Source organism: Acetobacter zythi, assembly GCF_963921165.1.
Taxonomy (GTDB): domain Bacteria; phylum Pseudomonadota; class Alphaproteobacteria; order Acetobacterales; family Acetobacteraceae; genus Acetobacter.
The window spans coordinates 283,676-325,192 of record NZ_CAWUEO010000023.1; the positions used below are offsets into that span (position 1 = coordinate 283,676).

Here is a 41,517-nt window from a genome sequence, read left to right on the forward strand (position 1 = left end):
ATCTGGCGTTGTTCTGGCGGCAAGCTGGCGCCGAGCTGGTGCCGTTCTCCCCCTTGGCGGATGAAGCGCCAGACCCCTCCTGCACGGCCTGCTGGCTACCCGGCGGTTACCCTGAACTCCATGCGCAAACATTGGCCGATGCCGCCAGTTTTCGGGCTGGGTTGGCGCAATTTGCCCAGACGCGGCCAGTGCACGGCGAATGTGGGGGCTTTATGGTGCTGGGGCAGGGGCTGGAAGATGCACAGGGCGTGCGGCATGGCATGGCAGGTTTGCTTGGCCACTCCACGTCTTTTGCAAGGCGCAGGTTGAATCTGGGCTACCGGGAGGCCACCCTTTTAAGGGATGGTGTTCTGGGCCAGCGCGGGGCGCGTTTGCGTGGGCATGAGTTCCATTACGCAACGGTGCTGGATGGCGGGCAGGATGCACCCTTGGCCAGCCTGTGCTCTGGCATAGGGGAGGAACTGGGCGTTTGCGGTGGCCAGCGCGGATTTGTTTCCGGCTCTTTTTTCCATGTTCTGGCGTGTGTGCCGGGGTAGGGGGCGATCACCATGTCTTGCTCGCGCAATAAGGGGGTGGTGGAGCGTCTGGCTTGCAGGCAAGGTGGTCGGGGTAAGGATGTATAGGGTTTGTTTTGCCTGTCTGGCAGGATTGCGCAGCGGACAGAGATGAAAAGAGGAGACAGGCCATGCAGTCTTTTCCGGTATTGCTGGTAAGGCATGCTCCCGTGCTGCTGCCCGAGGGGGTCTGCTACGGCAGGCAGGACGTGGCGTTACGTCCGGGGTGGGAGAAAATTGTGTCTGGGCTTTCCGTTCTGGCCAAAGGGGTTGTCTGCCGCGTGCTGTACAGTTCTCCAGCCCAACGGTGCCGGGAAATGGCCCAACGTCTGGCGCAGGCCAGTGGTATGGAACTGCGCGTGGACCCACGCCTTGCCGAACTGGATTTTGGGCGGTGGGAAGGGCTGCGTTGGCAGGATATTGAACGCAGGCAACTGGATGCATGGGCGCGTGACCCATCCGGCTTTGCCCCACCGGGGGGGGAAAGTGGCTTGGCCCTGTGCCAACGCGCAACCGATTTCTGGCAGGATATGCACCATAAGGGGGAGGCCGCCTGTGTGCTCTCGCACGGGGGGCCGCTGCGTATTCTGAGTGCTCTGGCAGCAGGGGAGCGGCCAGAACTGCTTGCCCCCTCCATGCCACAGGGTTTTGCGCGGCTGTTTATGGTCGAGCAAAAGGCTGCCCGCTCCGCCATGGCCCCCATGGGTGTGGGTTAGGCAGACCGTACAGATAGTGATTGCAAACAAAGAATACCGGATACCATGACCGCAGAGCAGCATAATACGCCAGAGCATGACGCCGAACGCCATAAAGAGAAAATGCGCAAACGCAAGGCTGTGCAGGATCAGGAAGTTGCGGGCAAAACGGTGGAAAAAGGTCTGCTGCTGGTCAACACAGGTCCGGGCAAGGGTAAGTCCACGGCAGCCTTTGGGCTGGCGCTGCGTATGCTGGGCTATGACCGGCGTGTGGTGGTGGTGCAGTTTATTAAAGGGGCTTGGCATACGGGTGAGCGCCGTGCGCTGGAACGTTTTGGCGATCTGGTGGAATGGCACAGTATGGGCGAAGGTTTTACGTGGGAGACACAGGACCGCGCGCGGGATGTGGCTGCGTGCGAACGTGCATGGGCCGTGGCACGCCAAGCCCTTGCACGCCCGGATGTGGACCTTGTGGTGCTAGATGAACTGAATGTGGCCTTGCGGTATGATTACCTGAATATCACGCAGGTTCTGGCCGATATAACTGCCCGGCCAGAGGGGCAGCACGTTATGGTAACAGGCCGCAACGCCAAACAGCCCATGCTGGATGCGGCTGATCTGGTGACAGAAATGACATTGGTCAAACACCACTTCAAAGCCGGGATCAAGGCGCAGGAGGGGGTGGAGTTTTGAGTGCCCGTGTTCTTATGGTGCAGGGCACAGGCTCTAGTGTTGGCAAGTCCACACTGGTGGCGGGGCTTGCGCGCGCGCTTACGCGGCGGGGCTTGCGGGTATTGCCTTTCAAACCGCAGAATATGTCCAATAATGCGGCTGTAACGCTGGATGGTGGGGAGATCGGGCGCGCACAGGCCCTGCAGGCGCGGGCCTGTGGTGTGCCCCCCATGGCGGATATGAACCCGGTGCTGCTTAAACCGCAGGGCGAAACAGGCTCTCAGCTTGTCGTGTGTGGCCAACGTGTGGATACGGTGGAGGCCCGTCACTACCAGACCCGCAAAGAGCAGCTTATGCCGCAGGTTTTGCAAAGTTTCAAAAATCTGGCGGCACGGGCGGATATTGTTCTGGTCGAAGGTGCGGGTTCCGCATCGGAAATTAATTTACGGCGGCACGATATTGCCAATATGGGGTTTGCCCGTGCCGTGCAGGCGCCGGTTGTGCTGGTGGGGGATATTGATCGGGGCGGCGTGATTGCCAGCCTTGTGGGCACACAGGTTGTTTTGCAACCCGAAGATGCCGAGCGGATCAAGGGTTTTGTGGTCAACCGTATGCGCGGAGACCCAACCCTGTTTGCTGATGGTATGCAGTTTGTAGCCCAAAAAACCGGCTGGCAGGCGCTGGGGCTGGTGCCGCATCTGCCAGATGTGCATGACCTGCCAGCCGAGGACGCGGCCGATCTGATGGACACCCTGCGTGCAAGGCGCCTGCGGAGTGGTGGTGGTGCCACGCCCCGTTTGCGCGTGGTTGTGCCCGTATTGCCCATGATTGCCAATTTTGATGATCTGGACCCGCTTTGTGCAGAGCCGGGGGTGGAGGTTATTCCTGTTCTGGAAGGGGAAACCCTGCCCGAAGCCGATGTTATTCTACTCCCCGGTTCCAAGGCCACACTGGCCGATCTGGCCTGTTTGCGCGCACGCGGGTGGGCGGGGCAGATTGTGCACCATGCACAAAAAGGTGGGGCGGTTATGGGGATTTGCGGTGGTTACCAGGTGCTGGGCCATAGCATTGCCGACCCGCAGGGCACGGAGGGTGCTCCGAGTACCGCGCTGGGGCTTGGGCTTTTGCCCATCCATACAATTTTGGGTGATCATAAAAGACTGGAATATGGCACGGGTTTTCTGGCCCATGGTGGTCAGTCCGTTGCAGGGTATGAAATGCATCTGGGCCAGACGGACAGGGCAGAGGGGCTTGCGCCACTCCTGTGGCTGAATGGACAGGCGGAAGGGGGCGTGTCGGCGAACGGTCGAGTCTGGGGCACGTACCTGCATGGTGTTTTTGCACATCGTGCGGCGCGGCTTGCATTGCTGGAGCGCGCGGGGGGGGCTGCGTTCTCACCAACAGGTCAGTGGGCACAGGCTGGATGCGACCTGCCCGATACCCATGACGGCACGGTGGAGGCCGCATTAGACCATCTGGCCGAGCATCTGGAACACCACATGGATGTGGATGCTCTTCTGGCGCTGGCCAGCTTGCCGGTTTATGCCCCGTAATGGCAAAGGGGGCGCATGCCCCCACAACATGCTGTGTTAGCGGGCAATCCATTTGCGGCGCGCGGGGTTGCGCTGTTCCCAGCCACGGCGCTCCAGTTCGGGCGAGCTGGCAGGCTCCTGCGGATAACCAACGCACAGATACGCCAGAAACTGCCATTCGGGATGAATACCCAGAACCCGGTTGGCTTCTTTGGGGTCCAGAATGGACACCCAGCCAACACCAATGCCTTGGGCGGTTGCTGCCAGCCAGAATGTGTGAATGGCCATAACGGCAGACCATGTTGTGGTCTGGGGCATGGTGCCGCGGCCCAGACCGCGGCCCTGCGTGGGGTTGGTTTCGCAAAAAACAGCAATGTGGTGGGGGGCATCGTCCAGCCCGGCTAGTTTGAGCGATGCGTAACGCTGTGCATCATCCCCGCCGCGTCCGGCCAGTTCGCGCGCATTGCTTTGGGCAAAGTTCTCCCGGATTGCATGGCGGCGGGCAGGGCTGTCCACTTTTACAAACCGCCACGGCTCGCTCAGCCCAACGGAAGGGGCCAGACAAGCGGTTTCCAGCAGATGTTGCAAGGTGTGTTCGGGCAGAGGGTCTGTCCGAAAATGGCGCACGTCCCTCCGCCACGTAAAAAGCTGCTCAAGTTGTGCCAAAAAAGCGGGGGAGAAGGAGGGTGCGTTCATCCCCCTATCATGCCGCCAAGTGCTGCGCACAGCAAGCTGGCAATCAGCAGGCCACAGGCGCGCCGGTAAAGGCGCAGGCCCCGGTCCAGATCAGCCACGGTTGCGCCAGATGTACCGCTGCCAATCCACGGGTCCTTGGTGAGTTTGCCACCATAGGAGCGTGGGCCTGCGAGCAGGGTGTTCAGGGCAGCCGCCATGGCGGCTTCGGGCCAGCCTGCATTGGGGGAGCGGTGGCGTGGGGCATCGCGCTTTATGGTATGCCAGATATGAGGCCATTGCTGCCTTGGGGCGGCCAGCATCAGGCACAGGGCCGCAAGGCGGGAGGCGGGCAGGTTGATCAGGTCATCCAGTCTGGCGGAAGCCATGCCAAAGGCTTTGTAACGGGGGCTAAGGTGCCCGATCATGCTGTCTGCCGTGTTGACACATTTGTAAAAAACAGCGCCCGGCAGGCCAAACAGGGCTGTCCAGAACAATGGCGCCACAATGCCATCGGAAAAGTTTTCGGCCAGACTTTCCAGTGCGGCGCGCACAATGCCTGCTTCATCCAGTGCCGAGGTATCCCGCCCGACAATCATGCTTACGGCTTTGCGTCCGCCGGGCAGGCCGTTGTGGCGCAGGGCAGTGCCAACTGCGCGCACATGCACCCATAACGAGCGTTGCGCCACAAGAGTGCTGGCCAGCGCCGCCTGCACAAGCAGCATGACAGGGGCGGGCAAAAGAGTATAACCCACCCCAAGCAGGCCGGATGTTAGTGTAACGGGTATGGCAATGATCAGCGCCAGCGCCACAAAGCCAAGCAGCCGCCTTGTGCGTTCTGGTGTGTCCATCCTGTTCAGGGCGTGTTCAAGCCTGTCTATGACCGCGCCAATCCACATCACGGGGTGGCCGATCAGGTTCAGCAGGGGGGCAGGGTAGCCCCACAGGGCTTCCATGCCAGCAGCAAGGGCTGCAACAGGCAGGGTGGTGGAGAGGGAAAAGAACAGCATGGGAGGCGGATATGAACACTAGGCTGACACAAAAGGTCACGGACGCTACCATGCACAACGCCCTGCCACCTAACGGTTTGTCCTCCATAACCGGGGGGGCAGACGTGCCATTACCCAGCCATGGTGGGCAGGTTCAGGCAGTTATGCGGTATTTTGCAGGTGCGCCGGAACCTTTTGTGGACCTGTCCACCGGGATCAGCCCGTTTGCGTATCCGCTGGTCTGGCCAGACCCAAGTGTGCTGCACCACCTGCCCGAGGAGGGAGAGGAGCAGGCCCTGCAACAGATTGCCGCCCATGCGTATGGCGTGCTAACGCCCGACATGGTGGTGACCGGGGCAGGGAGCCAGAGCCTTATCGCCCTGTTACCAAGGGTGCTGCCAGCACGGCAGGCCTGTGTGCTGGGGCCAACCTATGCCGGGCACAAACTGGCCTGGAAGCATAATGGTGTGCCTTGTGTGGAAGTTGAATCTGTGCAGCAGATCAGTCATGCCGCGCAGCAGGCCGGAACGGTGTGCGTGATCTGCAACCCCAATAACCCCGATGGTCGGCTGCTGGACACCCGGACCCTTGCCGCCGTGGCCGAGCGTTGCGCGCAGGCCGGGAGCTGGCTTGTGGTGGATGAGGCATTTGGGGATTTTTCCAGCCAGAGCATGGCGTCCTTACTGCCGCATCAGGGGCTTGTTGTGTTGCGGTCGTTTGGCAAAACCTATGGTCTGCCCGGCGTGCGTCTGGGGTTTTTGCTGGCCGCCCCCGAACTTGCGCAAAAGGCGCGTGCGTTGCTGGGGGCATGGCCGGTTGGGGCCGTGGCCCTTGCCGCAGGCGGGCAGGCATTGGCTGATAAGCAATGGCTGCGGCAGGCAGCGCAAAAAGCCCATATGGCCCATGACCGGTTAACGGGCATGCTGGGCAAGGCAGGGCTTGCTTGCCGGGGGCATTCCACTTTGTTTACGCTGGTTGATCTGGCTCAGGCTTATGGTTTGTGGGCGCATTTATGCCGCTATGGCATTGTGACCCGCCGTTTTGCAGACTGGCCCCATTGCCTGCGTATTGGACTGCCCGCCAATGAAAGCGCGTGGAACCGGCTGGAATGTGCGCTCAAGGCATGGCAGACGCTCCACCATAGCGCATAACTGGGGCGGTGGGCATAACAACGGCAGATTTTTGAGCGCTGTGTTCGGGTATTCCCGCCTTGTCATATTTTCATCAAACTGTTTGTCACGCTTTCCTCTTCCCTTTTTTGCGGCATGGTTCATAGAAGGAAACAGGCAGAAAAGGATAACGCCATGCAAGACCAAGACGAAGTTATCGTAGGCTACCTCATCCAGCGTGAAGACGCGGAGGGCGAACTGTCGTTCTGGGAACCACGGAACGAGTGGCAGGAAGACCCCAACGAAGGCAAGCTCTACGAAAAGGTAGAAGAAGCCGAAGCAGACGCCAAAGCCCTGCAGACAGGTGATGATGCAACCATTACCGTAGAACTGGTCTTTGAAGCGGATGATGAAGACTGGGACGAAGAAGACGAAGAAGAAGCGCCCAAAGCCTGAAGATAACAGGCTGGGTGCCACTCTTTTAACGGAGTGGCACCCAGCAGGTTTGTTCTGACAGGGCTTTGTTGCCAGAACTCAGGTCAGAGCTGCGTAAAAGCTCAGGAGCAGGCACTCCGCCAGAACGGCACAACAGCCCAGAACATCCCCCGTAAAGCCACCAAGCAGGCGTCTGGCGTAGGTAGCAACCAGCACCGCCGTGGCGCAGGCTATGCCAACAGGCGCACATATGTGCGCAAGGTAAACCCATGCGGGCAGACCAGCGCCCAGACACCCCATGGTCAGGCCCGCCAGAAGACCTGTTGCCCCAAATGCCGCACCGATTACGGAATATTGGGGGAGGGGGTACAGCATGCTGGCCAGCCCCTCCGTTCGGGCCGGGGGCGTAAGAACCGGCACCAGCAGCATGGCCATTCTGGCAAGGCAGGCCGTTATGGCGCAGGCTCCAATGCCCGCCCAGACCGGAAGTGCCGCCAGTGCCGCCAGTGCCGCCGTGCGGATAAGCAGGCTAAGGCCCAGTGCCATAACACCGTAACTGCCTACATGGCTGTCGCGCATAATGGCCAGTCTACGCTCTGGTGTGGCGCCACCATAGCCATCAGCCATGTCTGCCAGCCCGTCCTCATGCAAACCACCGGTGAGTAGGGTCTGGCAGGCAAGAGCCAGTCCAGCAGCGGCAAGGGCGGGAACATGCGCTGTACGGAGGACCGCCAGCACAATGCCTGTCATCCCCCCTATCAGGGCTGCGATTATTGGCCAGCACCAGATGGATCTGGCCATTGGCCATGGGTTTGTGCCGGTCGTGCATGTTGCCGGGGCCAGCCAGCCCACGGGCAGGCGTGTGAGCAGGCTAAGGCCACAGGCAAGGTCCAGCCTGCGGCGGTTTAACAAACATTCGGGCGGCGGTAGTGTCATGCTTTTTCAGAAACGGCGGCTTGGGCAAATGTGGCCATACCTGTGTGGCAGGCAACGGCTGCACGCAGGATGGGAATAGCCAGAGCCGCCCCCGAACCTTCGCCAAGGCGCAGGCCCAGACCGCTCAGGATTGGCCGCATACGCAGGTGTTGCGCTAGACGGGCCGTGTGGCCAGATTCCGTTGGGCAGTGGGAGAGTGCCGTATGGTCCAGCGCGTTGGGGTGCAGGTGTGCTAAAGGGGCTGCGGCTGCGGTGCAGACAAAACCGTCCAGTATGACGGGAATATGCATCAGCCGGGCGGCAAGGGTGGCCCCCAGTGTTGCCGCCAGTTCGTACCCACCTAGCCGCCGGGCCACTTCCAGTGGATTATCCATATGGGCAGCATGGTAGGCCAGTGCTGTCTCTATAACCTCGGCTTTGTGCGCCGTACCTGCCGTATCCAGCCCTGTGCCCTGCCCAGCCCAGTCTGTGCCGCTCTGGCCGGTCAGAGCAGCACAGAGGGCGGATGCCGTGGTGGTGTTGCCTATGCCCATCTCGCCCAGGCAAAGCAGGTCGCATGTCCGGGGTACAGCATTAAAGCCGACGTGCACGGCAGCCAGAAAATCCTGCTCGCTCATGGCTGGGGCTGTGGAAAAATCCGCTGTGGGGGCCAGGTTGTTTACAGGAATAACAGCCAGTTCAGCTTGGGCTACGCGGGCAATCTGGTTAATGGCGGCGCCGCCATGTTCAAAATTGTGCACCATCTGAGCCGTGACCTCCACAGGCCATGGCGAAACACGATGCGCCATAACGCCATGATTGCCAGCAAAAATGAGCACCTGCACATGCTCCAGCCGGGGGGCTGCGCGGTGTTGCCATCCGCCTAGCCAGCGTGTCATCTCCTCCAGTTGGCCAAGGCTGCCCGGCGGTTTGGTCAGCTCGGCCTCCCTTTGCGCAATGCTGTGCTGTACCTGCGTATTGGCAGGGGGGAGGTCCGAGCACAAAGCACGGAGCGCAGGCAGGGATGAGGGCATGCAGGGCAGGGCGGGGGAGGAAGAAGAAGGCATGGTGGTAATTGTGTGCTGTTATGGAGGTTCACGCAAATGGAAACAGGGTTGGATGACCGCATGAGCAACATACGCCTCAACCACGGGCATGGTGGTGTGGCAGGTAGCCTGCTTGTGCTGGGTGGCGCAAGGTCGGGCAAAAGCCGCTTTGCGGAACAGGCCATAACAGCCCTACCCGGCCCATGGGTTTATCTGGCCACAGGCCGCGCTTTTGATGATGAAATGCGCGAACGCATTGCCCAGCATAAGCGTGAACGGGGGAAGGCAGGTTGGCAGACGGTGGAAGAGCCTTTGAATGTGGCGGAGGTGCTTCAGCAACACTCCAATACACCCGTGCTGTTAGATTGCCTGACCTTATGGCTGACCAACCTTTTGCTGGACGGACAGGATGTGGAAGGCCCGACCCGGAACCTGCTTGCCAGCCTGCATACGCGCCACGCCCCGACCGTAATGGTAGGGAACGAGGTTGGATTGGGGATTGTGCCCCAAAGCCCGCTTGGGCGGCGATTCAGGGACGAGGCAGGTCGTCTGCACCAGCGTTTGGCTGCCCATGTGGGCAAGGTGGTTTTTGTGGCGGCTGGCCTGCCAATGGTGCTCAAGAACGAACCGTTTGATCGGGAGAGTTAAGGCGCGCCTTTAGCACAATACAGGTTTGGGTTTGAACGATCGTTTTTAAGATGTCCCGAAGGGGCATGCTCCCTTTCCATAAGGTTCATAGGAAAGGAAGAAGACCCAAACCGGCGCACCGATGTTCATGTGTTAAGCTTTGGGGGCGTTTGAGCCTGTCGCCGGATCATATCGCGCAGGCGGTTAACAGGTTTATCAACGACCGCCACAATTCCCCAACTCATAAGAAGAGATAAAATCATGATAACAAGGTCAATAGCCTTGGGGCCACTATGATGTATTTTATTAAAAATGACTGAGGCTATTGGTAAATGAATTAAATACAGGGGGTAACTTAAACTCCCTAGTTTGTTATCCCATTTCTTGAGCGTGGCGGATGGACGGATTTGGAATAAACCCATTACAAAAACAGCAGACGAGCATAAAAATATTGCATTTGCACTCGAGTTGAAATGCAGGGAGCAGATAATATAAATGGAGGCAACACAGCCAGCAAAAGAGAAAAGCAGATATTTTTTGTAAAACTGTTGCGGTATATAGTTATAAAGATGATACACCATTGCCCCTATGGCAAATGGGAATGATGCCGCCGTGGGCATGAAGTAAGACCATTCATTACCCGGAGCAAACTCTGATACACTTTCATAATAAACAAAGCTTATTAAAAGCCAAAGTGCTGTTCGGCCCAGTGTTTTGGATATTCCCAACGCAATCAGGACGTACATAATTATTTCATTTGTAACAGCCCAGGAGACTTCCAGGAGTGATGGAAAGTTCAAGTTGTAGTTAAGGTACAATATATTCAAAATTAAATGAGGTATGGTGGGGAACCCATAATAAATACTTTTTGATGGCGTCCATATATACAGAAGGGCCGAGATGATCATACAGACCCAATAGGTCGGATAGAGCCGCAAAAAGCGATTTAATGCAAAATCCCCAATATGTCCCCGATAGGTTGTGTGCATGAGCAAGGTCATCAAAAACCCGCTTAGTACAAAAAATCCGATTATTGCCAGGTGTCCAATAGGACCATAATGTCCTGTATGGCTGAGCTCCACCATTAATGCGAGAATTAAACGGTAAATACCAAACATTCTAATGAACCTAAAAAATCGTTGAATTTGGTGAACAGAAATCTTTTATAAATTCAAAAATTTAAAAGATAAATCTCAAACGGAAAAATACTTTGGATTGTCTCTATGCACATTTGGGTAGAATTATGTTTTGCAGATAGTCGTTATTTCCATAGGTATTTTCACGGCGGTGTATGATCATTTATTTTGAGTTGGAATGTTATTATAGTTATACATTTTAGAATCTGAATGCAAAACAGTATCAATACTTTTTGATTTTTGTATAAATTGAGGGTTGGTATCATACCCCAGCATATCCAGAAGAAGATATTTATTCATGATGGAAGTATAATATCCATTATCATTACGTAGAGACTCAGCCATGTGGCAGTAGTATCCATTCCCATTACCATCATGTATTATCATGGGTATATTATATTGATCCAGTCCGCCAAACTGAAGTCCGTGTCCTTTGTTAACAACTTCACCATGGTCTGATGTATATATCAGAGTGTATTCCCCCAGAGTATCCGATGCCATGGACATAATTTTTTGTATAAGACGATCTGTATGATGAATGCTTAGGTCATATTTTTCTGCGTTTGGAAGGCTCTGGGTATCTTCTTTGGTATATTTATCATCATAGCTCATATGGCTCCCCTCTATATGGAGAACATACATTTTGTATGGAGCGGCATCTGTAAATTTTTCTTTTAGAACTGGAAGAATAGATTCGTCTTTCCAGTTTACGCCATTATATTTGTTATTATAGTCTTGTCTTGTGACGTAATTACTATACTCCGATATATAGCCAAATGGCCGACTATAGGCGCCTGAACCATCCTGAGATGCGATCCAGAACGTTTTGTAACCGTTATCTCGGGCCATTTCGATAATGTTTTTTTCACTAAGCAAATTACTGCTATTGTCTGGCGTCTGGAATGAAAAAGTCATCGGAACTGAATAATGCGTTGTATTGGCGTTAGAATGTGCTTTTTCTATAACGCAAATCTGGTTTTTCTCTTGTGATTCCAATAAATATGGTGTTGTTTTTTGCTTGTTATAACCATACACGCTGTAGCGTGGAGCAAAAGAAGACTCACCCATAATAAAAATAATATTGTGGACTCTTCCTGTATGTTTTTTGATAACGGATGGGTCTGTCTTTGCATGAGGAATCACAGGGAATTGTGTATTCGTGTATGTATTAATAAAATAAATAAGACCCATATAGGTATCCATACCAATGATGCCTGGAGCCTGTTGACGAATTTGTGTTGCAAAAAAGCCGATTGTGGCAGGTTCATCCCACGACAGCTTATAGTGCGGCCATACCTTATAGACCTTCCATCCGGCATAGCTAAGAGAGGCAACAAAGGGGATCAGCCCGATTAGCATTGCGCGGTAGTTATATTTCCCCAAAAACCAGGAGACTGAAGCAACAGCAATTACTAACATTGCTGCTACGATGTAAAAAAACCATGGTACGGTTTCTAGCATCGAAAGAGCTTCGTGTGGGTTGGTGCCTACAATGGCGTCCAGATTGGTGTCTGTTATATATTGACAGGAGTATACAATATACCAGCAGAATACCAATGAAAGCACAAAAATTGTATTGAATACCGCACTAAATGCCCGTCCCAAGTTGAATAAAATAAGTGGGATAACACTCATTTCTAATGTAAATAATGCACGGTGTCTTCCATTTGCGTGGTTAGCAATATAAAATTCCATAATTGAGTAGGATAAACCAATAATCAGAATTATGATAAACCGTTTGTTTTTAAATAGATTCAACATTAAACGCCTAATATATCTCATAATAAAAGAGGTGCATGTGTAGCATTAATTTAATTTAACACACAAGGGTATAAAAATAATATCAGGTATGCAATAAAATGTACTGTGGTGGCATGTGAAAAATAATATCGGGAAATTTAAATTTGTTTGGAGGGGGCTGCTAAAAATATTTTCTGATTTGAGTTGTGTATTATTATTGATTTTTTACAAATAATGTCTCCATCTGCTTGGATTGGCAGGTTATCTGGATTAAAAATACGAACGTTTTCTGCTTTTGTGCAAATCACTCCAGACAGCTTGTTTAATCTATTTTTCGACAATGCTATGCATATTTTCAATATGAAGATAATTCCTTTTTTTTGTAATATAGTTACGATAAAACTGGGTTCTTCGGCATTTGCATTTTCAGAAATGACATATTTCCCACCATAAAACCGACCTTTACTGATGATTGCTCCCGTTGCTTTGTATGTTTTTCCGTCTACCTCCACATGCAGGGGAGAAAATTTGTAACGGACTAACTCCCGCAAAGCCTGAACAACATAAGCGTAGCGACCAATAATTTTTTTGAGGGCAAGGTTGATAGTATCAACAACCTGAGCGTCAAATCCGACACTCACCATTTGTACAAATAGATTACGTTTGCCAGATTGAGTGTCCACTATTCCGGGCCAGAGCACGCGCGCATCTGACCCTGTCAGAATTTTTGCAATGGCATCTGGCTCGCTCGGTATGGAAAATTCATGAGCCAAAACATTTGCCGTTCCTATTGGAATAATACCCAAACGTGCGTCGGTTCCAATCAGGCCCGCTGCCACCTCAGCTACTGTACCGTCCCCTCCTGCGGCCACAATAGTAACCCCTTTTTGGTTGGCTACCGAGTGCGCAAGCGTTGTGGCGTGTCCGGCATGTTCGGTTTTTAGTAAGACGGGAAAAACATTTAAATTTTTAAGGGAATGCAAAACAAGACCGAGCTGCTTTTTTTTTCTTTGGCCCGCAGTCGGGTTATAAATAATGTACAATTTGGTCTTCACGCATATACTCCCCTTGTATTATTGGTCCGTGCATTCACGTGTGGAAAAACTGCCATACATATTGCAAACGGCACAATATCTTTTAGCTCTTTATGGCTGCTCTGGTGGGCCCGCCAGCGTTAGGGTGGGATGCTGCCTTGGGGCTGTTGTATGTGGTTTGCCATAATGCAGGCATGTCCATTTTCTGGCCTGGTCGCCGTGGTGCGTAAAAAATGACAAACCTCTTGCGTACTGTGCCGTAAGATGGTGAGTGGCTGACGCTTGTGTAGGCAGATCAGGGCCGCCTGTAGCCCGTTCATTTTGGTTGAGAGATGCATATGTCGGAAACACCAATCAACACCCAGCTTCTGATCGCGGGCCAATGGCAGGACGCGGCCGATGGCCGTACACTCCCCATTCTGGACCCCGCCAGCGGTGAAACCATTGGCAAGGTGGCTCATGCCTCTGTTGCCGATCTGGACAAAACAGTGGCCGGTGCTGCTGTGGGGTATGAAGCATGGCGCAACCTGAGCGCATGGGACCGCTATGCAATCATGCGCAAGGCAGCCGAACTGCTGCGGGAGCGGGCCGATAGCATTGGCCGGATCATGAGCCGCGAACAGGGCAAGCCGTTAGCGCAGGCTGTGGTTGAAATTAACGCAGCAGCCGGAGTTATTGAATATTTTGGTGAAGAAGGCCGCCGCCTGAATGATGAGCTGGTGCCTGCGCGCGTGGCCAATGTTGAACAGCGCGTGCTGCACCGCCCCATTGGTGTGGTGGCGGCTTTTACGCCATGGAACTTCCCCATTAACCAGATCGCCCGCAAACTTGGGGCTGCTCTTGGTGCAGGGTGTGGTGTGATTGTTAAAGCCCCGGAAGATACCCCGGCCTCCCCTGCCGAGCTGATTCGCTGTTTTTGCGATGCGGGCATTCCCGCTGGCGCGGTTTCGCTTGTTTATGGCACTCCGGCGGAAATTTCGGAGTATCTGATTGCGCATCCTGTTGTGCGTAAAATTTCCTTCACCGGGTCCACCCCCGTGGGCAAGCATCTGGCGGCGCTGGCTGGTGGGCAGATGAAGCCGGTGACCATGGAACTGGGTGGCCACGGCCCGGTTATTGTGTGCCGTGATGCGGATCTGGATCAGGCGGCCGAACGTGTGGCCGCTGCCAAGTTCCGCAATGCCGGGCAGGTGTGTATAGCCCCCACGCGCTTTTTGTTGCACAAAGACATTGCCGCCGCCTTTATTGAAAAGTTCAAGGCCCAGATGAGCGCGCTCAAAATTGGCCGTGGGCTGGACGAAGGGGTGACCATGGGGCCGCTCATTAACGAGCGCCGCGTAAAGGCCCTGACCGAACTGGTGGACGATGCCCGCGCCAAGGGTGCTGAGCTGTGGCAGCCCGAGACTGCTTTGCCCAACAAAGGCTTTTTCTTCCCCCCCACGCTGGTGCTCAAGCCCACGCTGGACATGCGGGTGATGCAGGAAGAACCGTTTGGCCCGATCGCCATTATGGATGAGTTTACCGATATGGCTGATGCCATTAAGGAGGCCAATCGTCTGCCTTACGGGCTGGCTGCGTATGTTTACACACGCTGCGAACGTACCCAGCGCCTGCTGGGTGAAAAGCTTGAAGCCGGGATGGTTGCCATTAACCACCACGGTATTGGTGTGCCCGAAGTGCCGTTTGGCGGGATGAAGGATTCTGGTTATGGCACGGAGGGTGGCCCTGCTGCTTTGCGGGCGCATACCATTATCAAGCTGGTTTCCTGCCTGCACAGAGCTTCAACTTACTAAAACAGCTCTGGGCCTTAAAAGGCTTTGAAAAATACCGTGCGTTGTTGCAGCGCACGGTATTTTTGTCTCTGACGATTGCCAACAGGTTCAGAACGTGGCGGCAAGACTTACGTTAAAGGACCGCCCCAAACCCGGCATGGGCATTCGCGAGCCGGAGCCGGAATTGCCTAGATCATGCGTTAAAATGCCACCAAGGGGCATGTAGTAGGGCTGGTTCAGCACGTTATCGATCCCTGCTGTCAGGGTCATCATTTTCCAGTTGTAGCTACCGTTCAGGTTGAGCAGGGCATAGCCGGGGGTGCGGGGTTCGTGGCGTATCCAGTCCACCGTGTCCTTGGCTTTTACAAAGTTCATTTCCACCCGGCCTGTCCATGGTCCCACGGTTTCGTTCAGGCCCAGCGTGCCGTTCAGGGGCATCTGCTGGTAAAGGCCCGTGTGGGAGGTCTTGTCCTGCCCGCGTACCCAGTTGAGCACGCCGGTCAGTTCGCCTTTTCCATAACGGCTGGTGTTCCACACCGTATAATGCCCCGATGTGTTGATGCCATACATCTGGGCATTATGGTTGACGAACTGGAGTAGCGAGACCTGAGACGTAAAGCTGCTCAGGCGGCGTACGTTAATGTAGTTATGCACATAGGTGTAATAGGGCTGCACCTTAAGCCCCCATCGCTGTGCAAGGGTGGGGTCATGCCAGTCAAATGTTACGCTGGCGGTGTTCCCGACCTCGGATTTCAGGTTTGTGTTGCCTACATAGCCGTTACCATCTCCAAACCAGCCGATCATGGTTGAAGCCATTTGGCTCCTGCCCCACGAATAGCGCTCGTACAGGTTGGGTGCGCGGGACTTGCGGGCGTATCCTGCCTCTATGGTCAGGCTGTCTGTGGTTTTCCACCGGGTTAAGGCGGTTACGTCAAAGTTTATGTCCGAACGCCCGTGTTTGCTGGCGTTAAAGGCGTTGGCGGCATTAACGTTGGCGGCGTTCATCATGTTGTAGGGTGCCACATCGCCCGTGTTCATCATGACCAGATCGTTGCGCAGGCCCAGCAGGGTGGATACGCGGGGTGTCCACTGGGCTTCCCATTCCGCAAAATGGCCTAGCCGGTCGCGGTGGCCGTTATTGATGTTGTTGTAGGTGTTTGGCCCCATCATGCCCATCATCCCGCCACCGCTCAGGGGCGGCCACCAGTCCTTCAGTCCTTCATGGTCAAAGGAGCTGCCAAGGCGCAGCATATGCTGCCGACCGAGCGGAATGGTGGCTTTAATGGAATACCCGACCGAGCGTTGGTCGTCGTTCATGGGCATGCCTTTGGTGGCGGTGTGTCCGCCTTTGTCGTCCAGCATGTTCATGGCGTGGGTTACGCGCTGCCAGTGGCCGCGTGCTTCCAGCGTGCCCCAGTCAAAATCCCCTACGTATTTGCCGTTTACATAGGTGGAGCGGTTGTTGGTCATGTCCATATACTGGTTGGCAAACCCTTCACGCGGGGCATCCTGCTGGCCAAAGGTCAGCACCAGAAGGTGGTTTTTTTTGTGCACGCCAAAGGTTACGTCGTGCGTGTAGCGCAGGTATTCGGTTGAACCGACCTTACCTATGCCGCCCCCCCCGCTGTAATCCTCCGACTGGTCGTAGGAGGCATTGTAGCGCAGGCTGAACGTATCGTTCGCTACGGTCATGCTCCCTGCGGCTGAGTATCCGCCGCCATTGCTGCGGTAGGTGCCACGGGCGCGCCCGGTAAACAGGATTTTGCCGTGGCGGGCAAAGCGCGGGTCCGCGCGTTCCACATCAATGGTGCCGCCTAGGCTGTCGCCCCCGTTGCTGACCGATGTCAGGCCCGCAATGGCGGTTGCGGTTTCCACACTGTCCGGGTCGATATAGGACAGGGCGGGGTTCATGTGGTTGGGGCATGCGGGGTTGATGCGCACGCCATCCACCACGGTTGCCACACGGTCATCCGCCATGCCGTTGAGCACGGGCAGGTTGGCCAGCCGCCCCCCGCCATAGCTGCTAAAACCCGGCTGGTTCCGAAACAGCGATGACGCATCGGGGCTGGATAAGCGGGACATACGGGCCGAGCTTTTATCGACTACGGAGCCGCTTAAAAGACTGTCCGCTATGGAGGCATCTTCCTGCGCGGTGGAAATATCCACACGGGGGAGGGTCACAACAGTTGCGGCAAAGCCGGAGTTGGTGGCGCAAGGCAGCGCGCAGACAACCGCAAGCCACAGCCAGTTACGCTGGCTGCGGGCAAAAAATGGGTAGGACATAAACAGAAAAACCCTGTTCAAAGCATACTGAGAGGGTCCCCGGCCAAAAGTGCGCATGCGCAAACGCACAGGCACGATAAGGCCAGAGAGCGAGGTTTCAGAAAGCCTGAAGCAGGGTCAGGGGTGGTCCGCGTGAAGGGGGGAGGCCCAGAACGCAAATAGGGGGTGCCCGTGGGGCGGAAGCCACACTGCCACGGCGGATCCAGCGCAGGACTGGCGCTGGTAGCAACAGAAAAACAGCAGGTAGCGCGGCAAAAAACGCCAGTAGCGGGCAAAGCGGGCAGCTTGCCTCATCATGATGATGGGTGGGCTGGGCAGGCTGGTTTTTGTGCGCACTGGCCATGCAGTGCATGTGGTGCATGCCACCCGGCATGGCGGCACAGTGGATGCCCGCAGGGTGCGGCTGCACCGTGCGTGGTGCAATATCTATGCCCGTCAGGCGGATAAGCGTTGCACGCGGGAGTTCTTCTGGCAGGGAGAGCGACTGGAGCGCCATCAGCCCCATAAGGCCCGCCAACGTTACCATGACCAGCGGCCATACAAGCAGCGCGCGAATAATGGGGTTGCGACGGGACATAGGGCGGATCAGAAACTTTTCAACAATCAGGTGTAAACAGGCACTTTGCCAAAGTTGTGCCATGTTTGCGCTTTTATGGACCACCCTGTCAAATCAAACACGGCTATGCCATAATTCGGAGCGGAGGCCCACCGTGAGCAGATGGCATACAGACAGACCAGAACCAGCGGGAGCGCACCATGCGCAGGCCCTGTGTGCGCCACAAGGACGCCTGGCAGGCATTGTGCGCCACCATGGGCTTGCGTTGGGGGTGTCCCGGCAGAACCGGCTTGTCTGGTTGTTGGCATTCGCACTGGCTCTTGCCGCGCATTTGGCTATGACGGTGTGGCTGATGATGAGCATTGCCCCCCAGACAGGCACGCAGCAGCCCGCAGCGGTTTCCATGCTGTTTGAGGCCCCCAAAGCGCCATTACCCGCCGCTGCCCAGATGCAGGCTACCCAGACGCCAATCCCCCCCCCGGTTCAGCCAGCCCCACCCATGAAGGATATGCCGGATATGGATGCGCAAACCCTGACGCAGAACGAGGGGGTGGTTCTTCCACCTTCTGTGCGGCCAGAGGTTGACCATTTGCCCCCCGTGTCCGCCCTGCCCAAAAAGCTGGTCAAGCCCGGCCCGGCCATGCAGCATGACAAGGGGGAGCACATGAAGGCAGAATCCCAGCCCGATGCTGCGCATACGGCGGGAGCGGGTGCTACAGCGACCGCCCGGGCAAAAACAGATATGGCGGCCACGGGCGCTCAGGCCGCAGCCCCTGCCAGTGCCGCCGCAGCGGGGCAAAAAGGTGGGTTCCAGCTCTCCTGCTCTGCCCCCGAATCTCACTACCCCGTATCGGCCAGACACTTGCATGAGGAAGGCGAGGCCGTGGCCGAGGTCAGCATTAACGGCAAAGGGCAGGTGATTGCGGCAAGGCTGGTCAAAAGCACAGGCTATGACGATCTGGATGATCAGGCGTTGCAAACCGTAAAAAACCTTCATTGCACCCCCCCGGATTCCGCCGTGGTAACGGGCCGGATACCCGTTGGCTTTCATATCCAGTAATTACGCTTGTGCTGGGGAACATTTTACAGTAGGAGACTGTCCATCGCCTCTTGTCCCGTTCGTCTAGAGGCCTAGGACACTGCCCTTTCACGGCGGCAACACGGGTTCGAATCCCGTACGGGACACCACTGTTTTTTGCAGTGTTTTCATGGCTGGCGATATTCCGTCAAAAACATAACTTTTTGGGCCATTGCGGTAAATATTCGCAATGTTCTTTCCGTAATGATGAAAGCGGAGATACCTGCTCCGTTATTGAAAATCCTGCCCCCAGTGTTGCCCGATGTCACACTTGTTAACCAATAACTGAACAAAGTTATTGGTGGCAGATGCCTGAATAGTCTCTTATTGAAAGAACACTATAGGCAGAGAAAAATAAAGCTGGTGAACTGTGCGGCTAATTGTCGGTCTGTTGTGAATAACCAAACTTTAGTCTGTTCAGGCCATATGATGTGGAGTGATTGCCACAGATGTATGCTTGTATTACGAAAATAGTGCAGTCAGTCTGGCAGGCTGTAAGGATTCAGGGATAGGCGCATGGTTGGTTGCAAAGAGGGATCTGGTGGCGCTTTGGAGCACGGAGCAGTTCCCCCCGTTGTGCCGGTCATCCTGTCTGGTGGTGCGGGGAGCAGGTTGTGGCCTGTTTCACGCGGGAGTTTTCCCAAGCAGTTCTGGTCTTTGTTGACCAATTTCACGCTTTTGCAGGATACGGCCTTGCGGGGGCAGTCCAAAGGGCTGGCTGATCCTGTTGTTGTGTGTAATGGCGAACATCGCTTTGTTATTGCCGAACAGCTCCGTGATGTGGGTATACGTGACGCCCGGATTATTCTCGAACCCGTTGGCCGCAATTCGGCTCCTGCCATTACCGCGGCCGCATTTGTGGTGGCCGAACACAACCCAGATGCCGTGTTGTGGGTTATGGCGGCAGATGCCGCTATTGAGGATGTGCCTAAACTCCATACCGCACTCGATCAGGCTGTTATGGCGGCTAAAGCCGGTTATCTGGTTACCTTTGGTATGACCCCCACCCGGCCCGAAACAGGCTATGGCTACATTGAGCAGGGGGAGGAAATTCCGGGAATACCCGGTGTGTACAGGGTTAGCCACTTTGTGGAAAAACCGGATAAAGACAAGGCAGTCGCTTTGCTGGCGCAGGGGGGCTATTTGTGGAATTCGGGCATGTTTGTTGTGCGTGCAGCAACGTTTTTGTCCGAGATCGAGGTGTATGAGCCAGAATTATATGCCTGCGTTAAAGAATCTGTAAAAAACCGTAAAACAGATATGGATTTTGAACGGTTGGACCCGGATAATTTTTCAAAATCGCCTGATATTTCGGTTGATTATGCCGTAGCCGAGCGTACTGAAAAAGCCGCAGTTGTTCCCGGCTGTTTTGGCTGGTCGGACGTGGGGAGCTGGGACGCCCTGTGGGAGCTGGGGCAAAAAGACGCACAGGGCAACGTAACGCACGGCAACGTGATGTTGGAGGGTGTCAGCCAGTCTTACGTGCGCACGGATGGTATGCTGGCAGCAGTTATGGGGGTGGATAATCTGGTCATTGTGGCCACGCAGGATGCCGTTCTGGTTGCCAGTAAGGACCGGGCGCAGGGTATTAAAACTCTTGTCCAGCGCATGAAAAATAACAACATGCCAGAAGCGGACACGCACCGTCTGACCTACCGGCCATGGGGGTATTACGAAGCGCTCACGGCAGGGCACCGCTTTCAGGTTAAAAAAATTGTTGTCCGGCCGGGGCAGAAACTCTCCTTGCAAAAACATTATCACCGGGCCGAACACTGGGTGGTTGTGGAGGGCACAGCGCTTGTAACCCGGGGGGATGAGCAGATTATTGTGCGTGAGAATGAGAGCATCTATCTGCCGCTGGGGAGTCTGCACAGGCTGGAAAATCCCGGCCGCATGCCTGTAACCCTGATTGAAGTTCAGTCAGGTTCGTATCTTGGTGAGGATGACATTGTGCGGTTTGATGATATTTATAGCAGAACCGTATAAGGTTAAGTGAAGGTTGGGGAAGAGAAAATGCCGAATGTTTCTTTTGTTCCCCATGCAGCGGCGCGTATTTCTGCTGTTTTGGCACAATTGAAGGACTATCTGGGGGAAAAAGTTTCCACCAATCACTCTGTGTGCGAAGCGCATAGCCACGGGGAGGCGCTGGAACTGGCGCGTCTGCCCATAGCGGTTGTGTTTGCTGAAACAACGGAAGATGTTGCGACTGTTCTTGCACTCTGCCATGGGGCCTATGTGCCGGTGGTCGCATTTGGGGCGGGCACTTCGGTGGAAGGGCACGTAACCCCGCCAGAACATGCAGTAAGCCTTGATTTATCGCGGATGACTGGGGTTTTGCAGATCAACGCGGCCGATATGGACTGCCGGGTGCAGGCCGGGCTGACCCGGCAGGAGTTGAATACCCTTTTGCGCGATACCGGTCTGTTTTTTCCCGTGGATCCGGGAGGTGAGGCCACTCTGGGCGGCATGTGCGCAACGCGTGCTTCGGGCACGGCGGCTGTGCATTATGGCACAATGAAAGAAAATGTGCTTGGCCTGACAGTTGTTATGGCAAATGGTGAAATCATAAAAACAGGTGGTCGGGTCAGAAAATCCTCTACCGGGTATGATCTGACCTCTCTGTTTATTGGTTCGGAGGGCACGCTGGGGGTTATTACGGAAGTCCAGTTACGTCTGCATGGTATTCCCGAGCAGTTGTCTGCTGCGATCTGTCAGTTTGAAAATCTGGAAGATGCAGTGCGTACAGCGGTGGAAGTTATTCAGGCCGGGGTGCCGATTGCCCGCGTTGAGTTGATGGACGATGTGCAAATGGCTGCCAGTATCCGGTATTCCGGTCTGGATGAACTGCGCCCGATTACCACGTTGTTTTTTGAATTCGCGGGAGCACCCGCTTCCGTGCGTGAACAGGTGGATGTGACGGAGGCATTGGCCGCAGACAATAACGGCCTTGGTTTTGCATGGGCAGATACACCGGACGAACGCAACCGGTTGTGGAAAGCGCGGCATAACGCGTTCTGGGCAGTCAAAGCGCTTTGCCCCGGAGCGCGGGTGATCAGCACGGATTGTATTGTGCCCATTTCCCGCCTTGCGGCCCTGATTGTGGGCGTTAAGGCCGATATTGAGGCATCCGGGCTACAGGCGGCTATTCTTGGTCATGTTGGTGATGGCAATTTTCATACGCTCATCATTACGGAGGATAACCCGGAGGGGTATGAAAAAGCTCTGGAGCTTGACCGCAAAATTGTTGCCCGCGCACTCAGCCTGGACGGGTCATGCAGCGGTGAGCATGGCGTAGGGGTTGGCAAGCTTGAGTTTTTGGAACAGGAACATGGCGAACCTTCGCTAGGCGTGATGAGAACGCTCAAGGTGGCGCTGGACCCGCGTAATATTCTTAACCCCGGCAAACTCCTGCCAGAGGGGCTGGCTTATATCGGGTAGCAGTCCCAGTCAGGGTTCAGGCGGGGCAGGGCGGGTGCAATCCGCTTTGCCCTACCCGATCGGGAGTAGAAGACACGACAAATAAACTTGACAATCAGGTGCTATATTTTATTCAAGCAGAACTGATAGTGATTTATTGTGGTGTTTCATTCCTTTTGCGGGGTTTGTGAGTGATGGTATCTTCCTTTCTTTCCCGCCGGTTTTTACTGGCAGGTGGCGTTGCTTTTGCCTGCGCTCTGGCAACCCAAACCGCACATGCCGCACCGCAGGTCCTGCGTGTAGGGATTATGGCGGGGGAGGATGAGGATGTATGGCCCGTGGTGGCGGCCAATGCAGCCAAGGAAGGTCTGGAACTCAGGCTGATCACTTTTTCTGACTATAATGCCCCCAACGAGGCACTGGCCGAACATGAACTGGATGCCAACGCTTTCCAGCACGGCCCGTTTCTGGACGCTCAGAACAAGGCAAAAGGGTATGGTATTGTTCCCGTTGGCCATACTTATGTTGCGCCAATAGGGCTTTATTCAACACGTTGGAAATCAGTAGCGGCTCTGCCCGACAAAGCGGTTATTGGCGTACCCAATGACCCAACAAACGAAGGGCGCGCTTTGCTGCTGCTGCAAAAGCTGGGGCTGATCAAACTTGCAGCCGATGCAGGAAACACGCCAACTGCGCTCGATATTACCGAAAACCCTCATAACATCAGTATTCGTGAACTGGATGCGGGTGTGGTAGGGCGCGCGCTAACGGATCTGGATGGGGCTGTTATCAATACTGACTGGGCCAAAAAAGTTGGTGTTGATATTGAAAAAACACGTATTGCGCAGGAAACTGCGGATAATAACCCATATATCTGCATTATAGCTGTAAACGAGGCTGACAAATCTGCTCCGTGGGTCTCCAAGCTGGTGGGGGCGTACCAGCAACCCAATGTGCGGCAGGCGTTGGACAAAGCATTCCATGGTGCTGTGTTACCATCGTGGCCATGAACCTTCTGGAAGTTGACCGGCTGACCCGCTCTTTCGGCGGGCAACCGGCATTGCATGATATCTCGTTTGCTGTGGGTAAGGGGCAAAGGCTGGGTATTATCGGCCGTTCAGGTGCGGGCAAGTCCACGCTGCTACGGTGCCTAAGTGGCCTTGACCGGCCCCAGTCTGGCAGAATTCTGCTGGAAGGGGAGGATATGGCCATTCTGCCCGAGGCAAGGCTTGTACTGCTCCGCCGCAGGATAGGTCTGGTTTTTCAGCACTTTAACTTGCTCGCTTCACGCACGATTGCGGCAAATGTGGCCCTGCCATTGCAAATTGCGGGTGTGCCCAAAGCAGAGCAGCGCAAACGGGTTGCGGAGCTGCTGGATCTGGTCGGTCTGGCGGATCATGCAGGCAAATACCCCGCCATGCTCTCTGGCGGGCAAAAGCAGCGTATTGGCATTGCCCGTGCGCTGGCGGCAAACCCGGCTTTGCTGTTGTGTGATGAGGCAACCTCCGCACTGGACCCGGAAACAACCGAGACCATTCTTGCCCTGCTGGCGGATATCAACCGTGTGCTGGGCCTGACCATTGTTTTTATCACGCACGAAATGGATGTTGTGCGCCGTCTGGCGCAACAGGTGCTCGTGCTGGAAAAAGGTCGCATTGTAACCCGTGGCAAACCGGCGGATATTCTGGATGCCAACCAGCTTGCGGCTATTCTGCCCCCCAACCTCAGCCAAACTCCGCAGGAGGGTAGCCACGCCATTGTGCGCCTGACGGTTGCAACGCAGGATGTGTTTGCACCTTTGTTGCGTGGGTTGGAGCAGCAGTGCCAGGCCAACTTTACCTTGCTGCACACCCTGCCCAACCCCGAAAGTGACGGACAGGTAGATGTTGTGGTGCAGACCGATGGTCTTTCTGTTGCAACCATGAATGCTCTTCAGGTCCATGCCTGTGCAGCCGAGGTAGTTGGATATGTCCCGGCTCATTCTTGATCTACTCTGGCGGGCCACCGCCCAAACGTTGGAAATGGTTCTGGCATCGGGGTTGCTGGCGGTTGCTGGCGGTTTGCCTTTGGCGGTGCTGCTTGTGCTCACCGCTCCTAACGGTCTGTATCCTCTGCCGTTACTCTCACGTTTGGTAGGCGGTGTGGTGGACGCGGTGCGGGCCGTGCCGTTTATTATTTTGCTGGTGCTGCTTATTCCGTTTACCCGCATGGTTGTTGGTACGGCATTGGGTACAACGGCCGCTATTGTGCCTTTGTCTATTGCAGCTATTCCCTACTTTGCCCGCATTGCCGAGGTTTCCTTGCGGGAAGTGGATACCGGACTGGTGGATGCCGTGCGCGCCATGGGGGGAACGCGGTGGATGGTGGTGCGCTACGTGCTGCTGCCCGAAAGTCTGCCGGGACTTATTTCTGGCTTTACAGTTACGCTGGTGACTCTTGTGGGCGCATCGGCCATGGCTGGTGCCATAGGGGCCGGTGGCCTGGGTGATCTGGCAATCCGTTATGGGTACCAACGGTTCAATACAACCGTCATGTTCGGGGTTGTTGCGGTGCTGGTTGTGCTTGTTATGCTCTTACAGGCAGCCGGTAATTTTTGTGCGCAGGCTTTGCGGCATACCCAGCCCAGCCGCAGGGCATAACGGATTCCGCCTGCTTTCAGGAGCAGTGCTTGCTGTTGCTTCGAGTCATTGCTGGTGTTTGGGAGCCGCAATGCGCAAGCGAGCGTCTATTTTTGAAATGACGGTCCTATTTCATTGGGAAGCATAGCGGTCCAGACGGTCTCCCTTTTTGGGAGTGTATGCTGTGTGTATTTCATAAGAAAAACAAAAAAGTAACACTTTTTTTGTGAACTCGGATTGCAGCCATCAAAGGCATATACACAAAAAAGTTATCACAAATAGAGAATTTGAAAAATTAACAGCCGGTAATTTGTTGCACAGGGTTTATCCTGTGTTATGACTATAACAGGTATGTAACAGTACGTTGGTTATCCGCTTTTCTCATGAGTATGATTTGAGACAGAGCGGCCTGCACTCTGTACATTTTTGATGTGGTGCGAATTTTCCCGGTAAAACATTCTGCCACAGAGTGGTAAAATGGAGGAATTAGGATGGCTCAACGAGACAACGTTATCTCACCGGGCATTGAACTGGGGCAGCGGATCAAAATCCTTCGTAAAACCGCCGGTCTTACGCAGCAGCAGGTGGCCGATGCACTAGGTGTGTCCCGCCCGGCCATAGCATTCTGGGAAACCGGGCGCGAGGGAAGTGCTCGCAAGCATATTCCCAAACTGGCAGCATTGCTGCATGTGGAGCCCGAGGTGTTTTTAACCGGGTATGTGCAGGAAGATATTGATCTGATTGTCTCGCCCGATGAGCGGGACATGGTCTCACTTTACCGGATGCTTGATGCATCGCGCAAAGTTTCCGCCCAGAAGTGGATGGAGCGGCAGGCGAGAACAGTCCAGTTGGATAACTGACCCGTTTTGCAATATTGATCGAAGTGTAAACGTAATTTCAGTGTGATGTCTCCCCTGCGAGGGCAGTCCGCGCAGGGGAAGGAGGGCTGAAAAGACATGGCAGAGCGGACGCAAACCGTCTACCCTGCCATGATAATCAGAACTCCATAGAAAGTGTGAAGTGATAAACGCGGGGTAATCCAGCATACAGTGTTGATGTTGATGAGGACGCAGCACTGGGTGTTCCCGTGTAGACAGATGCCCAGTACCGTTCATTCGTAGCATTGCTCACGCCAAAACGAACCATCCATGGAAAGCGGGCAACGTGGAAACCATAACGTGTGCCCAGATCCAGGGTTGTATAAGACCCGGTATGCAGGGTGTTGGTTATGTTTGCTGCGCGGTTGCCCATGTAATGCACATTGGCATTGAATGCCCAGCCAGAAGCAAAAGACCCAAGAGCGGCAGGCAGGCGGTAGTCTAACAGCAGGTTGGCCTGCAAAGGCGCTACACCAACAATTTCCTTGTTGTTGTATTGGGAAAGTTTACTGTCAACCAGTTCTGCATCTAGCCAGGTCATGCCTGCCAGAACAGAAAGGTTGGGCAGGACTTCACCCGAAATCTGGGCTTCCACCCCGTAGTTACGTTGTGTTCCGCCATATGTGTAAGTTTGCTGGGATCCGGCAGAAAGATACATGGCATACGGGTTCGTCATACGGAACCCTGCAAGGTTGAATTGCATTTTTCCGTAGCGCAGTTTGTATCCCACTTCATATTCTTCAGAATGTGCAACGGGCAGTGCCTGATTGGCATTTGTATACTTGGGGCTGTTGGACGTAACAGGGCCAGCTTCGACAGAACGACCATAAGTAAAATATAGGGTCTGGTTGTCAGTCGGTTTATACATGACGCTGGCTGTCGGGCTGAAAGCCGCATCTACGGAGTTATGGCCGTGGCCCTGAACCGTGGTGGTGTTATAGGTCATGCTGCCAGTTTTGGAAGAATGGCTAGATGTTTTGGCGTAATCCTGGTTGATCCAACTCCATGCCAGTGTTCCCATAACGGACCAGTGTTTGTTGACGGTAATAGTATCGCCCACAATAAAAGACTGGCTTGTGACACTGGATGTTTTAAGTCGGCCGGAATAATAGGGCTGCCGACCGTTAACGGCTACTGGACTGTTCATGTTAGCTGCACCGCAGTAAATGGAGCTGGCGCATGTAGTGCCAATGGTACTGACGGATTCCCCACTGGTCGGGTTGTAATTCCCCATCATGTAACCGTTAGTGCCGATCACGAGGTCATGTTTGAGCGGCCCTGTGTAAACTCGCCCGTTGAAGTATGCCATGTTACTGCCAACCCGGAAGTCGTTGGCTGTTGTGGCCGCACTGACAGTCTGGCTGTAGTTGCCCGTATTGTTCAGAAGGGTGTTGTTGGAGGCAAAGGCCTGCCGAGCTGCATCCTGATACAGACCGCCAAGCGTGAAGCTCCAGTCCTTGTTGATTTCGTGTTTGATTTTGGCCAGAAACGTGTTGGTTTCCATGTTGTAACCACTCCAGTCCTGTCCCAGATGCGAAACGCTCAGGTCAGGGGCCGTGGGTAATGCGGTTACGTTTGCACCAATACCAAAGCCCGGCGCAGTGCCGCGCTCTACATAAGTGTAATGGCTGGCATCAATTTCAATAACGGTCTTGTCGTCCAGATGGATGTCAAAGTCTCCGCTCACCATTTCGCGGCGGATCCAGCTATCCTGTGTGTACGCAGTGCCGTTGGCGTGCAGCATGTTCAGGCGGTAGCCGAACCAGCCGTTTTTGCCTACGCGGCCAGAAATATCGCCATTAACTGTGGGGGTGCCGATGGAATCCACCCCGACCGAAAGGCGTTCGGTCCGCCGGTTGGTTGGGCGTTTGAGTGTGTATTCGAACACACCGGCTGGATTTTCCGGTCCATACATTGCGCCTGCCAGACCGTTGAGCACCTGAAGGTTGTCCACCCATTCCGCCGGATAAGGGGTGGTGGAAACCACGTTCAACCCGTCCAGGCGGGAGTTGGAGACCACATCAGCTTCAAACCCACGCGACTGTGGGCGGGAAGTGTTGGGGTCGCCACGGATTTCAAGCTGAACGGAGGGCAGATACTGTGCCATGTCATTGATATTGCGGATCTGCTGGTTGACGACCACGTCATGCGGCACACCCATAACGGAGTACGGGGTATCCAGCGTGTCGCGGTTACCAAGGGGACCAAGATAGACAATCTTGTTCATGTATTTGGCGCCGGTGCCGTCTGCGGCATGGTGGCCATGTACGTTTACGGTTTCACCATTGGAGCCATCCAGAATCCCGGCAATGGGGGCTGTGCTGGCGGGTGTTGAAGAGGGCGTGGTTTTTGGTTTGGGGGACGGGGGAGCGGCGGCTTTAATGGCGGCCTGCTTGCCGGTGGTAGCCTGTTGCGCGGGAGCAACAGGGTCTGCTGCCAGTGCGGAAGTCGTTAGCAGTAATGCGCTAAATGTTCCGGTGGCGAAAATTGTATGGAAACGATCGTGCATGGATCTGGCTCATCCGGGGTATGGAGGGGTACAAGGGGGATGCTCGTTTTGCCGGGTGGGGAGGGGGGTTGTCTATATACGACCGCACACAAACCTATATATGAGTGAATATAACCACGAAGTGATGCAAGAATAACACACCAGCCCTGTGGGGTGTGTGAATGGCGGAAAACAGCGCGTTTAGTGGTCCATAGTGCGCAAAGCCAGCGCAGCGGCGGTGGCGACATCTTTGCGCAGGGCGACCACATTACCTTGCCCGTATGGGTGTACGCGGTTTGTCAGAATAATCACAAAGCTGCGGTTATTAGGCTCCAGCCAGAGGGATGTGCCGGTAAAGCCGGTGTGACCAAAAGAGGTGGCGGGAAAATAGGTGCCGCGTGCTGTGGAGTAGTGGGTCGCAATATCCCACCCCAATCCGCGCAGATCGGTTTTGCCTGCGGGTTGCTGTGGGGTGGACATGAGGTACAAAGTTTCGGCTTGTAGCGGAAACGGCGAGGGCAAGCCTGCGCGCTTGTCAAGCAGGGTCTGCGCGTACGTAATGGTATCCTGCGCGCAGGAGAACAACCCGGCATGTCCTGCAAAGCCACCCATACGCCGGGCGGAAGGGTCATGCACAACACCACGCAGCATTTGCCCGTTTTCATCAAACTGCGTTGGAGCAATATTGAGCTGCTGTTCTGGAGAGGGAAGAAAAAAAGAAGTGTGTAGGCCGAGAGGTTTGAGAATATGTTCCGTTGCGTAAAGAGCAAGGGACTGGCCGGACAACCGTTCGACAATTAACCCCAGCGTTATAAAATTGAGGTCACTGTAAACAAATTTCTCACCCGGTGGCGTTTGGGGGGCGCTGTTCATGAGCATTTGCACCCCTGTCTGCTTGCCCTGCCATGCAAAGCTCAGATCCAGATCTGGTGCTAAGCCAGAATAATGTGTGAGTAACTGGCGGATGGTTATGCCCTGTTTGCCGTTGGCGGCAAAAGCGGGGAGGTAGTGGCAGGCGGGGGTGTCTAGTGCAATCAGGCCTTTTTCATAAAACTGCATGATTGCTGGGGCAGTTATTAAAACCTTGGTCAGGGACGCCATGTCAAAAATGGTGTCCCATGTCATGGTCTCCGTTGTGAGGAGCACGGCGCGCTGGCCAAAAACACCTTTCCACACCATGCGGCCTTCATGACCTATGGCGGCGACCGCGCCGGGCATTTTGCCATTTTGTATGGCCTTGCGGAAAATCTCATCCACAGGCGCGAACAAAGGGGCGTGCGCTGGCTGGGCGTGAGCAAGGGGAGATGTGGCGCCCAGACAGGTGGCATGAGCCAGTCCGGTTTGCAGAATTTTGCGGCGGGTCAGTCGGGCGGGTAAGGGCATGCGGGGTGTGTCCGGGGCAGATGGGGGGTCAGGAAGGGGCTACAACATGGCGGAATGTCATGTTGTAGCGGGTCAGACCCGTGAGGGCATGCGGGTTGGGGGCTAATCCTTTAATCCCGTGGTAATGCAGCCGGGCTGGACCACCCCAGACCAGTACGTCCCCATGTTCTAGTGCAAATGTGCGAACCCTGCCGTGTCGGTTTGGCCCTCCCCACATAAAAAGACCTGTCCGCCCAAGCGAGAGCGATACAATGGGCTGCGTGATGTCTCCCTCATCCCGGTCCTGATGCAGCCCCATGTGGGAGTGGCTCTGGTAGCGGTTGAGCAGGCAGGCATTGGGCGCAAAGTTGGGGTAACCGGCTGCCAGCGCGGCACTTTGCGCAAGAGCGAAAAGGCTTGCAGGCATGGCGGGCCACGGTCGTTGGCTGAGTGGGTCTAATGCTGTGTATGCGTAACCCATAGGGGAACTGACCCACCCCAGCGTTCCGCAACAGGTCATGGCGGCGGACATGGTGCCACCACCGGGTGTAAGCATGTGGTGGAAAGGGGCTTGCTGAGTGATCTCATGCAAGGCTTGCAAAAGGTTGGCGGCATGGGGTGTGGCAAATTGGCGCATAAGCACAGCGCCTGTTTCCAGTTCCTCGCGCGCCGGGCGTGTGTCTGGTAACAGCAGGTCCATTTGCTGGGCCGGAGGATGGGGGTGTGTCATGGCGGCTCCTGATGAAAACCGTTTGCGCCCCCGCACGCTCTTTGGCACAGGACAGAAGAATGCTATCAGCATTGCCAAACACCGTTCCAGCTTGCAAGGAGCCAGACAGCAACAATGCCCCCATCTGCACAGGATATCATGCTTATTGGTGGCATTCCGGCCCTGATCAGTTACCAGTCGCCACGCGCGGTTTTTCGGGGGGTATTTGTTGGGCTGAATGCGGAGGTGGATTTTTTTGCCAGCACTGTTGCAGGGCTTGAACCGCAGGGCGAGGCTGCCTTGCGGTCGTTTTTCAAGCGGTGCCAAAGCAGCCAGCGTTCGCCCCTGCGGCTGAGTGATGATGGCCAGAAGAATTATCTGCTGGAAGAAATTTATGAACAGATGGCCGAACCAGCCCGCAGGTGCGGCATAGACCTGTATGATGTTGTGCGTGAGCAGGTCAGGGCCTTTCAGCCCGGTGGAGGGGCCGCCGCTCCGGCTATTCTGCTCAGCCTGTAATGGGGAATTACAAGGTAGGACCATAAAAAAGGGATGCCCCTGTTGGGAGCATCCCTTTTTGTTGTGGTGTGTGTTGTTCTGCCGATCAGGCCGGGTTTTCCACACGGTCCTGTTTTGTGGCGCTGTTGTCTTTTTTGGCCGGGCAAAAAGCCGAAACCACAATAACAAGAATAACATTAACCCCAAGAGCGAGCAGGCCCGTGGAAACATTGCCCGAGAACAGGCCAAAATTCACCGGGTGAATGGGTTTAAGTCCGTCCATCCAGCACAGGCTGACCCCGAACACGGTACCAACCAGCCAGCCTGCCAGCATGGCGGTAGCAGAAAAGCGCACTTTGAGCAGGCCCAGAATAAGGGCCGGAAAGGTTTGCAGAATGAACACGCCGCCAAGAAGCTGGAAGTCAATGGCGAACTGTGCATTCAGGAACAACACGCAGACCAACGCTCCAAGTTTGACCAAAAGCGAAGTCAGGCGGCTGGCGCGAACGGGGTTTTTTTGTGCAGGCAACAGGTTGCTGGTAACAAGGTTGGCCGCACCAATGGCCATAACGGCAGCCGGTACCAGCGCGCCCACGGCAATGGCCGCCAGACAGAAACCAGCAAACCATGCGGGAAAAACCTTCTGGAACAGCATGGGCACAACCATGGAGTTGTTGGTTGTGACAATACCCGCTGCATGCGCCATAAAGCCCAGCATGGCGATCAGCCCCAGCACAATGGTGTAAACCGGCAGAAACACCGCATTCTGGCGAATGGTATCAGCCGAGCGGGATGCCAGAATACCCGTGAGCGTGTGGGGGTACAAAAAGGCTGCCAATGCGGAGGAAAGGGCAAGTGTTGCATAGGGCAGGCCCTGTCCGGGCTTGAGTATGGTCTGTGCGTGTTCGACCGAGGCAAACAGTGCTCCATACCCACCAGTGTGCAGGGGAATGACCGTAACTGCCACAAGCACGGCAATATAGATCATAATATCCTTAATAAAGGCGGTCAGTGCGGGAGCATGCAGGCCACCGAGCCATGTGTAAGCCGCCAGGGACAGGAACGCGATGACAAGAGGCAGATCGCCCGGCAGGCCGAGTGCCTGAATAACGGTGCGGATGCCGATCAGCTGTAGTGCAATATAGGGCATAACGGCAACAAGCCCGGTCAGCGCGACCACAACTTCCAGCGCGCGGCTGTCAAAGCGGGCGCGTACAATATCGGCCGCTGTGGAATGCCCGCCTTCACGCGCGATTTTCCACAGTTTGGGCATAACGATAAAAATGAACGGGTAGACGATAATGGTGTAGGGCAGAGCAAAAAAGCCATAAGCTCCCGCCGCGTAAACCAGCGCAGGCACCGCAATAACTGTATAGGCGGTGTAAAAATCCCCACCGACCAGAAACCACGTGACCCACGGTCCAAACCCGCGTCCACCCAATGACCACTCCTCATGCGAGGTGCCGCCGGTTTTTTTGCTGAACAGTCCGCGTATCCACTGGATGGATGACCCGATCACAATGGTTGCGGCAAAGCACAGGATGAAGACGCCAAGCGCCCATGGATTGATGGTGCTCATGCCCGATTCCCCTTTTTCCACACGACCCAGATCAGGATGGATGTCACCGGAACCCAGGCGAACTGGTACCAGTAAAAGAAGGGAAACCCGAGCAGAACCGGGTCATGCCGGTCATACAGCGGAGTCCAGAGCAAACCCAAAAAGGGCAGCAGAAGGAGCAGATTAAGATATTTCATTTCGTGAAACCGGCTTATTTTGTTATTTTTGTTCGCAACCGGCTGAACATGCCGATGGAAACCGGCTTATGTCAATTACGCCTGAAGCGATTTCAGGCGAGTATAATAAGAATTGTGTTTTTTGCGCATCAGGTATGCCCTTGTTATAACGTGATCGTTAACAACAAGGGCAAAATGGCGTTAGCGCGTGGCGCTGGTCTTGCGGTCCTGCAACACCTTGTTCAGGTTGTCGCCGTACTGGCGGTAGCTGCCTTCTGGCACACAGCCAAGTTCTTCCAGCTCTTCCAGATCAGCACCGTGGTTGATCCACTGGTTGGCTTCACGCGTGTCCAGCGTGGTGGGAATGGTCCGGGCTTCATACACCACAGGCTGCTCCGAATCCTCCGCCGCCCCAAAGGACAGGAAGCTCTCTTCCGCCGGGGTTTTGTTTTCGCTCAGGCTCACCTGACCGCAGACAACCTGCTTTTTGTCGGCGTTGGTATGCACGACCAGATTGCGGAATTTGGGGTGCGCGTTGGAAAAACGGGTGGTCAGAGACTTGAGCGTTGCCTTGACGAAAGGTGATGCCTTTTGGGCGCTATTATCAAGCACGGTCTGGGCGGCCGCGGTGTGGTGCAGGGCAGCGGAACCCAAGCCCGGCAACAGGATGCAAAGCGCGAAAAAACGTTTCATCAAGACGGTCTTTCCTGTCAGTTTGAAAAAGGTGGGGGAGGGCTGTCCGTAGGCGAGCACGGCCAGAGCCGACGCCCCCATGGCGTAATACCCATGCAGGTCAGCCGTCCACCTGTTTGGGGGAACGGTACACCCGTTGTTGTGGGTAGGGAAAGAGGCAAGCCCGCAAGACTACGCACGGCCAGAAAACCAAAACACTCCGCCTCCAGCGCGTCTCCCTTCCAGCCAAGCCGTTCTGCGGGGTAAACCGTGCCGGGCAGGGCTTGCGCAAGGGCTGCCATAAGGGCCGGGTTATGCCTGCCTCCGCCACAAACAAACCATTCTCGCGGCTGTTCAGGTAGTGGGGTGCGGGCAATGGTTTGCGCGGTAAAGGCGGTCAGGGTAGCTGCGCCATCTGCGGCATGGCACTGAGCAATTTGCGCCAGAGCGTTATGAAAACTCAGCCGGTCGAGTGATTTGGGGGCAGGTTTGTGAAAAAACGGGTGGGCCAGCAGGCGTTCTACTATGGCTTGGTCAGCTTTGCCCCGTGTTGCCAGTTGTCCGTCCGTATCGCAGGGGGTGCCGGTGTGCTGGTAGGCCCAGTCATCCAGTAAGGCATTACCCGGCCCTGTGTCGCACGCAATAATGCGCCCATCAGCCGTAACAAGGGTAAGGTTGGCCACACCGCCAATGTTCAGCACGGCAACGGGGCCGGGCCGGTTGCGCAGCAGGGCGGCATGATAGAGCGGGACAAGGGGAGCACCTTCGCCCCCGGCGGCAACATCAGCGGTTCGGAAATCATGCACCACGGGCAGGTCCGTCTGGGCGGAAAGGTAGGCAGCATTGCCGATCTGCCAGGTGCGCCCCGGCTGGTGCAGAATGGTCTGGCCATGGAACCCCACAACATCCACGTCCATATCGGGCGCCATCTGGCGCAGGTGTTGCACGGCTTGCACATGCACCTGCGTCAGTGCGTGCTCCACGGCCAGCAGTTCTGCATGGTCAGGCGCAAGGTCGGGTGCGCTATCCAGCAGGTTGCGCAGGTGCTGGCGCAGCTCCGCCGTGTAGGGCAGTGTGAAGGATGGACCGTGGGCGGCAATGGCTGTGCCATCTGTGCGAATAAGTGCCGCATCCACCCCATCGAGTGAGGTGCCGCTCATAAGCCCCAGAGCGTTCACACAGCCATCGGACAAATGCGTGGTTATGGGCATTGGCGCATTAAGGGGATGTCGTGTCCAACCCGGGCTGCACCTGCCCGGTGGCCACATTCCACAGCATGATGCGGTCGTGGTCCTTGCTCGCAATGTGGATTGCCAGAAGGTCATCATGCACACGGGTTGTGCTGAGCATATGTTCGTCCGGCCCAAGGGCAAGGTGGGCGGTCCGTGTGTCCGTTAGGGGAATACTGGTGGTTAAGGTGGGTTGGTGGGGCGTGTTCATGCGGTGGATGACCACCCCAACCAGTGCGACCACACCCACAATAATCAGAACTCCCATGCCCACAACGGCTGCCATGAGCGCTTTGGGTGTCTTGTAGTCCTGTTCTTCCATACTAGTGTTCTGCCGCTTTGCTGATATGGGCCAGCATGGTTGTGATGACCGTGGGTAACCCGTCAAAAATAGCCTGACCGATCAGGAAGTGGCCGATGTTCAGTTCCCGTATCTGGGGAATAGCGGCAACAGGTCCCACGTTCTCGTAGGTCAGGCCGTGGCCTGCATGGACTTCCAGCCCAAGGCTGGCCGCTTGTGTGGCTGCGCGTTGCAGGCGCTCAAGCTCGCCAGCGCGGCCCTGCGCATAAGCGCCGGTATGCAACTCCACAACCTGTGCGCCTGTTGCGGCTGCCGCGGCAATCTGGGTGGGGTCGGGGTCAATGAACAAGGAAACCCGGATGCCACAGGCCTTGAGAGCGTGGACCTTGGGCGTTAGCCCATCGGACTGGCCTGCAACATCCAGCCCGCCTTCGGTGGTCAGTTCCTCCCGCCGTTCAGGCACAAGGCAGCAGGCATGGGGGCGCAGGGTCTGGGCAATGGCGACCATTTCGTCCGTTGCGGCCATTTCCATGTTCAGGGGGGCGTCAATTTCAGCACACAGGCGTTCAAGGTCCGTATCGCGGATATGGCGGCGGTCCTCGCGCAGATGGGCTGTTATGCCATCCGCCCCGGACTGCACGGCCAGCAGGGCTGCGGCTACGGGGTCGGGATGCTGGCCCCCACGGGCGTTACGGACTGTGGCAACATGGTCAATGTTGACGCCAAGCCTGATGGCCGGTCTCATGCATTTTTCCTTCTGTTCGCGGCCAGCGTTGCTGCCAGTTTTATGGCGGCCTCCAGGCTGCGTGGGTCTGCCTTGTTCTGGCCTGCTATGTCAAATGCCGTTCCGTGGTCGGGGGATGTGCGGATAATGGGGAGGCCGAGGGTTACATTGACCCCTTCCGCCATATCCAGCGTTTTGAGCGGGATCAGCCCCTGATCGTGGTACATGCACAAAGCCACATCGTATTGCGCCCGTGCGTGGGGCGTAAACATTGTATCTGGCGGCAGGGGGCCGCTCACATTCAACCCTTCTGCGCGGAGGGCGTTTATGGCGGGCAGAATAATATCGTGTTCCTCCTGCCCCATAAGCCCGTGCTCGCCCGCATGGGGGTTCAGCCCTGCAAAGGCCAGCCGGGGGTGGGGGAGGGCAAAGTCCCGCCGTAGTCCTGCCGCGACCGTACGGGCCGTGCGGATGATCAGGTCTGTGGAAAGCTGGGCTATGGCGTCACGCAGGGCCACATGCACGGTAATGGGAACAACCTTAAGGGAGGGGCCTGCCAGCAACATGACCTCATCCCCCGGAGTCTGGCAGAGTTCGGCCAGATAGCTCGTATGGCCGGGGTGGCGAAAACCCGCCCCTTGCACAACCTCCTTGCTGATCGGGTTGGTGATCATGGCCGAGGCCTCCCCACTCAGGGTGAGTTCGGTGGCCAGCCGTATGCTTTCCAGCACACAGGCAGCATTGCGGCGGTCAGGTTCCCCCGGCGCGGGAGGGGTGGCCAGCTTTAAGGGAAGTACCGGGAGGGCGTGGGCAAAAACATCTGCTCCATCGGACAGGTAGCGTATGGTCTGCACTGGCACCCGCCGCTCCAGCAGGGACGGGTCACCCACATAAACAAAAGCAGGTCCGTTCTGGCGCAGCTTCTGCCAGACTGCGGCGGTAATTTCGGGCGCAATACTGGCCGGGTCACCCTGTGTTAGAACCAGCATGCCAATATCTCCCAAATGCGTTGCGTCACGGCTTGGACTTTTGGCACACAAACGCAGAAAAGCACCGGCGTAAAGGGGGCTGCGCAAAGTTTAGCGCTGCAAAGCCCATGCTCTGGGCAGATCGTCCGGGGCTGGTGGGGCAGGGTGGAGGGGTGTGTTTATGGCAACACGCAGCGGCAAGACCGTGGTATGCTCACGCAGGCTGCCTTGCGGCTGGTTTGTCTGCCATTCTTGTTCTTTGCGTAGGATAGGGCTACCACATCATCATGATCAGGCTCATAATTGTTGTTCCATTCCTGCTTGCACTTGTTGTGTTCAGTGCCAGTAATCAGGACCCGCAGGATATGTGGATGCTCACATATAGCTGGAAGTGCTCGCTGGGTGTGCTGGCCCTGAGTGTGGGAGCCTTGTCTTTTCTGCTCGGTGCGTTCTGCCTGTGGGTGGTCGAGTTCCGGCAGGGGCGCAGGGCGCGCAAAGCCGAACAGCAGGTCAGGGATCTGGAGGCGCAACTGGCGCAGTTGCGGGCCATTGTGGCCAACCGTGCTCCACCCGTAGTGCCAGCCCCTGATATGCAGCCTGTTGTAACACCACCGCTTAGCCCCGCAGGGAGCGAAGAACACTCCAATGTCTAATACGACCCGGCGCACCGGCCTTATTGTCTCTCTGGATACGCAGGATCCTGCTCAGGCCCGCAAATGGGTGCAGGACGTAGCGCCCGTATCCGGCATTATCAAGCTGGGGCTTGAGTTCACTTACGCCGCAGGCTTTCAGGCCGTGGCGGATGTTGCGGGTGACTCACCGCTCTTTCTGGACCTCAAGCTGCACGATATTCCCAATACAGTGGGTGCAGCCGTGCGCTCCTTGTCCCATTTGCGCCCGCGTATGCTCACCCTCCATGCCTCTGGTGGTCGGGCGATGATGGAAGCCGCCCGTGTGGCCTGTGATGAGGCATTCCCACAAGGGCAGCGTCCCTTGCTCCTTGGCGTAACGGTTCTGACCAGTCTGGACGATCAGGGCTTGGCGGAAACCGGGGTCATGGACGGTGCGCGTGCGCAGGTCCGGCGTTTGGCCAGGCTGGCAGTTGATTCCGGTATGGATGGGTTGGTCTGCTCTGCGCATGAACTGGATGTGCTGCGCGATGATCTGGGGAGTGCTCCGGTCATTGTCACTCCCGGTATTCGTCCTGCTGGGGCGGCCAAGGGTGACCAGAAACGGGTCATGACCCCCGCTCAGGCGCGCGATGCGGGGGCGGATTGGATTGTCGTTGGCCGCCCGATTACGCAGGCGGCTGATCCTGCTGCGGCGGCTGCCGCCATAATGGCAGAACTGGAAAGCTGATCATGCCTGAGCATTGCTCCATGGGGGTTAAAATCTGTGGTCTTACGGAGGCGGCGGGTTTTGATGCCTGCGTGGAGCATGGCGCGGACTGGATTGGCTTTGTTTTTTTTGAACGCTCGCCACGCTTTGTAACCCCGCAGCAAGCAGCAGGCCTTGCCGCCCGTGGGTTGGGGCAGGCCAGCGCTGTTGGCCTGTTTGTGCACCCGAGTGATGAGGATATTGCACGGGTTCTGGAACATACAACACTTGATGTTCTGCAGATTTATGCATCCGAGGAGCGGGCCCGGCAGGTTGCGCAGGTATTTGGCCTGCCTGTCTGGTTTTCCTTCCCTGTGGCAGGACCACAGGACCTTCCGGCCTCATGTTCCGTCCAGCGGATGTTGATAGAGCCGCGCCCCCCTAAAGATGCAACCCGACCGGGTGGGAATGCCCAAAAGCTGGACTGGTCCATGCTATCAGACTGGAAACCCGCATTCCCGTGGATGCTTGCCGGAGGGCTGAGGGTCGATAACGTGGCCGAAGCCGTTCGCATAACGGGGGCGCCCGCGGTGGATGTATCCTCTGGAGTGGAGAGTGCTCCCGGCGTTAAAGACCCGGCACTAATTGCCAGTTTTGTGCGCAACGCACGGCAGGCAGGCAGGGCTTAAGGAAAAAAACAGACAGAAAAGCTCTTTCCCTCTTGCCTGTTCCGATAATCTTGCTATTACCTTCCTCGCGCTGGAGAGATGGCCGAGCGGCTTAAGGCGCACGCTTGGAAAGCGTGTGTACGTTAATAGCGTACCGAGGGTTCGAATCCCTCTCTCTCCGCCAACCTGCTGTTTTCCCTATAAAAACAACCACTTAGACAATCCTGTAGTTACAGTGTTGTATTGTGTCGTTACATGTCCAGCGTTACATATCTGAGGATATGAACGACATGTATAATATCTTCCGCCGTGCTGGCTCACAAACGTGGAGTGTCCGCTTCCATGTGCCGCGTGCTCGTCGTTCAGACGTAGGTAAGGCGTTCGGAACAAAAACCGGACATAAGGCCGAGGTCGTTAAGACGCTGGGCACAAGCGACCGCAAGGAAGCAATGGGCAGGCGTTACAAGGCGCTGGAAGACATACGCAAAGAAATAGACGTCAGACTACAGGAGATAGGCCTGCCCCCTCTGCACGGTGACTGGCAACCAGACTGGGCCTTTCCGTGGGCAGAAGACGAGCAGACTATTGCAGAGGCTCTTGAAGCCAGAAAAGAGCTTGCCAAGGCGTCAACCCGAGAAGACCAGACCGAGGAAGTATATACCGAAGACAGGAACGGATTGCCGCACCGCACCACAATACGGACAAGTGAGCGTGACCGTAAAACCAGCGATATGCTGGATGCCCTAAGTGATCGTGCAGACGCATTGCAGGAGGCTGGTGTCTCTGCTGGGCCTTACATAGACCGCTACAAGGCGATTGCTCTGGGCGAAGCGACACCCATGGGCAATCTTATAGACAGGTGGTTGCGGGATATTGACGGAACGGTCAAACAGCAAACATTGAGAGGCCACCTTCTGTCTTTCCGGCTTCTGGGTGAATATCTCTTATCCGAGGAGGGGGAGGAGGATCAGGTTGCTGATGCTGCTGCCTTTATAAGAACGGTAGCGATAGAAAGCCTATCAAGGCGTGTTATCAGTGCTTTTCCTGAATGGCTGGCTCAGAGGAAAGGCCTCCGTGCAAAGACCGTTCAGAGCCGTATAAGCCCGCTTAAGGTCTTCTGGGGCTGGGCTGAACGGAAAGGATATGTGACGGGCGTTAATCCGTGGCTCGGCGCAACGTCCGGGCTGAAAAAGCGGGCAGAACGTGAAGATCAAACAGAAGATAAACCCTCTGCATATCAGGAGGAAGCCATACTCCGGCTTTTGCAGGCTGATCCTGATGCGGTCAAACGCTGGAAGTATGGCCCTGCCATTTTTGATCTGCTGCGCCTTGGGCTAATGACCGGAGCAAGACAGAACGAGTTATGCAGCCTTACGAGGGGCAGAGTTATCCCGCCTGAAAAGGAAGGGGGTCTCTGGGCCGTAAAGATTACCTCAGAGGTAGCCAAGACACGTAACGCCCTCCGTATCGTGCCCCTGCACCCACTTGTGCAACCTATCATTGCCCGGAGGGTAGCCAATGCCGGGTCTGATGCAGATGCACCTCTATTCCCCGAGTTGCCACCGGGGGGTGATGATAACAAGCGGTCATGGACATTCGCAAAGCGATTTGGTGATTTTCGGAAGGCGGTTCTGGGCAAGGATGATCCGCACAACTTTCACAACCTCCGAGGCACATTCATGACTTATTTTGCAACTGCTGCGGGTAATGGTGCCACTGCCTGCACAGTCCTAATACGTGATCGTCTTGTCGGGCATGTTTCTCAATCGCTGGGCGACAACACCTATGTGGGGCAATTAGATAGAAGCCTGTATGATCGTGCTGTGCTGGATATGGTTGCTCTTGGTATGCCTGAGTCTGTCAGGCGAACGCTGGCGCACGATAATGATATGGCTACCATGAACAAAAGGGCAGCATCCAAAGGAAAGAGCATGACGCTAATTCCCTCAGATACTGCCCGAGAGTGGCCCGTGGTGTTAGGCGGTTGTGATAGAGCCAGTGAAGCCTAGAAGGCCCTGTGCGGACTCCTGTGAGTCTCTGAGGGCTATACGGCTTAATAGGGCGCGTATGGCTTTGCGTGACCGCCCAGTTGCACGGGCAAGCTGGTTGATAGAAACACCCATTTTAAGCTGGCGCACGATGGCAGCTATTTCTGTTGCCTTGAAACGTGAAGCTGTGTGGCCTCTACCCTTCTGGGCCATGTCAGCCATATTCTCAGCTTGAGTGCCTACACGGAGATTGTCTAGGCGGACGTTGAGGGGGTTGAACAACAACAACGGCTTAACCCCCATAATCTGAAGTCAACCATGAACCATGAAACCATGGCGCAAGGGTACCCGTTTTGAGTCCCGAGAGGTTTGAGGATGAGCAGGGGGCTGTGTGAGGTGCCCAAGGGGAGTGATGCCCTGAGTAATCGGCCCCAACTCTGTGCAGCACTCGAAAAGGCCAAGGTGATGCAGTGCCCGGTCATTGTGGCCAAGCTTGTTGAAGAATTTTTTCGGGACCATCCTGGCTACAGTAAGAAAACCATTTCAGCCTACAACACCACGATGAAGCAGGTGCTTGCTGTCAATTGGCAGCAAGGGATCTTAGTTCCTGGCGCTGACGGACATTGGCACGAACCCGATGATAGACTAGCCCCTAATTGGTTTGTGGTCTGTAAAGGCTGGGAATATTTAACCGTCCTGCCACTTCGCGCATTGTCCAGGGGATTGCCTTGAGCGTTACTCCCAGATTTCTCGCAGAATTCCGCCATATACCCAGTTTCATTCCATATGCTCTTAATAATCTATTTCCAGCCAAGCATGGACATTTTGTAACATAATTAGTTTTTATGATTTGTGTGATTTTTCTGGGTTTAGTGGGTGTATGAATCGGAGGAAGTGTTGGTTTTCTGGGGGTTTAGGTGTTTTTTTGGGTAGGGGTTGACGTTAGGGTGCTTGGGGGTATAGAAGCTGCTTCACCGAGACGAAGCAGTCTTGGCGGGGATGAGAGTTTCTGCTAGGTTCTTTGGCTCTTTGGTCATTGACAAGAGAATATGAGATAGAGAGGGATATGCTGACGGCGTGTTTTTCTGACTAAGTTTTCGG

General features: G+C 55.5%; 39 protein-coding genes, 2 tRNA genes and 1 pseudogene (1 of these 42 running past the window's edge). 23 read left to right on the plus strand and 19 right to left on the minus strand.

Annotation, left to right across the window (positions count from 1 at the left end; genetic code table 11):
• The 4 genes from AABE20_RS09985 to AABE20_RS10000 all read left to right on the plus strand — a co-directional run.
• Positions 1 to 536 carry the final stretch of a cobyrinic acid a,c-diamide synthase CobB gene (locus AABE20_RS09985; RefSeq protein ID WP_338332912.1) on the plus strand. 790 nt of this gene lie to the left of the window's left edge, so 536 of the gene's 1,326 nt are visible here — the last part of the coding sequence; the start codon falls outside the window, past its left edge; its stop codon occupies positions 534 to 536.
• 149 nt (positions 537 to 685) lie between these two features.
• On the plus strand, positions 686 to 1,270 hold the full coding sequence (locus AABE20_RS09990; RefSeq protein ID WP_338332913.1) for a histidine phosphatase family protein: 585 nt from the start codon (positions 686 to 688) through the stop codon (positions 1,268 to 1,270).
• Positions 1,271 to 1,315: 45 nt separating this feature from the next.
• The gene (cobO, locus tag AABE20_RS09995; RefSeq protein ID WP_338332914.1) at positions 1,316 to 1,942 is read left to right on the plus strand and encodes a cob(I)yrinic acid a,c-diamide adenosyltransferase; all 627 of its coding nucleotides are present in this window, start codon (positions 1,316 to 1,318) and stop codon (positions 1,940 to 1,942) included.
• Between the two features lie 14 nt (positions 1,943 to 1,956).
• On the plus strand, positions 1,957 to 3,474 hold the full coding sequence (locus AABE20_RS10000) for a cobyric acid synthase (protein ID WP_338332964.1): 1,518 nt from the start codon (positions 1,957 to 1,959) through the stop codon (positions 3,472 to 3,474).
• A gap of 36 nt (positions 3,475 to 3,510) precedes the next feature.
• Here AABE20_RS10000 and bluB read toward each other — a convergent pair whose 3' ends face one another.
• The gene (bluB, locus tag AABE20_RS10005) at positions 3,511 to 4,149 is read right to left on the minus strand and encodes a 5,6-dimethylbenzimidazole synthase (RefSeq protein ID WP_338332915.1); all 639 of its coding nucleotides are present in this window, start codon (positions 4,147 to 4,149) and stop codon (positions 3,511 to 3,513) included.
• The gene (gene cbiB / locus AABE20_RS10010; RefSeq protein WP_338332916.1) at positions 4,146 to 5,135 is read right to left on the minus strand and encodes an adenosylcobinamide-phosphate synthase CbiB; all 990 of its coding nucleotides are present in this window, start codon (positions 5,133 to 5,135) and stop codon (positions 4,146 to 4,148) included. The genes bluB and cbiB overlap by 4 nt, the downstream gene beginning before the upstream one ends.
• Before the next feature lie 11 nt (positions 5,136 to 5,146).
• Here cbiB and cobD point away from each other — a divergent pair, with 11 nt between their 5' ends.
• The gene (gene cobD / locus AABE20_RS10015; protein ID WP_408740855.1) at positions 5,147 to 6,265 is read left to right on the plus strand and encodes a threonine-phosphate decarboxylase CobD; all 1,119 of its coding nucleotides are present in this window, start codon (positions 5,147 to 5,149) and stop codon (positions 6,263 to 6,265) included.
• Between the two features lie 153 nt (positions 6,266 to 6,418).
• On the plus strand, positions 6,419 to 6,679 hold the full coding sequence (locus AABE20_RS10020) for a hypothetical protein (RefSeq protein WP_338332917.1): 261 nt from the start codon (positions 6,419 to 6,421) through the stop codon (positions 6,677 to 6,679).
• 78 nt (positions 6,680 to 6,757) lie between these two features.
• On the opposite strand, the gene cobS is transcribed toward AABE20_RS10020, so the two are convergent.
• Positions 6,758 to 7,594, minus strand: coding sequence for an adenosylcobinamide-GDP ribazoletransferase (gene cobS, locus AABE20_RS10025; RefSeq protein WP_338332918.1), 837 nt, complete (start codon positions 7,592 to 7,594; stop codon positions 6,758 to 6,760).
• A complete protein-coding gene (gene cobT / locus AABE20_RS10030; protein WP_338332919.1) occupies positions 7,591 to 8,640 on the minus strand; it encodes a nicotinate-nucleotide--dimethylbenzimidazole phosphoribosyltransferase in 1,050 nt (349 codons plus the stop codon). The genes cobS and cobT overlap by 4 nt, the downstream gene beginning before the upstream one ends.
• Positions 8,641 to 8,700: 60 nt before the next feature.
• Here cobT and cobU point away from each other — a divergent pair, with 60 nt between their 5' ends.
• Positions 8,701 to 9,267 carry a bifunctional adenosylcobinamide kinase/adenosylcobinamide-phosphate guanylyltransferase gene (cobU, locus tag AABE20_RS10035; RefSeq protein ID WP_338332920.1) on the plus strand — a complete coding sequence of 189 codons (567 nt, stop codon included), beginning with the start codon at positions 8,701 to 8,703 and terminating at the stop codon, positions 9,265 to 9,267.
• 125 nt (positions 9,268 to 9,392) lie between these two features.
• Here cobU and AABE20_RS10040 read toward each other — a convergent pair whose 3' ends face one another.
• The 3 genes from AABE20_RS10040 to AABE20_RS10050 form a co-directional block, all read right to left on the minus strand.
• Positions 9,393 to 10,364 carry an acyltransferase family protein gene (locus AABE20_RS10040; protein WP_338332921.1) on the minus strand — a complete coding sequence of 324 codons (972 nt, stop codon included), beginning with the start codon at positions 10,362 to 10,364 and terminating at the stop codon, positions 9,393 to 9,395.
• A gap of 177 nt (positions 10,365 to 10,541) precedes the next feature.
• Positions 10,542 to 12,143 carry a phosphoethanolamine transferase gene (locus AABE20_RS10045; RefSeq protein ID WP_338332922.1) on the minus strand — a complete coding sequence of 534 codons (1,602 nt, stop codon included), beginning with the start codon at positions 12,141 to 12,143 and terminating at the stop codon, positions 10,542 to 10,544.
• A gap of 137 nt (positions 12,144 to 12,280) precedes the next feature.
• Entirely contained in the window at positions 12,281 to 13,177 is an 897-nt protein-coding gene (locus AABE20_RS10050) for a diacylglycerol/lipid kinase family protein (RefSeq protein ID WP_338332923.1), read from the minus strand.
• 317 nt (positions 13,178 to 13,494) lie between these two features.
• Here AABE20_RS10050 and AABE20_RS10055 point away from each other — a divergent pair, with 317 nt between their 5' ends.
• A complete protein-coding gene (locus AABE20_RS10055; protein WP_338332924.1) occupies positions 13,495 to 14,949 on the plus strand; it encodes an NAD-dependent succinate-semialdehyde dehydrogenase in 1,455 nt (484 codons plus the stop codon).
• An 87-nt stretch (positions 14,950 to 15,036) separates the two neighbouring features.
• Here the strand turns inward: AABE20_RS10055 and AABE20_RS10060 are convergent, their stop codons facing one another.
• Complete coding sequence (locus tag AABE20_RS10060) at positions 15,037 to 17,211, minus strand: TonB-dependent receptor (RefSeq protein ID WP_338332925.1); 2,175 nt, start codon at positions 17,209 to 17,211, stop codon at positions 15,037 to 15,039.
• 97 nt (positions 17,212 to 17,308) lie between these two features.
• The gene (locus AABE20_RS10065) at positions 17,309 to 17,788 is read right to left on the minus strand and encodes a DUF2946 domain-containing protein (RefSeq protein WP_338332926.1); all 480 of its coding nucleotides are present in this window, start codon (positions 17,786 to 17,788) and stop codon (positions 17,309 to 17,311) included.
• A 133-nt stretch (positions 17,789 to 17,921) separates the two neighbouring features.
• Here AABE20_RS10065 and AABE20_RS10070 point away from each other — a divergent pair, with 133 nt between their 5' ends.
• From AABE20_RS10070 to AABE20_RS10105, 8 genes are all read left to right on the plus strand, one after another.
• On the plus strand, positions 17,922 to 18,827 hold the full coding sequence (locus tag AABE20_RS10070; protein ID WP_338332927.1) for an energy transducer TonB: 906 nt from the start codon (positions 17,922 to 17,924) through the stop codon (positions 18,825 to 18,827).
• Positions 18,828 to 18,879: 52 nt separating this feature from the next.
• Positions 18,880 to 18,955: transfer RNA gene (locus AABE20_RS10075), tRNA-Glu, on the plus strand.
• Between the two features lie 406 nt (positions 18,956 to 19,361).
• Positions 19,362 to 20,831: a mannose-1-phosphate guanylyltransferase/mannose-6-phosphate isomerase gene (locus AABE20_RS10080; protein WP_338332928.1), complete on the plus strand. Its 1,470-nt coding sequence runs from the start codon at positions 19,362 to 19,364 to the stop codon at positions 20,829 to 20,831.
• A 27-nt stretch (positions 20,832 to 20,858) separates the two neighbouring features.
• On the plus strand, positions 20,859 to 22,283 hold the full coding sequence (locus AABE20_RS10085; RefSeq protein ID WP_338332929.1) for an FAD-binding oxidoreductase: 1,425 nt from the start codon (positions 20,859 to 20,861) through the stop codon (positions 22,281 to 22,283).
• 173 nt (positions 22,284 to 22,456) lie between these two features.
• A complete protein-coding gene (locus tag AABE20_RS10090) occupies positions 22,457 to 23,272 on the plus strand; it encodes a MetQ/NlpA family ABC transporter substrate-binding protein (protein ID WP_338332966.1) in 816 nt (271 codons plus the stop codon).
• Positions 23,269 to 24,249 carry a methionine ABC transporter ATP-binding protein gene (locus AABE20_RS10095; RefSeq protein ID WP_338332967.1) on the plus strand — a complete coding sequence of 327 codons (981 nt, stop codon included), beginning with the start codon at positions 23,269 to 23,271 and terminating at the stop codon, positions 24,247 to 24,249. Before AABE20_RS10090 ends, AABE20_RS10095 begins: the two co-directional genes overlap by 4 nt.
• A complete protein-coding gene (locus AABE20_RS10100) occupies positions 24,230 to 24,901 on the plus strand; it encodes a methionine ABC transporter permease (RefSeq protein ID WP_338332930.1) in 672 nt (223 codons plus the stop codon). The genes AABE20_RS10095 and AABE20_RS10100 overlap by 20 nt, the downstream gene beginning before the upstream one ends.
• A 470-nt stretch (positions 24,902 to 25,371) precedes the next feature.
• Entirely contained in the window at positions 25,372 to 25,740 is a 369-nt protein-coding gene (locus AABE20_RS10105; protein ID WP_338332931.1) for a helix-turn-helix domain-containing protein, read from the plus strand.
• Between the two features lie 136 nt (positions 25,741 to 25,876).
• Here AABE20_RS10105 and AABE20_RS10110 read toward each other — a convergent pair.
• The 3 genes and pseudogenes from AABE20_RS10110 to alkB form a co-directional block, all read right to left on the minus strand.
• Positions 25,877 to 28,003 (minus strand): annotated as a pseudogene (locus AABE20_RS10110) (TonB-dependent receptor); the annotation flags it as partial.
• 444 nt (positions 28,004 to 28,447) lie between these two features.
• Positions 28,448 to 29,629 carry a serine hydrolase domain-containing protein gene (locus tag AABE20_RS10115; RefSeq protein WP_338332933.1) on the minus strand — a complete coding sequence of 394 codons (1,182 nt, stop codon included), beginning with the start codon at positions 29,627 to 29,629 and terminating at the stop codon, positions 28,448 to 28,450.
• A 28-nt stretch (positions 29,630 to 29,657) separates the two neighbouring features.
• The gene (gene alkB / locus AABE20_RS10120; protein WP_338332934.1) at positions 29,658 to 30,338 is read right to left on the minus strand and encodes a DNA oxidative demethylase AlkB; all 681 of its coding nucleotides are present in this window, start codon (positions 30,336 to 30,338) and stop codon (positions 29,658 to 29,660) included.
• 114 nt (positions 30,339 to 30,452) lie between these two features.
• Here alkB and AABE20_RS10125 point away from each other — a divergent pair, with 114 nt between their 5' ends.
• The gene (locus tag AABE20_RS10125; RefSeq protein ID WP_338332935.1) at positions 30,453 to 30,836 is read left to right on the plus strand and encodes a toxin-antitoxin system protein HicB; all 384 of its coding nucleotides are present in this window, start codon (positions 30,453 to 30,455) and stop codon (positions 30,834 to 30,836) included.
• An 85-nt stretch (positions 30,837 to 30,921) separates the two neighbouring features.
• On the opposite strand, the gene AABE20_RS10130 is transcribed toward AABE20_RS10125, so the two are convergent.
• From AABE20_RS10130 to pdxA, 7 genes are all read right to left on the minus strand, one after another.
• Positions 30,922 to 32,394, minus strand: a complete 1,473-nt coding sequence (locus AABE20_RS10130; protein ID WP_338332936.1) for a sodium:solute symporter family protein — start codon at positions 32,392 to 32,394, stop codon at positions 30,922 to 30,924.
• Positions 32,391 to 32,570 (minus strand): DUF3311 domain-containing protein, encoded by a 180-nt coding sequence (locus AABE20_RS10135; protein WP_025827307.1) that lies wholly within the window; start codon positions 32,568 to 32,570, stop codon positions 32,391 to 32,393. The genes AABE20_RS10130 and AABE20_RS10135 overlap by 4 nt, the downstream gene beginning before the upstream one ends.
• A gap of 180 nt (positions 32,571 to 32,750) precedes the next feature.
• Positions 32,751 to 33,242, minus strand: a complete 492-nt coding sequence (locus AABE20_RS10140; RefSeq protein ID WP_338332937.1) for a hypothetical protein — start codon at positions 33,240 to 33,242, stop codon at positions 32,751 to 32,753.
• A 17-nt stretch (positions 33,243 to 33,259) separates the two neighbouring features.
• A complete protein-coding gene (locus AABE20_RS10145; RefSeq protein ID WP_338332938.1) occupies positions 33,260 to 34,432 on the minus strand; it encodes an anhydro-N-acetylmuramic acid kinase in 1,173 nt (390 codons plus the stop codon).
• Between the two features lie 7 nt (positions 34,433 to 34,439).
• Complete coding sequence (locus tag AABE20_RS10150) at positions 34,440 to 34,772, minus strand: hypothetical protein (protein WP_338332939.1); 333 nt, start codon at positions 34,770 to 34,772, stop codon at positions 34,440 to 34,442.
• Between the two features lies 1 nt (position 34,773).
• Positions 34,774 to 35,496 (minus strand): pyridoxine 5'-phosphate synthase, encoded by a 723-nt coding sequence (locus AABE20_RS10155; RefSeq protein WP_338332940.1) that lies wholly within the window; start codon positions 35,494 to 35,496, stop codon positions 34,774 to 34,776.
• Entirely contained in the window at positions 35,493 to 36,464 is a 972-nt protein-coding gene (gene pdxA, locus AABE20_RS10160; protein ID WP_338332941.1) for a 4-hydroxythreonine-4-phosphate dehydrogenase PdxA, read from the minus strand. The genes AABE20_RS10155 and pdxA overlap by 4 nt, the downstream gene beginning before the upstream one ends.
• A 266-nt stretch (positions 36,465 to 36,730) precedes the next feature.
• On the opposite strand from pdxA, the gene AABE20_RS10165 reads away from it, so the two are divergent.
• The 6 genes from AABE20_RS10165 (at position 36,731) to AABE20_RS10190 (ending at position 41,148) form a co-directional block, all read left to right on the plus strand.
• Positions 36,731 to 37,096, plus strand: a complete 366-nt coding sequence (locus tag AABE20_RS10165; RefSeq protein WP_338332942.1) for a LapA family protein — start codon at positions 36,731 to 36,733, stop codon at positions 37,094 to 37,096.
• The gene (pyrF, locus tag AABE20_RS10170; protein ID WP_338332943.1) at positions 37,089 to 37,802 is read left to right on the plus strand and encodes an orotidine-5'-phosphate decarboxylase; all 714 of its coding nucleotides are present in this window, start codon (positions 37,089 to 37,091) and stop codon (positions 37,800 to 37,802) included. The genes AABE20_RS10165 and pyrF overlap by 8 nt, the downstream gene beginning before the upstream one ends.
• A gap of 2 nt (positions 37,803 to 37,804) precedes the next feature.
• Positions 37,805 to 38,449, plus strand: a complete 645-nt coding sequence (locus AABE20_RS10175) for a phosphoribosylanthranilate isomerase (protein WP_338332944.1) — start codon at positions 37,805 to 37,807, stop codon at positions 38,447 to 38,449.
• 72 nt (positions 38,450 to 38,521) lie between these two features.
• Positions 38,522 to 38,612 (plus strand) — tRNA-Ser (locus AABE20_RS10180).
• A 106-nt stretch (positions 38,613 to 38,718) separates the two neighbouring features.
• Positions 38,719 to 40,437 (plus strand): hypothetical protein, encoded by a 1,719-nt coding sequence (locus AABE20_RS10185; protein ID WP_338332945.1) that lies wholly within the window; start codon positions 38,719 to 38,721, stop codon positions 40,435 to 40,437.
• Positions 40,438 to 40,791: 354 nt separating this feature from the next.
• Positions 40,792 to 41,148 carry a hypothetical protein gene (locus AABE20_RS10190; protein WP_338332946.1) on the plus strand — a complete coding sequence of 119 codons (357 nt, stop codon included), beginning with the start codon at positions 40,792 to 40,794 and terminating at the stop codon, positions 41,146 to 41,148.
• The last annotated feature ends 369 nt before the right edge of the window (positions 41,149 to 41,517 follow it).

Bases quoted from the DNA above. Each gene is read 5' to 3' on its own strand.
- AABE20_RS09990 (WP_338332913.1), top strand. From the start codon at position 686: ATGCAGTCTTTTCCGGTATTGCTGGTAAGGCATGCTCCCGTGCTGCTG.
- cobO (WP_338332914.1), top strand. From the start codon at position 1,316: ATGACCGCAGAGCAGCATAATACGCCAGAGCATGACGCCGAACGCCAT.
- AABE20_RS10000 (WP_338332964.1), top strand. From the start codon at position 1,957: ATGGTGCAGGGCACAGGCTCTAGTGTTGGCAAGTCCACACTGGTGGCG.
- bluB (WP_338332915.1), bottom strand. From the start codon at position 4,149: ATGAACGCACCCTCCTTCTCCCCCGCTTTTTTGGCACAACTTGAGCAG.
- cbiB (WP_338332916.1), bottom strand. From the start codon at position 5,135: ATGCTGTTCTTTTCCCTCTCCACCACCCTGCCTGTTGCAGCCCTTGCT.
- cobD (WP_408740855.1), top strand. From the start codon at position 5,147: ATGAACACTAGGCTGACACAAAAGGTCACGGACGCTACCATGCACAAC.
- AABE20_RS10020 (WP_338332917.1), top strand. From the start codon at position 6,419: ATGCAAGACCAAGACGAAGTTATCGTAGGCTACCTCATCCAGCGTGAA.
- cobS (WP_338332918.1), bottom strand. From the start codon at position 7,594: ATGACACTACCGCCGCCCGAATGTTTGTTAAACCGCCGCAGGCTGGAC.
- cobT (WP_338332919.1), bottom strand. From the start codon at position 8,640: ATGCCTTCTTCTTCCTCCCCCGCCCTGCCCTGCATGCCCTCATCCCTG.
- cobU (WP_338332920.1), top strand. From the start codon at position 8,701: ATGAGCAACATACGCCTCAACCACGGGCATGGTGGTGTGGCAGGTAGC.
- AABE20_RS10040 (WP_338332921.1), bottom strand. From the start codon at position 10,364: ATGTTTGGTATTTACCGTTTAATTCTCGCATTAATGGTGGAGCTCAGC.
- AABE20_RS10045 (WP_338332922.1), bottom strand. From the start codon at position 12,143: ATGTTGAATCTATTTAAAAACAAACGGTTTATCATAATTCTGATTATT.
- AABE20_RS10055 (WP_338332924.1), top strand. From the start codon at position 13,495: ATGTCGGAAACACCAATCAACACCCAGCTTCTGATCGCGGGCCAATGG.
- AABE20_RS10060 (WP_338332925.1), bottom strand. From the start codon at position 17,211: ATGTCCTACCCATTTTTTGCCCGCAGCCAGCGTAACTGGCTGTGGCTT.
- AABE20_RS10065 (WP_338332926.1), bottom strand. From the start codon at position 17,788: ATGTCCCGTCGCAACCCCATTATTCGCGCGCTGCTTGTATGGCCGCTG.
- AABE20_RS10080 (WP_338332928.1), top strand. From the start codon at position 19,362: ATGGTTGGTTGCAAAGAGGGATCTGGTGGCGCTTTGGAGCACGGAGCA.
- AABE20_RS10085 (WP_338332929.1), top strand. From the start codon at position 20,859: ATGCCGAATGTTTCTTTTGTTCCCCATGCAGCGGCGCGTATTTCTGCT.
- AABE20_RS10090 (WP_338332966.1), top strand. From the start codon at position 22,457: ATGGTATCTTCCTTTCTTTCCCGCCGGTTTTTACTGGCAGGTGGCGTT.
- AABE20_RS10095 (WP_338332967.1), top strand. From the start codon at position 23,269: ATGAACCTTCTGGAAGTTGACCGGCTGACCCGCTCTTTCGGCGGGCAA.
- AABE20_RS10100 (WP_338332930.1), top strand. From the start codon at position 24,230: ATGTCCCGGCTCATTCTTGATCTACTCTGGCGGGCCACCGCCCAAACG.
- AABE20_RS10105 (WP_338332931.1), top strand. From the start codon at position 25,372: ATGGCTCAACGAGACAACGTTATCTCACCGGGCATTGAACTGGGGCAG.
- AABE20_RS10115 (WP_338332933.1), bottom strand. From the start codon at position 29,629: ATGCCCTTACCCGCCCGACTGACCCGCCGCAAAATTCTGCAAACCGGA.
- alkB (WP_338332934.1), bottom strand. From the start codon at position 30,338: ATGACACACCCCCATCCTCCGGCCCAGCAAATGGACCTGCTGTTACCA.
- AABE20_RS10125 (WP_338332935.1), top strand. From the start codon at position 30,453: ATGCCCCCATCTGCACAGGATATCATGCTTATTGGTGGCATTCCGGCC.
- AABE20_RS10130 (WP_338332936.1), bottom strand. From the start codon at position 32,394: ATGAGCACCATCAATCCATGGGCGCTTGGCGTCTTCATCCTGTGCTTT.
- AABE20_RS10135 (WP_025827307.1), bottom strand. From the start codon at position 32,570: ATGAAATATCTTAATCTGCTCCTTCTGCTGCCCTTTTTGGGTTTGCTC.
- AABE20_RS10140 (WP_338332937.1), bottom strand. From the start codon at position 33,242: ATGAAACGTTTTTTCGCGCTTTGCATCCTGTTGCCGGGCTTGGGTTCC.
- AABE20_RS10145 (WP_338332938.1), bottom strand. From the start codon at position 34,432: ATGCCCATAACCACGCATTTGTCCGATGGCTGTGTGAACGCTCTGGGG.
- AABE20_RS10150 (WP_338332939.1), bottom strand. From the start codon at position 34,772: ATGGAAGAACAGGACTACAAGACACCCAAAGCGCTCATGGCAGCCGTT.
- AABE20_RS10155 (WP_338332940.1), bottom strand. From the start codon at position 35,496: ATGAGACCGGCCATCAGGCTTGGCGTCAACATTGACCATGTTGCCACA.
- pdxA (WP_338332941.1), bottom strand. From the start codon at position 36,464: ATGCTGGTTCTAACACAGGGTGACCCGGCCAGTATTGCGCCCGAAATT.
- AABE20_RS10165 (WP_338332942.1), top strand. From the start codon at position 36,731: ATGATCAGGCTCATAATTGTTGTTCCATTCCTGCTTGCACTTGTTGTG.
- pyrF (WP_338332943.1), top strand. From the start codon at position 37,089: ATGTCTAATACGACCCGGCGCACCGGCCTTATTGTCTCTCTGGATACG.
- AABE20_RS10175 (WP_338332944.1), top strand. From the start codon at position 37,805: ATGCCTGAGCATTGCTCCATGGGGGTTAAAATCTGTGGTCTTACGGAG.
- AABE20_RS10185 (WP_338332945.1), top strand. From the start codon at position 38,719: ATGTATAATATCTTCCGCCGTGCTGGCTCACAAACGTGGAGTGTCCGC.
- AABE20_RS10190 (WP_338332946.1), top strand. From the start codon at position 40,792: ATGAGCAGGGGGCTGTGTGAGGTGCCCAAGGGGAGTGATGCCCTGAGT.